Origin of the sequence: Micromonospora sp. NPDC048842, from assembly GCF_040649935.1 — a bacterium.
In the GTDB taxonomy this organism is placed as follows: Bacteria; Actinomycetota; Actinomycetes; order Mycobacteriales; family Micromonosporaceae; genus Micromonospora; species Micromonospora hortensis.
Window position 1 is genome coordinate 113,696 of record NZ_JBEZGK010000010.1, and the last position, 57,671, is coordinate 171,366.

Here is a 57,671-nt window from a genome sequence, read left to right on the forward strand (position 1 = left end):
ACCCGCGCGTACGCCGTGGTGACCGGGCTGACCGCCGTGGCCCTGACCCGGTTCGGCTACCCGTTGCGCCGCCCGACGGTCACCTCTCCCGCCGCCCGCCTCGCCGCGGACCCGGCCGTCCCCCCACCCGCCACCCGGCAGGAAGGCTGAACGATGCTCTCACTGGTGGTGGGCACCGGTCGTTGCGGTTCGACACTGGTCCAGGAGTTGCTCTCCCGGCATCCCGCTGTCGGCTTCGTCTCCGGCCTGGACGACAAACTGGCCCGGCTCAACCCCAAGGGCAGGTTCAACGGCGCGCTCTACCGGCGTTCGGCGCCGCGCCCGGCGGGCATGACCTCGCTGCGACACAGTCGACGACTGCTGGAGCGGGGCCGACTAAGGGTGGCGCCGTCGGAGGCCTACCACCTGCTCGACCGGCAGGTGCTTGCCGGCTTCTCCCGACCGTGTCGGGACCTGGTGGCCGAGGACCTGACCCCGTTTGTGGCCCGGCGGCTGCGGGCCTTCTTCGACGAGCGCATCGCACGGCAGGGCTGCCAGCAGTTGGTGCAGCACGTCACCGGGTGGCCACGAACCGGTCTGCTGCACGCCGCGTACCCGGAGCTGCGGGTGGTCAACGTGGTGCGCGACGGCCGAGCGGTGGCCAATTCGTGGCTCCAGATGGGCTGGTGGGACGGGTGGCGCGGGCCGGACAACTGGATCTACGGCCCGCTGCCGTCCGACCTGCGCGAGGAGTGGGCGGAGTCCGGTCGTTCCTTCCAGGTGCTCGCCGCGCTGGGCTGGAAGATGCTGATGGACGCCTTCGCGCAGGCCCGGCTGCGTCACCCGGCCGACCAGTGGCTGGACGTGCGCTACGAGGACCTGGTCGAGCAGCCGCGCGAGCAGGTCGGCCGGATGCTCGACTTCCTCGGGCTGAGCTGGTCGACAGCCTTCGAGAAGGGCTTCTCCCGGTACGACTTCACTGTCGGCCGGGCGGAGGCGTACCGGGACGAGCTCAGCCAGGCGCAGCTCGCCGCTATCGAACGGGTGCTGGAGAAGCCGCTGGCCGAGTGGGGCTACCCGGCCTACGGCACGCTGCAGGAGTAGAGCACAGCCGTCAGCATGCTGACCGTGCCGGTGACCGGGGTCGACGTCCAGCCGCCCGGGCCGTTCGCCACCAGGTTGAAGGTGCCGCTTCCGATGGACAGCAGCGCCCCGGAGAGGGTGATCGAGGTGGCGCTGGGGCCGAGAGTTCCGCCGCCGGTGAAGCCGCCCGACAGCGACCAGGTGAAGCCGCTGCGCGTCAGGCCGCCGACCGGCAGGGTCCAGGTGAAGGTCGGCGGGGTGAGCAGACCCGCGGTGCACTGCAGGTTGGTCGGTGGGTTGACAGTGCCGGCCTGCAGCGAGCCGCGGCCGTACTCGGTGTCGGTCCAGGCGGCCAGCGTCGACTGCGGCGGTGGGAGCACGACGGCGGTGCCGGCGAGCAGCAGGGCCGTGGCACCAGCGAGCCAGCGCCGCCGGACGTGACCGGTTCGCTGCGGGGCCGGCAGAGCGCGGATGCGTGCACGTCTCACGGCCGCCCCACAGGGATGCGGTGCCGGCGCGCGGCGCGCACGAGCAGCAGACCGGTGAAGAGCGCACCGCCTCCGGCCAGCACCGGTGTCCACAGGTTGGTTCCGGTGCGCGGCAGCGGGCCGACAGTGCCGCCCGCCGATGCGCTGTCACCGAACCCGGTCGCGGTGACGACCAGGTCCGCCGACCCTGAGGCCACCGAGTTGGCGAGCAGGCTCGCGGTGACGAGCACCCAACGCTGCTGGTCGGCGCGCATCGAGCTGATGGTGATCGGGTGTGCGGTCAGTCTGGCGGCAGGACCGTCGGCGAGGACCTGCTCACCCTGGCCGGTGGGGCAGGCGCCCTTCACCCACCGGATGGCGCAGACGGCGACCTTCACCTGGAGTCCGTCCGGTCGGACGGTGAGGGGGCCCAACGCCGAGAGCGAGATGGTCACCTCACCGGGCTGCCTCGCGTGTGCCGATACGCCCACCTGCCAGGGCACTGGCTGGTCCGGCGCCAGGTTCGTCATGCGATCGTTGTCGCCGATCGAGACCAGCGTGAGGTACCTGCTCCGGATGACCTCCTCGGTGGTGTCCGCACGGGCCTGGCCCGGCGTCGCCAGGACCGCGGCGGCGACGCCCGGCAGTACCGCCAGCACCACCAACATGCGCCCCAGCGTCGAGTCGCCGTGCGCTCCCGGAACGCTCGGCTGGGTGCCGATCTCCGGCACTGCCCCCGCGTCGTCCGGCACCGCCGAATCCGGTCGCCGGCGTCGCCGGGTCCCCTGCTCGCCCCCGCGAGGCCAGAACGCCCACGTGACGATCGCGGCGGCCCCGATCGTGATCAGACTCGTGGCATACACGTTCGACACGGCTCGCACCGCGTACCCGAGCCTGGGCACCGACCACTCCACGAGCCGTACGTGGCTCACCGCGTGCGGTGCGGCGTCGTTGGTCGCGTTCGCGTCCCCCCGCAGGGTGAGCAGGCGGGTGGGCCCGCCGCCGTTGGCGATGTCGACGACCCGGTGGGTGATCGGTGCCAGCGGCGCGCGGTCGACGGTGACGACGTCTCCCACGTGGACCTCGGACGCGGGGATCTCCCGCACCACGGCCAGTGACCCGGCGGGGATGGTCGGGCCCATCGACCCGGTCTTGAACAGGATGAGCGAGATGTCGAAGAAGAACGCCAGCGGGACGAGGACGACGCAGGCCGTCCCACCGACGGCGAGCACTGTCAGCACCAGGTCGCCGACCCGGGCGAGGGTGCCGTGCCGTCGACGTTCGCGTCCCACCATCTGCAGATCCTTTACGTAGACGTGGCAGTGAATACCCAGGTGACGATCCCGGTCGTGCCCTGGTACGCGTTGCTGGCGCCGGCCTGGACCCGGACCTCGAAGCAGAACCGCAGCTGCGGCGTCGCGCCGCTCGGCACGGTGATGGGGGACGAGACCGGCGAGCCGGGAACCGCGGTGATGGCGGAGTATCCGGGCCCGACGATCCAGGTGGGTGAACCGGAGAAGGCGGCGGCGGCACACGTGGTGCTGGTGGTGGCGGTCCGCACCGCCCGGTACTCGAGCGCGGGCAACAGGGCGCCGGAGTTGTTCGACGAACTCGTCAGCGCGACAGTGCCCCCGACATTCGTCGTCGAGGTCGTCCGGATGTCCATGAAGGCGTAGAACGACACCGAGGGGGACATCGCCGTCGCGTTGAACGCCAGCGCCGCGGCGTTCGCCACCGGGGTATGGCTGGCCCAGGTACTGGAGGCGGTCTGCGATTCGGTGCCGAAGACGCTCGCGCCGAACGACCCGGTGCCGTACTCGCTGTCGGTCCACGCGGCGAGCGTGGACGTCGTCCCCAGGCCGAGAACGAGGGCGCCAGCGAGTACGGCACGGGTCCGGCGAAGCCGTGGTGTTCCGGCCGGCGTCCGACGGTTGACCACGGCCACCACCTAGACGGACTCGGCCAGGAGCTGCCAGGTTTCCGTGACCGACGTGCCCTGCACCAGAGTGCCCCCCGCCGTGACGACGAAGCAGAGGTTCACCGCGGCGCCCGGAGTCGTGGGAGGGGTGCCCTGCGTCAGGTTGAACGGCACCGCGCCGGCCACCGAGTTGAGCGGAGTGCCCTGCGCCACGATCCAGGTCGGGGTGGTGGGTGTCGCGCTGCAGTCGGCGAAGGCCGGGACGGTCGCGATCCCGTAGGTGAGGCCGACGAAGGCGGGTGGAGCGGGGGTCGCTGACGCCACAGTGACTGTCGCGTCGTACGTCGTGGCGGCGGTCAGGCGGACGGCGAACGGTGCCGCGACCACGTCACCGGGGCTGATGTCGTCGAAGCCGGTGCTGAAGGTCAACGCTGCCGCCGTGCCGGCGGTGTTGTGCTCGGCGTAGGTGGTGCCGTTGGTGCTGCCCTCCATGCTGAAGGTGCCCGCCGTGAACGTGCCGGTGGCGTACTCCGAGTCGTTCCAGGCGGCGAGGGTGATCGTGGCACCGAGGCCGAGGACGATTCCTCCGGCCAGGATGGCTTTCAGCTTGCGGCGGCGGCCTCGACTGCTCGGTTTCTCCACTGCCGTCCCTGTCGGTTCATTCAATGTGTCCTCCTCGGTGCTACGCGGGTGGTTGTCGTGGGCCGGTGCCAGCGGCGCAAGGATCACAATAAGCACCAGACCCTGACAAAAAGCCCAAAGCACTCAAGTCGTCACAGGAGGGCCCATGCGGGCAGCGGGCCCGCCGGTCGGCACTATCGACGGACGTCACGGGGCCGGTTAATCTTTGGCCCCACACCATCGATGTGAGGAGATGCGATGGCGCGCCGTACCGGCCGACCCTCCTACCAGCTGGACAAGGCCGACGTGCGCCGCCAGCGAACAGTGCGCTCGGTAGCCGTCGCGGGGGTGATCGCACTGGTCACCGCGCTGCTCGGTGGGTTGATCGGCTACCAGTTGGGCCGTCCGGACGCCACCGAGGCGACCATCGCGAGCATCAAGCAGGACGAGGCGAAGCGGGACGCTCAGCAGATCGTGGAGCTGATCGAGACGGCCCGGCGGGTCCGCGACCAGGTCGCCCCGGTACTGACCGCCATCAAGACGGAGACGACCGGCGGACGTGCGCCGGATCCGGCGAAGGCACGCCAGTGGCAGGAGGCCATGCGCCAGGCGGCCGAGCCGTTCGCCGACCCGCCGTCGGGGACCACCGCCACCAACGTGGCGCGCGGAGGATTGCGCGGAGCTGTCCAGCAGGCGTCGCTGGCCGTCGACGCCTACGCTCTGGCGGCCGGCGTTCCGGCCGCGCAACGGGCGGCCCTGCTGGACGTCACCGCGCGGCAGGCGGCCGAGGCCGCGACGATCTGGTCGGTCGCGGCGACCCAGCTCGATCAGATCAGCGTCGATTCCGGCCAGGGCCATCAGCACGTGTTCCTGGACACAGACCCCCACGAAGGGGCCCTCACCCCGGACGGGGCGGCCGAGGGAACCGGTGGCTGAGGCACTTTGCGGGGCAAGTGTCGGGTTTGCCGGCGGAGGTGGCCGGGCGGGGTCGACCGAGCGGTCACGGTGTGATCTGGGGGCGACGCGCCGAATCGGGTACGGTCGCTTATCGCAAAGTCTATGAACCAGATTGGCTTTCTGTGCAAGGGAAGCCGAATCGGAGGGACACAGCCGTGAGGTTCCCCAGTGCCGTCCGTCAGGCCGGCCTCGTCGTGGCCGTCGCCGCCCTCGCGCTGACCGCCGGTTGCGCGAAGAAGGACGACAGCGAGGTCCAGGCGAGCGGCGTCAAGCTGGTCGCGGCGGGCAAGCTGACCGTCTGCACCCACCTGCCGTACCCGCCGTTCCAGTCCAAGGACGCCAGCGGCAAGGTGACCGGCTTCGACGTCGAGATCATGGACCTGGTCGCCAAGGAGCTCGGCGTCGAGCAGACGATCATCGACACCCCGTTCGAGGGGATCAAGTCCGGCCAGGACCTCAACACCGGCAAGTGCGACGCGGCAGCCGCCGGCATGACCATCACCGAGGAGCGGCGGAAGGTCGTCGACTTCTCCGACCCCTACTTCGACGCCACGCAGGCGATGCTGGTGAAGACCGGCAAGACGTACAAGTCGCTCGACGACCTCAAGGGCAAGAACCTCGGCGTCCAGGCGGCCACCACGGGTCGTGACTACGCCAAGAAGCTCGAGGCGGAGAAGGGCCTGAAGCTCGTCGAGTTCGAGGACCTCGCCGCCCTCCAGCAGGCGGTCGCCAACGGCCAGGTCGAGGCCGGCATCAACGACCTGCCGGTCTGGACCGAGTACCTGAAGAAGAACCCGGGCGGGTTCGAGGTGGCCGCCGAGTTCGACACCGGCGAGCAGTACGGCTTCCCCGTGAAGAAGGACGCCAACCCGGAGTTGCTCAAGAAGATCAACGAGGTGCTGGCCAAGGCCAAGCAGGACGGCACGTACAACACGATCTACGAGAAGTGGATCGGTAAGCAGCCGAGCGCCTGAGCCGCGTAGCGGCCGAGCGCCGCGTAGTACCGGAGGGCGCGCGTCCCGCGCGCCCTCCGACGTCGGTAACCTCCGGGAAGGCAACGAGCGAACGTGAAGCTGCGACGCCGCCAGCGGGAGCGGCTGTCCCTCGGGCTCCAGTACCTGGTCTTCATCGCCATCATCGCCACGGTGCTCGTCGCCGCGGACTGGGACAGGCTGGCCGACGCGTTCTTCCGCGTCGACATCATCAAGTCGATGTTCCCGACGATCATCACCGTCGCGCTGCGCAACACCATCCTCTACACGCTGGGCGCGTTCGCCTTCGGCCTCGTGTTCGGCACCATCCTGGCGCTGATGCGCCTGTCCCGGGTGGCGCCGTACCGCTGGGTGGCGACGGCGTACATCGAGCTGTTCCGGGGTCTGCCCGCGCTGCTGGTGCTCTTCCTGGTCGGGTACGGCATCCCCATCGCCTTTCCGGAGCGCGAGATTCCGGGCGGAGTGTTCGGTTCGATAGCGATCGGCCTCGGGTTGACCGCCGCGGCGTACATGGCGGAGACGATCCGGGCCGGCATCCAGGCCGTGCCGAAGGGGCAGATGGAGGCGGCGCGGACCCTCGGCATGTCGCACTTCACCGCCATGCGGACGATCGTCATCCCGCAGGCGTTCCGGATCGTGATCCCGCCGCTGACGAACGAGCTCATCCTGCTCACCAAGGACTCGTCGTTGGCCTACGTGCTCGGGGTGACGGCGCAGACGATCGAGATCACCAAGTTCGGTCGGGACATGCTCAACGACCGGGTGAACGCGACCCCGCTGCTGGTGGCCGGCCTCGCCTACCTGGTGATCACCCTGCCGCTGTCGCAGGTGGTACGACGCCTCGAACTCCGCTACGCCAAGGCCCGGTGACCCGATGACGACCACGCCTTCCCGCCCCGCCGTGGAGATCCGCGACCTGCACAAGTCCTTCGGGCCGCTCAAGGTGCTCAAGGGCATCGACTTCGAGGTCGGCCAGGGTGAGGTGGTCTGCGTCATCGGGCCGTCCGGCTCCGGCAAGTCGACCCTGCTGCGCTGCGTCGACCTGCTGGAGGAGCCGACCGCCGGCAAGATCTGGGTGAACGGGGTCGAGATGACCGACCCGGACGTCGAGATCGACGCGGTCCGCCGCGGCATCGGCATGGTGTTCCAGTCATTCAACCTGTTTCCGCACCTGACCGTTCTGAACAACCTCACCATCGCTCAGCGCCGGGTGCTCCGGCGAGGTCGGGCCGAGGCCGAGCGGATCGCGCGGGCCAACCTGGAGCGCGTCGGGCTGACCGACAAGGCCGACGCCTTCCCGGCGCAGCTCTCCGGTGGGCAGCAGCAGCGGGCGGCGATCGCCCGGTCGCTGTCGATGGAGCCGAAGCTGATGCTGTTCGACGAGCCGACCTCCGCGCTCGATCCGGAACTCGTCGGCGACGTGCTCACCGTCATGCGCAAGCTGGCCGAGGACGGCATGACGATGATGGTGGTCACCCACGAGATGGCGTTCGCCCGCGATGTCGCCGACCGGGTCGTCTTCGTGGACGGTGGTGTGGTGGTCGAGCAGGGGCCGCCGCAGGAGGTGCTGGGCGCGCCGAAGCACGAACGGACCCGCGCGTTCCTCTCCCGGGTCCTCGACCCGACCCGCGTCGCGCAGGTCGGTCAGCCGGACCAGGCGCCCGAGCCGCCGGACACCCCCGGCGTGCCGGTGGACGACCGCCACAACCTCTGACGACGGTTCTCGTACGTCCTTCCCGCCGGGTTGCCTCATCGATGGCAGCCCGGCGTCCATCTGTGCGCTGCTCGGTCGTGGGCAGCGGCGTCCGCCCGCTACCGGTCAGGTCGACGGGCTCGGTGTCAGCTTCATGTCAATCGACTGACGTCGTGATGTCAAGGTAATCTTTTTGCAATCAGACCTGTACTTTCGTCGATGGATTACATAAGTTGCTGTCATCCATCGAAAGTTCTGAGTCTTCCGAGCAAAGCCCGCGACGAGCCTCACCCTCAGTCGTGCCACCGCCCGTGCTCGGCGGTCAATGCACCCTGCCCTCGTCGCGTCTTCGCCCGGTCGGGAACGGAGACCCATGGACGATCACGCTGGTGGCCCTCAGCGCCACCTGTCCCGCAGATCGCTGATCGCCACCGGCGCGCTCGCCGCCGGGGCGTTGGGCGCGTCCGCCCCAACGATCGGCACCGCGTTCGGCGGCAGCCCCGCCCGGGCCGCCGCCGGTGTCACCAAGAAGATCACCATCTACGCCGAGCAGTTGCCCGGCAACCTGTTCGGGTACGGCCTGGCGCCCGGTCAGGCCACCGTTCCGGGCCCGATCCTGGAAATGTACGAGGGTGACACGCTGGAGATCACCCTGGTCAACACCACCAACCAGCGGCTGTCCATCCATCCGCACGGGGTGGACTACAGCACCGACTCCGACGGCAGCCCGTTCAACGCCTCGTTCAACAATCCGGGTGAGACGCGGACGTACGTCTGGCGCTCGCACGAGATGGTGGCCGCGGCGGGTCGGCGGTACATGCCGGGCAGTGCCGGCTACTGGCACTACCACGATCACGCGATGGGCACCGACCACGGCACCGGCGGTGTCGCGAAAGGACTGTACGGCGCGCTGATCGTCAGACGGCGTGGCGACATCCTGCCGTCGAAGCAGTTCACTGCCGTGTTCCACGACATGATGATCAACAACAAGATGGCTCCGGCGACCCCGATGTTCGAGGCGAACCTGGGCGAGCGCGTCGAGTGGATCGCCATCGGCCACGGCAACCTGTTCCACACCTTCCACCTGCACGCGCACCGCTGGGCGGACAACCGCACCGGGATGTTGGAGGGGCCGAGCGACCCGAGCCTGGTGGTCGACAACAAGGACCTCAACCCCGGCAGCTCGTTCGGTTTCCAGGTGCTGGCCGGGGAGGGCGTCGGACCCGGCGCGTGGATGTACCACTGCCACGTGCAGACGCACTCCGACGGCGGCATGGCCGGGATCTTCCTGGTGCGCAACGCCGACGGCAGCATGCCGCCGGGCGCCGAAGAGGCGATCCACCGGTTCCAGGGCCACACCCACACGCACGGAAGCTGACCGAACCGAAAGTGGGGACGGGCATGACCAGAAAACTACGACGAACCCTTGCCGCGGTAGCGGCCTTGGCGACACTGCTCCCGGCGACGACGACGGCGGCGGCCGCTGCCGCACCACGAACGGCGGCCGCCCCGCAGGCGGCGCAGCCGCAGCAGACCGCGGTCCTGGTGTTCCACGGCCCGGTGGCCGAACAACAGGACCCGGTCGCACGCGCGGTGGACACCATCAAACAGCTTGGTGCCGTTCATGACATCGATGTCACGGCCACCACGGACCCGGGCGCCTTCACAGCGGCCGGGCTGTCCGCGTACCGAAGCGTGGTCTTTCTCTCCGCGACGGGCGCCGCGCTGAACCGCGACCAGGAGTCGGCGCTGCAGAACTACGTCAAGGCCGGCGGCGGTTTCGTCGGCATCGCCGACGCCGCCCGCGCCCAGGTCGACTCCACCTGGTTCACCGGGCTGATCGGCACCCGCCCGGCCGGCGCCATCCCGGTCGCCGAGCCGGTGGCCAAGGTGACCGCCAGCGGCGAGAACCCGCCCAACGAGACCAAGGAGAAGCTGACCGACGGCGACGCCAACACGAAATGGCTGGTCCGCACCCCGACCGCCTGGGTGGCGTACGAGTTGAGCGCACCAAAGAAGATCACCGGGTACGCGCTCACGTCGGCCAACGACTCCTCCGGTCGGGACCCGAAGGACTGGACCCTGCAGGGCTCCACTGACGGCCAGAGCTGGACCGACCTGGACCGCCGCATCGGGCAGACCTTCCCGGACCGGTACCAGACCCGGCGGTTCGACATCGCCGCGCCGCAGGAGTTCACGCGCTACCGGCTCAACGTCACAGCCAACAGCGGTGAACCGCTGGTCCAACTCGCCGACCTGCGCCTGTTCACCGGCAGCACCACCGCCCCGGAGCCGCCCGCTGTGAACCGCGCTGTGGTGAACATCCTGGACCGCAAGCACCCGGCCACCGCGTCGCTGCCGATGACGCTCACCCGCTCCGACCGCTGGGAGAACTGGGACCCGAACCCCATCGGCACCGTGCACACTCTCGCCCAGGTCGAGGAGCGGCACTACAACCCGGGGGCGGCCGCCAACGGCGCCTTCCACCCGGTGTCCTGGTGCCGGGACTACGACGGCGGCCGGTCGTTCTACACCGGCATGGGCCACACCGAGGGCAGCTACGGCGAGGAGGCGTTCCGCACGCACCTCGCTGGCGCCCTCAACTGGACCACCGGTCGGGTACGCGGCGACTGCCAGGCCACCATCGCCGCGAACTACAAGGTGGAGCGACTCACCGCAGCCAACCAGACCGGGCAACTGGACCAGATCGGCGAGCCGCACGGGCTCACCATCGCGCCGGACGGCACCGTCTTCTACGTCGGCAAGGCGGCCTGCCCGAGCGGTCCGATCGCGGACTGGAACAACCCGAAGGTCGGCCTGGGCTGCGGCACCATCCACTCCTTTGACCCGCGAACCAAGCAGGTCAAGCTGCTTACCACCCTGGAGGTGATGGGCAACCGGGGCAGCGGCTCCGAGTTGGTCAAGAACGAGGAGGGCCTGCTCGGCATCGTGCCCGATCCCGCGTTCGCCGAGAATGGCTGGCTCTACGTCTACTGGATGCCACACGACTCGGTCGACCGGGTGAAGCGGGTCGGTCAGCGGACCGTCTCGCGGTTCACCTACGACCGGCAGGCGCAGACCGTCGACCAGGCGACCCGCAAGGACCTGTTGCAGTTCCCGGTGCAGATCCACAGCTGCTGCCACGCTGGCGGCGGCATGGCGTTCGACGCCAAGGGCAACCTCTACGTCGGCTCCGGCGACAACAACTCCTCGGAGGGGTCGCAGGGCTACGCCGGCAACAACTGGACCCAGGAGTACGAGGGCATCTCGTTCCAGGACGCCCGCCGCACGTCGGGTAACACGAACGACCTCGCCGGCAAGATCATCCGGATCCACCCGGAGCCGGACGGCACGTACACCATCCCGGAGGGCAACCTGTTCCCACCGGGCACCGAGAGGACCCGGCCGGAGATCTACGTGATGGGCGTACGCAACATCGCCCGCCTCCAGATCGACCCTGTGCACCAGTGGCTGACCGCCGGCTGGGTCGGCCCGGACGCCTCGTCGCCCAGCCCCACGCTGGGCCCGGCGAAGTACGAGACGGCCACCATCATCACCTCCGCCGGCAACCAGGGCTGGCCGTACTGCATGGGCAACCGGCAGCCGTACCGTGACCGCAGCAACACCGACGCGACAGTGCTGACCGGCTGGTACGACTGCGACAACCTGAAGAACACCTCGCCGCGCAACACCGGACTGGAGGACATCCCGGCGGCCCGGGACAACATGATCTGGTACTCGCCCGACGGTGGCGGCCCGGTGTTCCCGAAGCGGACCGACGGCAGCGGCCTGCCGACCTACGTGGCGGCCGACGCCACCTACACGCAGCCGTACCTGCGCGGCGGCGGGCAGGCCATCATGTCCGGCCCGACGTACCACCGGAACCTCGTCGACACCACCAGCGGCGTGGCGTGGCCCGAGCACTGGGACGGCAAGTGGTTCATCGGCGACCAGTCGAACGCCGCCAACCGGGTCGCTGTCACAGTCGACCCGGCCGGCGTGCCGCAGGCCGCCCCACCGGTGTACGCCGAGTCGCTGCGGGCCATCATCCCCGGTGGCAACGGCGACAACCGCCTGCAGAGCTGGATGGACGCGAAGTTCGGCCCGGACGGCGCGCTCTACCTGCTCGACTACGGCGGCGGCTTCTTCAGCCTGCACGCGAACCAGAAGCTGATCCGGGTCACCTACACCGGCGGAGCGCCCACACCGGCGCCGGCGGCGACCTCGGTCGCAGTGCAGAACAAGCCGCTGACCATTGCCTTCACCGGTTCCCGCTCCGGCGGCGTCAGCCACCGGTGGGAGTTCGGCGACGGCGCGACGTCGACCGAGGCGGACCCCCGGCACACGTACGCCACCGTCGGCACCTACACCGCGAAGCTCACCGTCACGTACGCCGACGGTCAGACGGCGACGGTGCAGACCACTGTGACTGTGGGCTGTGCGGTGCCCGACGACCGGTCGACGGTGTGGCTCGGCGACACCGACACCGGGGTGCCCAGTCGCACTGTCGGGCAGGGCTGCACGGCCAACGACCTGATCGACGACGAGAGCACCTGGGCCGACCACAACGGGTTCGTCAGGCACGTCACAGCGGTCGCCCGCGCGTTGCAGGACGACGACCTGCTCAGCACCCGCGAAGTGGGCACCCTCACCCGCCTGGCCGCCGCGTCGGAGATCGGCCGGGACGGGCACACCGGGTACGAGCCGCTCTTCGACGGCACCACCGAGTCGCTGCGCGGTTGGCAGCAGGCGCCGTCGGGACAGTTCGCCGTCCAGCCGGACGGGTCGCTGCGCTCCAGCGGCGGCCTGGGCATGCTCTGGCACACCAAGGAGCTGGGTGACTTCTCGCTGAAGTTGCAGTTCCGGGACATCGCGCCAGGCACCGGCCGGGCCAACACCGGAGTCTTCATCCGGTTCCCGGACCTGCGAACACCCCTCGACCAGCGGCCACCGGACAGCTGCGGCACTGTCGGGTCGGCCCGGACCTCGGCGGCCTGGATGGCGATCTACTGCGGACACGAGATCCAGATCTACGACGGTGACACCGGTGAGCCGCAGAAGACCGGCTCGGTCTACAACTTCGACCCGGTGCCGCTGGCCCAGGCCGGCGTGACGCCGAAGAACGAGTGGAACGACTACGAGATCCGCGCCGTCGGGCAGCACTACACGATGATCCGCAACGGCGTGGTGATCAACGAGTTCGACAACACGCCCGGCAAGCAGTCGTCGCGAGCCGGCGACCCGCCGACCGACCTACGGCAGTTCCTGCGCGGCTTCATCGGCCTACAGAACCACGGTGACAACGACCTGACCGAGTTCCGCAACATCCGCGCGCGGGACCTCTAGGAGTGACGATGACCCGACGACTGACGGCCGCGCTGGCGGCGCTCCTGCTCACGGTGATCCCGTTGGCAGTGGCGCCCGCCTCCGCCGCCCCGCGCGTCGCCGCCGACCAGGTGTTGACCTGGACCGCCGACGACAGCATCACCCAGTACAAGTCCGCGCCCACCACGGCGGTGGCCGGAGCGACAACGATCATCTGGGAGAACAGCGCGGCCACCGGCAACACCACCGGGATGCCGCACACGCTGACCTTCGACACCAGCACCGAGGGCTACAACCACGACGTCACACTCAACATCCTGGCCAGCCCGTTCGACGCCAACGACGGCCGCCACCAGGCGACAGTGACGCTGACGCCGGGCCGGTACCGGTACTTCTGCTCGATCCCCGGCCACAGCTCGATGGTCGGTGAGCTGGTGGTCACCGACGGCGGTGGCGGTGGCGACACCACAGCGCCGACAGTGACCGCCGCGGTCTCCGGCGACCAGGACCAGGACGGCAACTACCTCGGCGCGGCCACCGTGACAGTGACGGCCACCGACGCCGACTCGGGAGTGCAGACCGTCGAGTACCAGGTCGACGACACCAGCTTCCTGCCGTACACCGAGCCGGTGCCTGTGACAGCGATAGGCGACCACGCCGTGCAGTTCCGCGCTACCGACCAGGCCGGCAACACCAGCGCCGTCGGCTCGGTGGCGTTCCGGATCGTCGAGCCGGGGGAGGACGACACCACAGCGCCGGTGGTCGCGATCGCGCTGGCCGGCGACCGCGACGGCGACGGCAACTACATCGGTACGGCCACCGCCACGTTGACCGCCACCGACAGCGGATCCGGCGTCGCCACCATCGAGTACGCCCTGGACGGGGCGGCCTTCACCGCGTACACGAACCCGATCGTGGTGAACGCGGCCGGGATGCACATGCTGCACTACCGGGCCACCGACGTCGCCGGGAACACGTCGGCGGAGCAGATGTCCCACTTCACAGTCGTCGAGCCGCAGGCCGAGGACACGACTCCACCCACTGTCGCCGCCGCTGTGGCCGGTGACCGCAACGACGACGGTGGGTACGTCGGCGGCGCGACAGTCACCGTCACGGCCACCGACGCCGAGTCCGGCGTGGCGAAGATCGAGTACGCGCTCGACACCGGGGCCTGGACGGCGTACACCGCCCCGGTCGCCGTCCGCGCACCCGGCGCGCACACACTGCGGTATCGGGCCACCGACACGGCGGGGAACTCCTCCACCGAGCAGTCGACGTCGTTCACGGTGGTGGTCGACGGCACCGACCGCTGCCCGGACTCGGACACCCGGGCCACCGTGATCATCGACGGCGGGGACACCGGTGTGGGCAACGTGGACACCGGCGACGGCTGCACCATCAACGATCTGATCGACGAACACGCCGACTACCCCGGCCACGCCGAATTCGTCCGACACGTCGAAGCGGTCACCGCCGCGCTCGTGACCGGCGGCACGCTCGACCGGCGGCAGCAGGGCGCCATCGTCCGGGCCGCGGCCCGATCGGACGTCGGCGCATGAGTCCTCGAACCTCACCGACAGGGAGTACCACGATGCCCGGACGTACCGTCGCCAAGCTCGCCACCGTGAGCGCCGTCATCGCGGCCTCGGTGCTGGCCGTGGCGCCCACCGCACACGCCGACCTGGTCACCCACTGCATCGGCACCGGCGGCGCGGTGACAGTGCCCAACGACCTGCTCGTGCCCGCCGGCGAGTCCTGCGCGCTCACCGGCACCACGATCACCGGCAACGTCACCGTCGCGGCCGGCGGCAATCTGGTGGTGACCGGTGGCCGGGTCAGCGGCGAGGTGCGCGTGTCCGCGGACGGCTACCTCGATGCCACCAACACCACGGTCGACGGCCAGGTGGTGCTGGCCGCGGGCGGATACGGCATCTTCCTCTCCAACGCCCAGACCGGCAACGTGACAGTGCGACCGAAGGGCAGCGCGACCATCGACAGCTTCCTGTTCGCCGAGGAGTCGACGGTCGCCGGGACCGTCACCGTCGGCGCCGGTGAGGTCCGGCTCGACGGTGGCACCCAGGTGCAGCGCAACCTCAGCAGCACCGGCACCTACTACACCGATCTGCACGACTCGTTCGTGGACGGCACGCTGTCGGTGCTCAACAGCGCCACAGGCAGTGTCGTGTGCGGCAGCGCGGTGCGCGGCAAGGCCACGTTCGCCGGCAACCTGGGCGGCGTGCAGGTGGGCCCGAACGGCACGCTCGACAGCTGCGCCTCCGGTGGCTATTGGGGCGGGGACGTGAGCATCACCAGCACCACCGGCGGCGTCACCGTCGACGACAACATCATCAACGGCCAGTTGACGGTGACCGACAACAACCCGGTCGCCCAGGTGGCCGCCAACAACCGAATCCGTGGCGGGGTGACCGGCGACCAGGCGGCCACGACCACCAACCGGTCGGCCCGGGTGGCCGGCCCGGATCGGGAGGACGCCGGCGACCAGCGCGCCGAGGTCCGCCGTACCTCGGCGGTGCAGGAGGCCACCGAGGCGGGCGCCGCCCGGCTCTAGTTGATCGACGCTACGGCGGCCGGTCACCCCCGCGTTTCGGGGTGACCGGCCGCCGCCGTCGTGCCGCGTGGACTAGAAGTTACCTGCCGAGTTGCACTTCACGCCCTGGTCGAGGCAGTTGCGCACCCGTGCGGCGAGCGCCTCGTCCTTCCACGCGTTGAAGAAGTCCGCGTGCATCGAGAACGAGGTGCCGGACGCGAGCGTGATGCCGTCCGTGTTCGCGCTCAACGGGTACGAGATCACGAAGGACACCGACGGAACGGGCACCGGGTGGCTCTTGGGGCAGGCCCCGGTGTGGTCCCCGTTGGCCATGTGCGCCTTGTGGTCGGGGCTGTCCAGGTGCTTGCCGTCCCAGCAGTCCGGGAAGGTGATCTGTCGGACGATGTTCGCGGTCTTGGCGCAGACCGGGAACGTCTTGTCGGCGCTGCGGCCGATCTCGCCGCCGATGCCGGCGCACCAGAAATGGTTGCCCTGCTTGTCGGGGGTGTCGACCTGGTTCTTGGCGTTACCGGTGATCATTCGCAGGCCGAACGGGAAGGGCTGGGTCTTGCTCGGGTCCTTCAGGCGGGAACCGTAGTAGACGGTCACCTCCTTCGGGTCCACGACCTTGCCGTTCTGGTACATCGTCGGCACCCAGTAGGCGGACTGGTCGTCCGGCGAGTTGCAGGTGGTCGCCTTGGACGCCCGCAGCGATTCGGCTGTCGAGTTGGCATCGGTCGACTTGTTGCCCCAGAACGTGTGGTTGTGCGAGCCGCCCACCAGCTTCGGCAGCACGATCGGGTCGTCGCTGTTGTGGTGGCTGGTCGTACAGCCGACGTTGAATTCGGGCACCTTGACGGGGTTGCCGGTCACCGGCTTGGGCTTACGCGCGAAGAACGCCTTCGTCGCGGCGGCCTGCGCGGCGGCGTCGATGGTGATCCAGCCTCCGGATGCGGTGGGCGGGGCGGCGCTGGTCGCCGGCGTTCCCGGCTTGCCCGGCGCGGACGGGGTGGCCGAGGTGCCCGGGGCGCTCGGCGTGGCCGACGGGTCGCCCGGCGTAGTGGCCGCCGGCGCGTCCGGGCCGGGCAAGCCGATGCCGGTGTCGCTGGACGGGCCGGACGCGCCGGGCGTGCCCGGCGCCTCCTTGCATCCGCCGGCGAGCGCCACGCTCAGCAGCAGCAGCGCGGTGACTGAACGGCGGCGTCGAGGGGTGGATCGGAGATTTATCAACGGGGGCGCACCTTTCTTCCGAGCACGAAGAATACGAGTCGGCCCCCTGCTCGTTTCCCACTGAAACGATTAATTCTCCCTTAAATAGCGCTCAGCGATTGCCTGGTCAGCTCTGCGGAGCCGCCGCGATGTCGACTCAATCTCAATTCTTTGATTTTCCTCTAAAAACCGTAATCGACGGCTGCGGCGGCACTCTGCTTCTCTGCTGGGTCCCCGCGACCGCCGTCCTGCTCAACACTTGTCCCGTGCCTTGCGCAGGAAGGTCTCCCGGGACACGACAGTCGTCGAGTCCTGTCCGCGCGGCGCCAGCACCTGGTCCGGGCCGATCCGTGGGAGGTCCGCGAGGGTGAAGTCCACCGGGATGGAGTCACGGCGGCTTGACCCCACGACGGTGTAGGTGACCCCGGGCCGGAATTCGGTGAGCGGCTCGACGTCCGGATCGATGCCCGCCTCGGCCGCTGGGGTACCGACAACGCCGGCGACCTCCCAGCCCTCCGGCGGCTGACCCAACAGGGTGACCTCCACGATCTCGCTCGCGGGCGGGCCGTCGATGCTCCACCTGATCAGGGTTCGTTTGCCCGGTTCACCCTGATGGTTGTTCTCGAATACCGCGAGGCGCGCAACCCTGTCCTCGCAGGTGACCAGGACGCCGACCGGCTGGCCGTCCTGGACGGCGAGGGCGAGGATCGGCTCATCCGGTGGGGTGCAGGCCGTCAGGAGAAGAAGGGGAAGCGGGAGCAGAATCCATTGACGTCGTCTTCCGCGCATGTCGGCCAGCATTCCACGGCGGCATCACGCTTCGATGCCCCGAGGATCACGAAAGGGAAGCGCAACCGACGGACCGGACCGCGTACCGCGTCCGAACGCTCCCACCTTCGTTGCGTGATTTCCGGAAACAGCACAGGGCGCCGTCGGCGCGGAGAGAATTGCCGCCACGGAGCACGCGGAAGCCGGGGGACGTTCGATGGGTTTACGAAGGCGTATGGCGCTCGTTGCGGTGACCGTCGCGGCGACACCGCTGGTCCTCGGTGGGTGCACCACCGAGCGAAAGGCCGCCGTGCGTCCCGCCGAGCAGGTGGTGCCCTCGCCCGAACTGACCCTCACGCCCGCCGATCTCTCCCGGGACGTGCCGCTCAGCGCCGAGGTGGCTCCGCTCGTCACGGGCGGGAAGATCACCGCCGTGCGCATCGTCGACGACACCGGCGCGCTGGTCCGGGCGGAGCCACGCGAGGACGGCTCGGCCTGGGTGCCGAGCGCTCCGTTGCGCCCGCAGCAGACCTACACCGTGGCGGTGACGGCCACCGGCGACTCCGGGCGGACGACCACCCGCACCACCACCTTCACCACCGCGGCGGCGTCGACGAAGCCGCAGGTCAGCAGCACCCTGTACTTCGCCGACAAGCAGACGTACGGCACCGCGATGCCGGTGACCATCGGTTTCGATCCGCCCATCGCCAGGGCGGCCCGCGCCGACGTGCAGCGTCGGCTGTTCGTCACCACGAACCCACCGCAGCCGGGTGCCTGGTCCTGGGTGGACGACGGCAGCCAGGTCTACTACCGGGCTCCCGACTTATGGCGGCCCGGCACGACCATCAGTGTCCGGGCTGGCCTGGCGGGGCTGCCGATCGGCAAGAACCACGTCGGTGACGCCGACCGCACCGCGACGTCCCGGATCGGACGGCAGGTGGCGCTCGAAGTCGACAACGCCACCAAGCAGATGCGCGTGCTGCGCGACGGCAAGCTGATCCGCAGGATCCCGGTCAGCCTGGGCAAGCGCAGTACCCCCACGTCCAGCGGCAAGATGGTGATCATGGAGAAGCACCAGTACACCACGTTCGACACGCGCGGCGAGCCGAACGGCGGCTACGTGGTGAACGTCGAGGACGCGCAACGGCTCACCTGGGGCGGCGAGTTCATCCACGGGGCACCCTGGTCGGTGTCGGATCAGGGACACCGCAACGTCTCGCACGGCTGCACGAACATCTCGGCGGCCAACGCCGACTGGTTGATGGGCGTCACCCGGGTCGGTGACCTGGTCACCTTCACCGGCACCGAGGTCCGGCTCCAGTCGGGCAACGGCTGGACGGCCTGGAACACCAGTTGGGGCCAGTTCGTCAAGGGCAGCGCGCTACCCGTACCCGCTGATCTGCGACCGGCCCCGGCGAAGGCGCCGCCCGCCCGTGCGGTCGCCGGTGACGTGCCGACGCCGGGGCCGTCCGCCTCCGAAGGCTGAACCACCGGGCGCCCGGGCGGGCTCTCGCCGCTGGCCCGGCAGTCCTACCCTCCGGGTCATGACGTACGAGCCGATAATGGTTCCCGGCCCGAGGCCCAACCGGACGCTTCGTACGGTCCTGATCGTCGTCGGCGCCCTCCTGGCGTTGTGCTGCGTGGTTGGCACCTGCGTCGGCGTATGGCTCTACCGCTCGGTCAAGGACACCGTCGAACCGGTCCGGGCGGCGGCGACGGCCTACCTCGACGACGTGCAGGCGGGCAACTACGCGGGCGCGTACGGGCGGCTGTGCGACCGGGTGCGCGACACCATGCCGCAGGAGGACTTCGCCCGGATCCAGGGCGCGCAATTGAAGATCAGCAGTTACGAGATCACCGGCGTGAACGTCAACAACTACAACGGGCGGGTCACCGGGACCGTCCAGGTCGAGGCGGTCCAGGCGGCCACCGGTGCGAGGTTCACGCAGGGGGTGGCGCTGGTCAAGGAAGACGGCGACTGGCGGGTCTGCCAGTGAGTCACAGCGCCGTCGCCGCAGGGAAGTCGGTATGCGAGCTACGGTAAAACCTGACGTGCACGTGAGGGAGAAGGCTGTGTGGCTGGCGTCACCAGCCTGGGGGAGGGGTCCATGCGGATCGGGGAACTCGCCACGAAGACCGGGGTGTCGGTACGAGCCCTGCGCTACTACGAGGAGCAGGGCCTCCTTTCGGCCGCACGGAGCAGTGGCGGCCAGCGCCACTACCTCGACGACGCGGTCGACCGGGTGTATCTGATCCAGATGCTGTACGCCGCCGGCCTGTCCAGCCGAACCATCCTGGATCTGCTGCCCTGTGTCGACGCGAAGGTCAACACACCGCAGTCGCGGGCCATGCTGCGCGCCGAACGCGACCGCATCGATCGGCAGATCACCCAACTCCGGCAGGCGCGCAAGCGGCTCGACGAGGTCATCGCGCTCAGCGAGAGCCCGGCCAGCGGTTGTACTCGAACGCACACCGACGCCGTGGTGGCGTAGCGACGCGGCGAGCCCCCGTCGCCGGCATCTGACCTCGCGGCGATCGGTGGCAGCTCAGCAGGGCGTCGCTCGGCGTGTCGAGCTGCTCAGCTGCCACCGATCAAGGAATGGGCCAGCTCCGGGATGCCGTAGTGCTGGTCGAGGACCTGCATGGCGGCGCCCGCGGCGATCACGTCCGCGCCGAGGGTGGACAGGGCCACAGTGGTGCTGAGCCAGTCCGCGCGCCGGGTGTCCGCCCCGACGGCCTCGGTGACCGCCGCGAGATAGGTCTGCGGGTGTCGGAGGAGGTCCGCGCCCGCCAGCACCACGTGGGCGAGGTCGAGGGTCTGGAGCAGGTTGACGACGCCGACGGCCAGCACGCGGGCGGCGTGGGCGATGTCGCCGGCCTCGGCGGCCCGGTGGTGCACGATCTCCAGGCACCCGTGCCGGCCGCAGACGCAGCGCGGCCCGGTCAGGTCGACGACCGTGTGGCCGAACTCGCCCGCGTTGGTGTGCGCCCCCCGGTGGGCCGCGCCGCCCAGCCAGAAGCCTCCGCCGATGCCGGACTCGACCATGATGAGGGCCGCGTCGCCGAACGTCGCGCCGTGCCGCCAGGCCTCCGCGGTGATCCCCGCGGTGACGTCCTTGTCCAGGTGGACGGGGAGGCCGAGGTGTTTCTCGGCGATCTCGCGCAGCGGTACGTCGTGCCAGTGCCGCAGGCCGTGGGCGTCCCGGACCAGGCCGTTGGCGTGGTCGAGTGGGCCGATCATGCCGATGCCCAGACCGGTGAGCCGGCCCCGCAGGTCGCCGGTGCCGGCCATCGTGTCGACGCCGGCGCTCAGGGCGTCGAGGAGCTGCTCCGGGGTGAAGTCGCGGGGCAGTGGCCTGACCGCCGAGTGGTGCACGGTGCCGGCCAGGTCGACCAGGACGAGCCGCAGCGTGCGTCGGGCCACGTGGGCGCCGATCGCGTACCGGCTGTCCGGGACGAGTTCGTAGACGACAGCGGGCTTGCCGATGCCCGGACGCCGGACGCCGGCGGGGCGGATCAGGCCGTCAGCGGTCAGCCGGGCGATGACCTTGGAGACCGCCTGTGGCGTCAGGCCGGTGGCCTGAACCACCGTCGAGCGCTCGAACGTGCGAGCAGTGCGCCCCACCGCCATGACCAGTGCCTGGTTGTAGCCGCGGAGGAAGGTGACATCGGCAGTGACGCGAGTCATCTCACCACCCTATTACGCAACGCTGTTGCTAAATTTTTTCGGTGATCGAGTTGAGTAGAGGTCGACGGTTGGCGGCGCTGGCCGCCCTGGCACTGGGCGGCGTCGCTGTCGGCCTTACCGAGTTCGTGGCGATGGGGCTGCTGCCCGACATCGCCCGTGGTCTGCTTCCGCACGAGTACGCGCAGTCGTCGTCGGACGCCGTCGCCCGAGCGGGCTGGATGATCACCGCCTACGCGCTCGGCGTGGTCGTCGGCGCGCCGCTGATCGCCGCGTTGAGCGCGCGCCTGCCCCGCAAGAAGCTCGTCCTCGGGCTGCTCGTGCTGTTCGCCGTCGGCACTGTCGCGTCCGCGCTCGCTCCCACCTTCGAGCTGGTGCTGGTGGCCCGGTTCGCGGCGGCGCTGCCGCACGGCGCGTACTTCGGTGCGGCCGGTCTGCTCGCGGCGACCCTGATGGGCCCCGGCAACGAGGCCCGTGGTTTCGCCACGGTGCTCGGCGGTCTGACAGTGAGCAACCTGGTTGGCGTTCCCCTCATCACGCGGCTCGGGCAGGCTGTCGACTGGCGGGTCGCGTACCTGGTCATCGCCGGCTTCTTCGTGCTCACCCTGCTGGCGGTGCTGGCGGTCGTTCCGGAGGTCGCCGCGGCGGTCGACGGCTCGCCGGCCGCCGAGTTGCGGGCGCTGCGGACCTCGCAGGTCTGGCTGGTCGCCGCGACCGGCGCGGTGGGTTTCGCCGGGTTCTTCGCGGTGAACACCTACATCGCTCCGGTCACCACCGACGTCACCGGCCTCTCCGCCGCGACGGTGCCGTGGACGTTGGTCGCTGTGGGCCTCGGCATGACCGTCGGCAACGCCCTGGGCGGCTGGCTGGCGGACCGCGACCTCCAGCGGAGCATGGTCATCGGCTTCGTGGCGATGATCGTGAGTATCGCCGTGTTCAGCCTCGTGGCGTCGACCCGCGTCGGCCTGTTCGTCGGCGCGTTCCTGGTCGGTGCGACCAGCCTGTATCTCGGTCCGGTCCTGCAGGCACGACTGATCACCGTCGCCCCGGGGGCACAACTGATGGGTGCGGCGGTCAACCAGTCGGCCATGAACATCGCGAACAGCCTGGGCGCCGCGCTCGGCAGCGTCGCCATCGCCGCCGGATTCGGCTACCTCGCGCCGGCCCGGGTGGGCGTCGTTCTGGCGGTGGTCGGGTTGATCCTGGGGCTGGTCAGCTTCGCCGTCGGGCGACGAGTGCGCGAGCGGGTCCCGGCCACCGTCTGACGAGTGCGGGGTCCCGGCCACCGTCTCGACCTGAGGTGGCCGGGCCGTCCGCGAGACGCGGTCAGAAGTCGTCCACGCTGACCGTCACCCGGTCGGTGCTCGATCTCCAGTTGGGCACGTTGATCACCTCGTGGCCGCCGCCGCGCTGGCCCACGGTGATCCGTACCAGGCCGAGGTGTGCCGGTGTCGCCGGGATGAAGACGTCCATGCCGGTGATGAAGGTCTGGCTGAAGAACTCCGGCAACGGGGCCGTCAGGTCGGTGACGCCGTCGCTGCCGTCGTCGAAGGCGAAGATGCCGATCGTCCGCTTGGCGCGGGGCGCGTTCGCCGCGTTCAGGACATCCCTGCCGTTGATCCACAGGTGGTCGCCGGCGTCGCCCTGGTCGCCCCACCACTCCTTCTGCCGTTGGATGGTGAGCGCCGTGTGCCGGTCGCTGGTCTCGACCAGGCCGCTGAGGCCCTCGCCCGGCTCGCTGGTCGCCAGGCGCACGAACGAATCCGAGCGGAGGAACGGCTGGAAGTAGAAGTGGTGCGTCGCGGCGCCCGGGCGCACGATGGCGAACTCGTAGCGGGCCGTGGCGAGCACCGGGAGGGGCCCGAACGAGCCGTCGCCGCCGAGCGACAGCCGGTGTGCGGGCCGGTGTGACAGTCGGCCGCCGGTCAGCGGGCTGACCAGGTAGACCTCGACTGTCGCACCGGTGACACCGACGTTGCTCGGAAAGAGCACGGCGCGGCCGGAGACCCGGGCGGTGCCGAAGAGTTGCGCAACGATCCGCGTCGTGTGGGGCGCGCGGCCCCGGAGGAAGCCGAAGATCTCGGTGAACGACTCCGCCGAGGACACGGTCTGGGTGTGCGACTGGTTCGGCAGGTGCACGTTTGTCGCGCCGACGACGGTGCGGGCCGGGTCACCCTCGCCCCAGATGGCGAGGGTGGGCACACCACCCGGCGGGGAGGTCGCGGTGCGCCCGTCCAGGTTGACGTAGTGCGCGACCCGGCCGGCACGCTCCGGCGAGCTGTTGAGATAGCCCTGTGAGACGAAGGTGCCCAGCGAGTGCGCGACGAGGTCGACCCGGTCCGCGCCGGTGGCCGCCAGCAGGCGGGAGATCCGTGCGTCGAGTCCCGCGTAAACCTGGGGCAGGATCGTCGCGATGCTCGGGGAGTCGTACTCGTGGGCTTCGATGATGTCGATCGGGTACCCGTTGCTGGCCAGCCGTTTGGCCTGGGTCTCGAACTGCGCGGCCGATCCCGCGCTGCCGTGTACGAAGATCACTGGACGGTACGTCGGTGGGGCGGCGGCTTCGGCGGCGCGTGGAACGGCGACGGCGGACAGGCTGGCCGCGAGGGCGACCCCGGCCAGCACGGAGAGCAGGCTCCGGCGAGATGTGTGCATCGATCCTCCACCAGGACGGACGAAGTATTTGCACTACTAGCGCAAGTATCGTGTCAGGGTGGGGCGTGATGGTCCACACCCTCCGGTCAGTTGACCTTTGTGGCGAGCAGGTCGCCGACAGCGGCGCGGACCGGGTCGGGGTTCGACCAGCTCCAGTTGGGGTGCGCGCGGTTGGTGAGCAGCGCCAGGACGAGCTTGCGGTCGGGCGCGACCAGGAGCGAGGGGCCGGCGAATCCGGTGTGGCCGAAGGTCCGGGCGGAGGTGAGCTTCCCCATGAACCAGCTCTGGTTGAGCACGACGCCGAGGCCGTGCGCCGAGGTCCGGTTGGGGCGCTCGGGGTCGATGGCGGGTTTGCCGGCGTTGTGGTTGGTGAGCATCCGGCGCACCGTCGCCGCGGCGAGGATCCGCTCGCCCCGGTGGGCCCCCTCGTTGAGGAGTAGCTGACCGATGGCCGCCAGATCGGTCGCGGAGGCGAAGATGCCGGCGTGACCGGCGATGCCACCGAGGTGGTTGGCGACGTCGTCGTGGACGACGCCACGGAGCAGTCCCCGGGACGAGCGGGCGTCGGTGGCGACCAGTCGGCTGGCCTTCGCGGCGGCCGACAGCCAGCTGTTCGGGTTGAAGCCGGTGTCGCGTAGGCCGAGCGGGTCGGTCAGGTTGGTCTTGAGCGCCTGGTCGAGCCGCTGGCCGGTGACCTTCTCGACGATCTTGCCGGCGACCATGAGCCCGACGCTGGAATAGCGGAACGTCTTGCCCGGCACGGCGCCGGAGACCAGCGGCGTGCCGAGCACGGCGTTCCAGCGGGCCGCATTGTCGGGCAGGCCGGTGACAGTGGCGCCGACCGGGAGGCCGCTGGTGTGGGTGAGCAGCATCTCGACCGTGACCCGCTCCTTGCCAGTGCCGGTGAAGGCGGGCAGGTAGTCGCGCACCGGAGCGCCGAGGTCGACACGGCCCTTGTCGACCTGCTGCAACAGCAGGATGGCCGTGTACACCTTCGTGACCGAGGCGAGGTCGAAGATGGAGTCCCGGCGCATCGCGACGCGCTGGTTCGCCGCGAGCAGCTTCGGGCCTGCCGAATAACGCAGCGCCTCACCGACAGCGCTGTGCACCGTCACCTTCCCGCCGACCAGGACGAGAGCGACAGCACCGGGAAAACCCTTGTGTTGCAGGGTCTGTGAGGTCGCGGGCAGGTGTCGCCGGAGCAGGGCGGTCACGTCCTGCGCGTAGGGAGCCTGACGGACTGGTGGGTTGCCGCCGACCGGTGCGTCCGGTGCCCGCAGCGGCGGCCCTGCGTCTCCCGCCGGGCCAAATCCGGCCCGGCTGCCGGGGGCGCCCTTCCCGGTCGCCGCGTCGCCAGGGCCGGCCGAACCGGAGTTCGGCGCGCCGGTGGCACCGCAAGCGGTGAGGGCGGAGGTCGCGGCGGCCAGGCCGGCCCCGAGCAGAGTTCGGCGTGCAACGGGCATGCCGGAGATCGTGGCAGCCGGCCAGAGGACGCGCCACCTGACCCGTCCGAATGTCGGACCCGTCCGGCCCATCGGTCAACAGGTGGTCATCTGGCGGACACAGTGGGTTGCCGTTCAGGTGGTTGTGCGACGATCGGCGGGCAAAACGTCGAACGACCGTCCACCGGTCTGTCCGCGCACGGTCGCGGACAGTGACCGGGGAGGGCACACACCCCGTTACCCCCTTGGAGAGCACGATGTCCCTCTCCCCGTCCCGGGTCTTCGCAGAGCTGAATGCGGCTCGACCCCCTGACCAGCCGGCCCCGACCATGGGCACGGCCGTCGTGGTCGGCGGCAGTGTCGCCGGCCTACTGGCCGCCCGGGTGCTGTCCGACCACGCCGACACCGTCCTCATCATCGACCGGGACGACCCGCAGGTGACCGGCGCGCGGCCCGGCGTACCCCAGGGGACGCAGCTGCACGCGCTGCTGCCCGGCGGCCTCTTCCAGTTGGAGCGGCTGTTTCCCGGATTCCGCGACGAGGCACTGGCACGCGGAGCGGTCGAGGCGCCGCCCGCGGCCCGGCGCAACTACCTCGACGGGCGTCCGAAGGTCGTCGTTCCCGACGACGCCGACAGTCTGGCGGGCAGTCGGCCGCTGCTGGAGGGCCTGATCCGCCAGCAGGTGCTCCGACTGCCCAACGTCAAGACGATCACCGCCCGCGCCACCGGCCTCGTGTTCGAGGGCACCGCTGTCACCGGGGTCCACTGCGAGGTCGGTGGGGTGCCCGGTGTCGAACGCGCTGACCTCGTGGTGGACGCCATGGGACGGTCCAGCCGACTCTCGGACTGGCTGGAGCAGGCCGACTGGGACCGGCCCGTCACCCGGCGGATGACAGTGCACCTCAACTACGCGACAGCCCTGTTCCGCCGCCCGGAGGTCACCCCGGCCTCGACTGTCGTCCTGGCCCTGAACACGCCGAGGACGGCGATGGACGTGGCCGGGGCCGCGTTCTTCGCCATCGAGGACGGCCGGTGGATGGCCATGATGGCCGGTTACGGCAACGACCGTCCGGGGCGTACCGCTGACGACTTCGTCCGACGCCTGCGCGAGCAGTTCCCACCGGAGTTCGCCGAGGTCGCCGACCAGGAGATGATCGGCGACGTCCAGACCTACCACCATGCCGACAGTCGACGACGGGACTTCCACGCGCTCAAGCGGTTCCCGGCCGGCCTGATCAGCGTCGGTGACGCCGTCGCGTCGTTCAACCCGGTGTACGGGCAGGGCATGACGGCGGCGGCCCTGCACGCGGCCTGCCTGTCGACGTACCTTCGGTCCAATCCGGACCTGCGGGTGCCCGCGCGCCACTACCTCGCGCTCCAGAAGGTCGTGGTGGACGCCGCCTGGTCGCTCTCCACCTCGGCGGACCTGGCGTTGCCCCACGTCGACGGCCCCTACCCGCGCGGCTACCGCTTCTCCCGCTGGGCCAGCAGCCAGGTCATCGCCGCGACCATCACGGACGTGGCGACCGCGCGGCGGTTCAACGACGTCGTCTCCATGCGCGAACACCCGCACTCGCTGGCCCGCCCCGGCGTGCTCCTGGGCGCCCTGCGCGCCAACCGGCGCGCCCGCTGAGCGATTGACCCGGCGGCCTCCTCGCAGGCGAGGCCGCCGGGAACGCGCTAGCGGGGGAGCTTGCGCAGGATGTCGACCACGAAACGGTGGTCGTCCAGCTGCGGCAGCCCGGAGACACCGACCCAGCCCACCACACCGGTGCCGCGTACGCGCAGGGGTACTGCGCCCCCGGCTGCCGCGTACCGCGAGGCTGGCAGGCCGAACCGCTCGGCCAACGTCACCTGCTTGTCCTGGCACAGCCGGGCCATGTAGAGCGAGGAGTGCTCGAACCGCATCACCACTCGCCCCTTGCGGCGCAGCCACGCGTCGTTGTCCGCCGTCGACCCGGGCAGGCCACAGTGGAACAGCTGCCGTCCGGCCCGCCATACGCCCACCGAGACCGGCAGCCGCTGCTCGGTCGCGGCGGTGACGGCGAGAATCCCCAGCTCGTACGCGTCGGTCTCGGACAGGCCCGCGAGTTCCAGCTCGTCCTCCTCGCGCAGCAGCTCGTCCAGCGTCGGCCACGATTCACGGTCAGCTGACATGTTCTTCTCCTTCTTGGTGCGGGCGATCATCCTCGTCGTGCGGGCGATCACCAGGCGCAGGGCGCGTAGTCCTTCAGGAAACAGCCGTACAGATCCTCGCCCTGTTCGCCGCGGACGATCGGGTCGTACACCCGGGCCGCGCCGTCGACCAGGTCCAGTGGGGCGTGGAAGCCCTCGTCGGCCAGCCGCATCTTCGTCGGGTGGGGGCGTTCGTCGGTGATCCAGCCGGTGTCGACGCTGGTCATCAGGATGCCGTCGGTCAACATCTCCTCGGCGCTGGTGCGGGTCAGCATGTTCAGCGCCGCCTTGGCCATGTTGGTGTGCGGGTGCCCCGGCCCCTTGTAACCGCGGCCGAACTGGCCCTCCATCGCCGACACGTTCACCACGTACTTGCGGCGCGCCGACGCGGCGGCCATCACCGGACGCAACCGGCTGACCAGCACGAATGGTGCGGTGACGTTGCACAGCTGCACTTCGAGCAACTCGACCGGGTCCACCTCCTGAACCCGCTGGACCCAGCTGTTCACCGAGTCGAGGTCGGGCACGAGCCCGCCAGCGTCGATGGCGGTGGACGCCGCGATCCGTTCCGGCGAGGCCGAGCCACTGGTCAGCGCCAACGCGGTGAGCGCGTGCGGGGTGAGCGCCGTCGACTGTGGCCCGGCGGTCAGGCTGCCCACCGGGCCGCCCTGCCCGTCGGGCTTGGCGAACGTGATCAGCTCCGGCAGCGGGCCGTCCGGCAGGGCCGCGGCCTCGGCGGCGATGAGCTGCGCGTACGCCCCGGGGGACCGGCGGACGGTCTGCGCCGCGTTGTTGATCAGGATGTCGAGGGGGCCCTGGCTGCTGACGTCGTCAGCGAGGGCGATCACCTGGGCGGGGTCGCGCAGGTCGATCCCGACGATCCGCAGCCGGTGCAGCCAGTCCGCGCTGTCGGGCATCGCGGCGAAGCGGCGGACCGCGTCGTGCGGGAACCGGGTCGTCACCGTCGTGTGCGCGCCGTCGCGCAGCAGCCGCAGCGCGATGTACATGCCGATCTTGGCCCGGCCGCCGGTGAGCAGCGCACGTCGGCCGGTCAGGTCGGTGCGGGCGTCGCGGCGCTCCCGGTTCAGCGCGGCGCAGGACGGGCAGAGTTGGTGGTAGAAGGCGTCCACCTCGCGGTAGCGCTGCTTGCAGACGTAGCAGCCGCGCGGATTGTGCAGGAAGCCGGCCGTCTCGCCCGGGACGGAGGACGCGAGCGGAATGCCCTGCGTCTCGTCGTCGATCCGCCCCGGAGCGCCGGTGGCGGTGGCTTCCGTCACCGCCCGGTCGGCGGCGAGGATGGCGTCCCGCCGCTCCTCCCGCCGCCGCTGCTTGATCACCTTGTAGAGCCGGGCGGTGGCCCGCTGCACCTGCACCACGTCGGGATGGTCGGAGGGCAGCGCCTCCAACGCCTCGAAGACGCTGAGGCAGGCCTCCAGCCGGCTTCGGTCAATACCCTCTTGACCGTTTTCGGTAATGTTGTCCACCGTCATGCGTCGTTGTCTCGTCCCGTATCCCGTGCCGGCTCCAGCCGACCCGCCCCAAGTCCGACCCGAAACGGTACGCGCCTCACGGCCTCCGACGCACCTCGCGGCCGTCCGGCGTGGTGCGCCTCGCGGCGCTGTCAGTCGGCGTCGACGTGACCGAGACGCCAGTAGCCCATGAAGGCCACCGCCCGCCGGTCCAGGCCCCGCTCGGCGACGAGGTGCCGGCGCAGGTTACGGATGACACCGGCCTCCCCGGCCAGCCACGCGTAGAGCGGCGCCGAGGCCACCTGTTCGGGCACCTCCCACAGGATCTCGGTGTCCACGTCGACGTCCGCAACGGGTTGGGCGGCCGTCGACGCGCCGGGGGTCAGCAGTTCCCCGGCCGCCGCGACGACGGCGGGCACCAGCCGGCTGCCGTACCCGTCGGCGCCCCGGGCCAGCCAGCGGACCTCGACGCCAGGCGGCGCTACCAGCGGCAACACGTCGGCGGCGTCGGGCACCTCCAGCACGACAGTGCCCCGGGCGTCGAGCGGGAGCCGCTCGCAGATGCTGCTGATCGCCGGCACCGCTGTCTCGTCCCCGGCCAGCAGCACGGTGCCGCCGGTCGCCTGTCGAAACTCGACCCCGCCGTGGTTGCCGTCGAAGCCGGCATCCGGCCCGACCAGGGCGATCTCGTCGCCGACGCTGGCCCGCCGAGCCCAGCGCGTCGCCGGGCCACTGTCGCCGTGCAGCACCATGTCGACGTCCACCTCGGCCAGGTGCGGCCGGACCGCCCGCACCGTGTAGGTGCGGATCGGGTTGCGCAGGTGCTCGGGCAGGGCCCGCCACGTCGCGTACCAGTCCGCGCCGTGCGGCAGGGTCGCCCGGTCCTGACCGGGCAGCGGCAGTGCCAGCTTGATCCGCTGGTCGTAGCCGTTGTCGGCGAAGCGGTCCAGGTTCACCCCGGTGAAGGTCACCCGGGTGAAGGACGGGCTCAGGCGGCGCACCGCCCTGACGGTGACGGCGAACACGCGCCACGGGGCGATGGGCAGGGTCTCGGTCATGGTGCCTCTCTCGACTCGGGCGGCTCTACCGGGTGGTGCTCGCCACGGCGCGGGAGCGCCACAGCAGCCAGACGAAGTACGGGGTGCCGATCATGGCGGTGACCAGGCCGGCGGGGATCTGGGCCGGCGCGATGACCGTCCGACCGAAGGTGTCGGCGATGCTGACCAGCGCCGCGCCGAGCAGGGCGGCCACCGGGAGCACCCGGGAGTGCCGGCCGCCGACGAGCGCCCGCGCGGCGTGCGGGGCGACCAGACCGACGAAACCGATGACCCCGACGGCCGAGACGGCGGTGGAGGTGAGCAGCGCCGTCGCGCCGAGCGCGACCAACCGGGTGCGTTCCAGCCGGACGCCGAGCACGCGGGGGGTGTCGTCGTCCAGCGCCATCAGGTCGAGCTCCCGGCGGGCGGCGACCACGGCCGGTGTGAGCACCAGCAGGGCGATCAGGACCGGCAGCACCTGGGTGGGCATCCGACCGTAGGTGGAGCCGGACAGCCAGGTCAACGCCTTCCCGGTGTTCCACGGGTCGAAGGCCACGACCAGGTAGGTGATGACCGCCATGCCGCCCTGCCAGGCCCCGAAACCGATCAGCACCAGTCGGTCGGAGCTCAGTCCGCCGCGCCAGGCCAGGCCGTAGACAAGGGCGAACGCCAGCATCGCGCCGAGACCGGCAACGCCGGAGACGGCCCACACCCCGGCCAGCGGCACGAAGGTGAGCAGGGAGACCGCGCCGAGCCCGGCGCCGGCGGTGATGCCGAGGATGCCGGGTTCGGCCAGCGGATTGCGGCAGACCGCCTGCACCGTGGTGCCGGCGACAGCGAGCGCCGCGCCGGCCAGGACCGCCGCGGCGACGCGCGGCCACCGCTGGTCCAGCACAAAGGTGTACGCGGGCCCGGTGGTGCCGTTGACCCAGTTGACCACGTCACCGAGCAGCACCCAGGTGTCACCGGCGAGCATGCCGACCGCCACTGCGCAGACGGTCAGGGCGGCGGTGACGGCGACGACGCCGCGGTGGAAGGCCGCGGAGCGGACGGCCGCGTGCCCGCCGGGCGGACGACGGGTGGGGCCGGCGTCGCGGTGCCGGCGGGCCAGCCAGATGAGGATCGCCGCGCCGAACAGTGTGGTGACCACGCCGGTGGGGATGTCGACACCGGCCTGCCCGCCCATCACGGCCCGCAGCAGCACGTCGGAGCCGAGCACGATGATGACCCCGGCGATGCCGGACAACGGCAGCAGGACGCGGTGCCGGTGCACCCCCGGCACCACGGGGGCGAGCAGCCTGACGATCACCGGTGCGCACAGGCCGACGAAGCCGACCGGGCCGGTGAGGGTGACTGCCGCGGCGGAGAGCAGCACGGCCAGCACCATGACGGTGAGCCGGGTGCGCCGCACGTCGAGGCCGAGCACTGTGGCGGTGTCGTCGCCGAGGGCGAGGATGTCGAGGCGGTGCCCGAGCAGCACGAGCACGATGGCGGCGCCGACGATCACCGGAGCGAGTTGGGTCAGCGCGGTCAGGTCGCTCTGCACCAGCGAGCCGTTCCCCTAGGCGAACAGCCCGATGGTGGCCTGCTCGAACAGGAGCAGCAGCAGTGTGGTCACCGACCCGAGCGCCAACGCGGTCGCCGAGCCGGCGAGGATCAGCCGGGTGGTGCCGGCCTGCCCACCGGAGGACATCGCCATCACCAGGCCGGCGGCGGCCAGCCCGCCGCAGAAGGCGAGGCCGCCGGCGGGCAGCGCGGGCAGCGAGACGCCGAATGCGGCGACGGCCACGATCGCCAGGTGGGCGCCCGCGTTGACAGCGAGTGTGTCGGGGGAGGCGAGCGGGTTGCGGGCGATCGACTGCAACGCCGCCCCGGCGAATCCGAGCGCCACGCCGATGGCGAGCCCGGCGAGCAGCCGGGGCAGCCGGGACGCGATCAGGACGCGGGCCGCCTCGTCGTCGGCGCCGGTCGCGAGCCGCAGGAGGTCGAGGGCGCCGACGTTCGAGGTGCCCTGGGTGAGGTGCACCGCGCCGACCACGAGCAGCAGCAGGATCGCGGCGACGAAGACGACGGCGATGCGGGGCATGGTCGGGCGTCCGCCCGGAGCCGGCCGGGTGGCCGGCTCCGGGCGTGGGGGCGCGTTCAGCACGCTCACACCGTGTACGTCTTGACGAGTTCGTCGATGTACTGCTTGCCGGAGAGCGGGCCGCCGAAGGTCCAGATACCGTTGGGCATCTTGTGCAGGTTGCCCTTCTGCACGAAGGGCAGCGACTTCCAGATGGCGTTGCCGGCGAGACCGTCGGCGAACACGTCGTCGCCGTCGGAGGCGTTGTAGAAGAGGTGCATGTTCGGGTCCTTGAGGACCGTCATGCCCTCGACGTCGGTCTGGCCCAGGCCCCACACGTCATCGGTCTTGCCGGTCCAGGCGTTGGTGAGGCCGAGTTGGATGCCGATCTGGGAGACCAGCGCGCCAGTGCCGAACATCCGGATGCTGACGGTGCTGCCCTCCTTCCAGCCGTCGGCGATGGCGAACGGTCGGCCGGCGGCACCGGCGTCGGCGATCTTCTTCTTGCCGTCGGCGATGGCCGCGTCGAAGTCGGTGAGCAGCTTCTGCGCCTCGGTGGTCTTGCCGACCGCCTTCGCGATCATGTTGAGGTCGGTGCGCATCCGGCCGAGGTTGTCGGTGGCGTCACTGCCCTTGGCGACCACCACGGGCACGAACTTCTCCAGCTGAGTGACGATGTTGGCGCCCCGGTCGTCCTCCATCACGACGAGGTCGGGCTGGAGGGCGACGATCGCGTCGACGCTGGGCTCCCCGCGGACCCCGACGTCCTTGACGCCGGGATCGAGCTTCGCGGAGGTGACCCAGGTGCCGTAGCCCTTGGGGTCGGCGACGCCGACGGGCATGACGCCCAGGCTGACCAGCAGCTCGACCTCGCCCCACTCAAGCCCGACGACCTTGGTCGCCGGCGCCTTGAGGGTGATCTCCTTGCCCCGGCTGTCGGTGACGGTGACCGGGCCGCCGGACGCCGAGGCGGAGGTGTCGGGGGCCGCGGCGTTCTCGGTGGTGCCGCAGGCGCCGAGCGTCAGCGCGGCCACGACGGCGATGAGGGCTGTGAAACGGGTACGGGTCATGACGGTCTTTCTCTGCTGTGGATGGGGGTGTTCAGACCAGGGCGCGGATCTGGTGCCGCCCGACCGGGCGGGTGGTGACCAATCCGCTGACCGGGTCGGTGGTCACCTCGATGCGGATCCCGTAGGTCTCGGTGAGGGCGTTCTCGGTGAACACCGTTGCCGGGGTGCCGGTGGCGCGGACCCGGCCCTGCTGCAACAGGACCACCTCGTCCGCCACTGCGGCCGCCTGGTTGAGGTCGTGCAGCACGACGCCGACGGCGACGCCGTGATCGTCCGCGAGGTCACGGACCAGGTCGAGGATCTCCACCTGGTAGCGCAGGTCGAGAAATGTGGTGGGCTCGTCGAGGAGTAGAACCGGGGTGTCCTGGGCGAGGCAGGTGGCCAACCAGACCCGCTGCAACTCGCCTCCGGAGAGTTCGTCGACCGGACGGTCGGCCATCGCGGCGACGCCGGTGACGTCCATGGCGCGTGCGATGGCGGCGGGACCGTCCGGGTCCTCGGTGCGCCAGCGCCCCCGGTAGGGGTGGCGGCCGTAGCCGACGACGTCGCGGACGGTGACGCCGCTGGGCACCGGCCGGCTCTGGGCGAGCAGGGTGACCCGCCGGGCGAACTCCCGGGCCGCGAGGCTGGCGGCCGTGACGCCGTCGGCGAGGTGCACGATTCCGGCCTCGATCGGGTGCAGCCGGGCCAGGGCCCGCAGCAGTGTGGACTTGCCGCTGCCGTTGGGTCCCACCAGTGCGGTGACGGCGCCCGCGCGCAGGTCGATCACGGCACCGTGCACCACCGGCACACCGTGATAGCCCAGACGAAGGTCGACGCCGGACAGGCTGCGCTCCCCGTTGACCGACGCCAACTCGTTCTGCATGAGGTTAGGCTAACCTAACCGAATGACGGCCTGTCAAGCCGGTCGTGGGGCAGTGACCGGCCCGGCGGACCGGTGGTCGTCGGGCCCGTGCGTGCGTGGGGGATGCTGGGTCCGTGCACATCGCGACCCTCGGCCCACTCGCCGTCGACGGCCAGCCCGTTCGGGGTGAACGGCTCGCGGCGGTGCTCCGCGCGCTCGTCGACGCGCGGGGGCGGGCGGTCTCCGTGAGCCTGCTCGTGGACGCCGTCTGGGACGGTGCTCCACCGGACGACGCGACCGGCGCCGTCCAGGCGCTCGTGTCCCGGGTGCGTCGTCTCGGGCTGCCCGTGGTCGCGGTGCCGGGCGGATACCGGCTGCCCGCCGAGGAGATCACCGTCGACGCGGTTGAGGCGCGCGCGCTCGTCGATCAGGCCGGCGCCGTGCTCCGGTGCGGTGACGTCAGTGCCGCCCGCGGCCTGGCCGACCAGGCGCGGGCCCTGTTCCCCGAGGTGCCGGAGTTGGTCAGCGCCGAGGACAGCCGCCTGTTCGCGGAGGTCGCCGCGCTGCGCGCGCAGGCGGCACTCGCCGGCGCGGGCCCGTTCGACGAGGTGGACCTGGGCCGACTCGTCGCGCGGACACCGCCGGACGAGCCGTCCGCCGCCCTGCTCGTCCGGGTGCTTGCGGCACAGGGACGGGAGGCGGAGGCGCTGGAGGTGGTCGAGCGACTGCGCGCCGAGCTGGCCGACCGCTACGGCACCGACCCGTCGCCCGTGATCACGAGCGTCCACCTGGCGCTGCTGCGCGGTGAACTCACCGCACCGCCCGTCGCGGCGCCGCCCCGGCAACAGGCCCGGATCACGCTGCCCGCCGCGTGGCGCCGCCCCATGGCCGCTCTCGTCGGGCGGGAGCGGGACGTCAAGGCAGTCACCGACGCGCTAGCCGAGACACCCGTCGTGACGATCGTGGCGACCGGCGGGGCGGGCAAGACCCGGCTCGCCGCCGAGGTGGCCAGGCGGACGGCAGCGGGTGGACGGGCGGTCCGCGTGATCGAACTCGCTGGTCTGCGCTCGCCCGACGAGGTGCTGCCCACTGTGCTCGCCGCGCTCGGCGGTGCGGACACCACGTCGACCGGCGGCAACCTGGGCCTGGAGCGGCGGATCCTCAGCCCCGAGGATCGGCTGCGCGCCGTGGCGCCGGACCTCGACGGTCTGGTGGTGCTGGACAACTGCGAGCACGTGCTCGACGCGGTGGCCGTCGTCGTCGCGGACCTGGTCGCGGCGGCCTCGTCGGAGGTCGCGGTGCTCGCGACGAGCCGCGCCCCACTGGGCCTGGTCGGCGAGTTGGTGCACCGGCTGACCGCGTTGCCGGACGCCGACGCGCTCGCGCTGGTCGAGTCCCGAGCACGGGCCGGTGGCGCCGTACCGACCTGGGACACCGAGCGAGCGCTCGCCTTGTGCCACCGGCTCGACAACCTGCCGTTGGCCCTCGAACTGGCCGCCGCGCGACTGCGGCACATGCCGATCGACGACGTGCTCGCCGGGCTGACCGACCGGTTCGCGCTGCTCGACGACGCCCTGCGCGGCCTGCCCGAGCGGCACGCGAGCCTGTGGGCGCTTGTCGACTGGAGCAGGGAACTGCTCGACGAGGCCGACCGCGACCTGCTCCAGCGGGTCGCTGTCATTCCCGCACCGTTCACCGCGGACCTCGCCGCCGCCGTCGCGCAGGCCCCGGACGTCCGTCGCGGCCTGGCGACCCTCGTCGAACAGTCCCTGTTGACGCTGGTCGAGGGGGACGGTCCGCCGCGTTACCGCATGCTCGAAACGGTCCGTGAGTACGGCGAGGCCCGGCTGGACGCGGCCGGTGCCCGGGATCAGGCCATGGCCGGCCTGGTCAGGTGGGCGCGGGAGCAGGCCGTCGCGCTGGCCGCCCGCTTCATCGGCCCCGGCCAGGTCGAGGCGCTGCACCGTTGCGCCGCCGAGCAGGACAACCTGGTCGCGGGCCTGCGATGGGCAATGGCAGCGGACGACGAGCCCGCCTCCGTCGACGTCGCCACCGCGCTGTTCCACCTCTGGTCGGTGCGGGGCCTGCACCTGGAGGTCCTCGCCTGGGCGCGCGGGCTGCTGCACATCGACGACCCGCAGTGGCGGCTGCGGTCGGCGACCCTGCGCGGGGCAGCCAGTGGCCGGCCACTTCCCAACGCCGACCGGCTGGCCTGGACCTGCGTGGTGATCAGCGTGAACGCCGGCGTCAGCGCCGACCTGCGGCCCGCCGTGCTCGCCCGGCGGGCGCTGCGGACGCTCCTGACCGAACGTCCCGCCGAGGTGTCGTCCCGGTTGACCGCTCTCGCGTCGGCACTGCCCGGCTTCGACGCCGCCGACGTGGAGCAGAGCCTGAAGAGCGCCACCGAGATGGTCGCGCACCCAGACCCGTACGTGCAGGGGCTGGGGCTGTTCGCACGCGCTGCGGTACGGGAGAACGGCGGCCTGCCGGACGCGTCGATCAGCGACGCCGAGCAGGCGTACCACCGCTTCGAGGCCGCCGGCGACCACTGGGGCATGGCGATGGCGGCGGGTGCGGTCGGGCAGTTCCTGGTCCCGGGCGGGGACGCCCGGTCGGCCGAGTGGTTGACCCGCAGCGTCCGGCACATGGAGTTGGTCGGCGCCACGCAGGACGCGCGGTCGATTCGGGTACGGCTGGACGTGCAGCTCGCCCTGACCGGCGATGCGGAGGCGGAGCGGCGACTGGGCGAGACGGCCGCGCTGGGCCAGGCCGAGCAGGTCGACGCCGCGCAGGCGCTGCTCGGCCTGGCGCACCTCGCCTGGCAACGTGAGCGGTACGACGAGGCGCTCGCCCACGCCGACGAGGTGACGCGGGTCCTCGCCGGCTGGGTCGGGCCGCAGCCACAGCCGCGCGTGATGCTCCGGGCCACGGCGGCGATCATCTATTTGCGGGTCGCGCAGGTTGGTCGGGTGTCGGGCACCGACGCCACCGTTCAGGCGGCCGCGATGCTGGCGCTCGCCCGCGACGACGCGCTGACCTCCCGGGACCTGCCGGTGATCGGGGCGTGGGCGTCGGGCGGCGCGGAGTTCGCGGCGTACCGGGGTGACGTCGACGCCGCCCGCGAACTGGCAGTACTCGCGAAGCGGATCGGTACCCAGATCGAGATGTTCTTCCCCTTCGAGAACGGCGAACGGCTCAACGCCATCCTCGGAAACGAGGAGCAGCGTGAGCCGTTGCTTGCCGCGTGGCGTGAGCGGCCACCCGCCGCGGCCGTCAGCCGGATCCGTGAGCTGATGGACGACCTGCTCGCGTAGGTCAGATCTTCTTGCGGTACGCCCGCAGCGCCAGCGGCATGAACACCGCGACGAAGCCGGCGCACCAGGCGAGCGTCCACCACACGTGGTTGCCCAGTGGGGTGCCGAGGAACAGCCCGCGTACCGACGCCACCAGGTGGGTCATCGGGTTGACGTCCACGAACGCCTGCATCCAGCCCGGCAGGGTGTCGGCGCCGACGAACACGTTGGACGCGAAGCTCAGCGGCATGATCAACGCGAACATCACGCCCTGTACGGCACCCGCGGTCCGCACCTTCATCGACACCAGCACCGGCAGCCAGCTCAGGCAGAGCGCGAACAGCACAGCGAGCAGACACCCGGCGATCGCCCGGAACGGGTCGGTGTCGATCCGGAAACCCATCACGTAGCCGATCGCGAGGGTCGACACGGTGACGATGACGTACCGGACGACGTCGCCGAGGACCGCGCCGACCAGTGGTGCGGAGCGGGGGATCGGCAACGACCGGAACCTGTCGAAGATGCCCTTGGCGATGTCGGTGTTGAGGTTGACGCCGATCGCGATGGCGCCGGTCGCGATCGTCTGCGCCAGGATGCCGGGCAGCAGGAACTGAAGGTAGTCGTGGGTCGATCCGGCGACGGCGCCGCCGAAGACGTACACGAAGATGATGAGGAACAGCACCGGTTGCAGTGTGACGTCGATGAGCGCCTCGGGCGTACGCCAGGTCTTGATGAGGCTGCGCTTGGCGAGCGCCAACGAGTGCCGGACCAGCCGGAACGGCCGAGGGTTCGGCGCGGTCGTCGAGAGTGCGCGGCTTCTCGTGGGCGCGGTGTCGGTCAGAGTGCTCATGCCGCGACCTCCGTGGGGCGGGTGGTGTCGTCTTCTGATGCCGTACGCCCGGTGAGGGTGAAGAACACCTCGTCGAGGCTCGGCAGGTGCAGGGAGAGTTCAGTGACCGCGATGCCGGCCGTGGCGAACCGCGCCACGCTCTCGGTCAGGGCCGCGTCGTCGGTGACCGGCACCGCGAGCACGCCCTTGCGGATCTCGTCGGCCTGCGCGCCGGAGCCGACCTGGGTCAGGATCTCCGCGGTGCGGGGCAGCTGAGCCGGATCGGACGGCCGGACCTCCAGGGTCTGCCCGCCGACCACCCGCTTGAGCCCTTCGGGGGTGTCGTGCGCGATGACCCGACCGTGGTCGATCACCGTGATCGCGTCGGCGAGCGCGTCGGCCTCCTCCAGGTACTGGGTGGTGAGCAGCACCGTCGAACCGTTGTTGACAAGCGTTCGGACCACGTCCCACATGTCCTCGCGCTTGGCCGGGTCGAGGCCGGTCGTCGGCTCGTCCAGGAAGATCACGTCGGGGGAGCCGACCAGGCTGGCGGCCAGGTCCAGCCGTCGCCGCATGCCCCCGGAGTAGGTCTTGGCCTGACGGTTCGCGGCATCGGTCAGGTCGAACCAGTCGAGCAGCTCGGCGGCCCGTCGCCGGGCGCCGGCGCGCCCCAGCTCCAGCAGGGTGCCGAACAGCTCCAGGTTCTGCCGTCCGGTCAGGTCCTCGTCGACCGAGGCGTACTGGCCGGTGAGTCCGATACTCTGCCGAACGCGCTCGGCGTCCCGTACCACGTCGAAACCGCTGATTCGGGCGGTCCCGCCGTCCGGGGTGAGCAGGGTGGAGAGGATGCGCACCGCGGTGGTCTTGCCGGCGCCGTTGGGCCCGAGCACCCCGAGCACCGTCCCACGGGGAACGGCGAGATCCACGCCCTGTAGCGCCCTCGTCTTCCCGAATGTCTTCACGAGGCCCTCGGCCTCGATCACCAGGTCAGCTGTCATGCGCCCAGTCTGCGCGGGCCCGCTGACACCGCCCCGACACGCCACCGACACCGGCTGACACGGGGGCCGAGAGGGAAGGGCGGCCAGGGTGTGCACATCCACACCGACGGTCGGCGTCACGATATGCTGGCCACGGCAGAGCGCCTGCCCGCGCCCGATGTGGTGGCCCACGCCTGACCGCATGATTGGGGCCAAGAGTCTCCGACTCCGCGCCGATCTGTCGACTCTCGGCGTGCCGGCCACGCCGCCCGTTCGGTGGAGTGCGTGGGGCTGCACCGGAGGCGTCATGTCTGATCCCACCCCCCGACGGACCCCGACCCCGGGACGCGCCCGCAAGCGCGCCATCCGGGAGCATGCAGCCCGGGCCGGCGTCGCCTACTCCGAGGCGGCCCGGCAGCTTGAGGCGGTCGGCCTCCGGCCCGGCGAAACCCTTTCCCGGTACGGGCGGACGATCTATCCGATCGGGTTCGACCCGCATCGCCAACTGCTCGTCGAACGTCGTGAGCGGCGGTCGTTCGAGGAGCGGGTGTCGGACACCAGGCGGGCCGCGATCCTGCCCCATGGCCGCGCGCGGCACCTCGTCGAGCGGTTTCCGCCCAGCCGTGGGCGTACCGGCAGCGGGGTCGGCTCGCTCTATCACGGCGAGGGCCGCGAGGAACTGCTCGCGATGCTGTACATCGTGATCGTGGCCGAGTCGCCGGGGTTGCTGCCCGAGGTGGGGGACCTCGCCTGGATCGCGGAACTCGGCGAGGACACCGCGCTCGACACGGCCTGCGCCGACGTCGACCGCGAGGCCCGCCGCCTGCTCGACCAGGAGCCACTGGCCCTCTGGTCGCGCATCGAGCAGGCGCTGACCACTGTCGAACGCAGCGTGGACGGGCAGGTCCGACAGGAGGCGATCCGGCAGACCGCGCTCTTGAGGACGATGATGACGCCGCGTCTGGGATACGCGGGCGAGCCGTACGTGTCGGGGCTGCCCGTCGCTGGTGGCCGGCAGATCCTTGACGCGCTGCTGATCGTCGCCGACGACGGACATGCGCCGGGCACCCGGGTACGCCTGCTCAGGCAGCCGCACCAGGCGAAGTCGGCCACGATCGTCGGCGCCCGGTGGGGTCGGTCAGGTCCGCCGGTGGGCTATCTCGTGTGGCTCGACGGGGCGACGGCACCGCTGCCGGCACGCCCCGAGGACCTGATTGTCCTGGCCGACCAGGAGACCACTCCGCGCTGAGCCGGGGCCGCACCACCTCGTCGATCGTGGAGTTGTGGTGGGCAACAAAGCCCTGAATAACCCTAATCCAGGCACCACAACTCCATGATCCACGAGGCCAGCCCGCCCGCCATGCCGCGATCTTGCACTTTCTGTCCCGACATAGGGGGCATTCCACACGTATGGGCAACCGAAAGTGCAAGATCGGCGGGGTGCGGGTGCGGGCGCGGGACATGGGCCGGCCGGGCTCTCTTGCGGGGAGCCCGGCCGGTGCGGTCGACGCCGTCGTAGAGCTGTCCGGAGCGCAGCGGGGGGAGGTGCTGCGGCGGGAGAGGTACGGACGGCGTGACCGCGCTCCGCGCGGTGGTCCACCTGCTCAGCTCGGTAGGCGGCCCCGCGTGGAGACGAAGTGGTACGACATGACGGCGAATCCGGGGTCACGGAGCAGCCGCCGGAAGGCGTTCAGTTGGTTGGGCGACAGCCCGGCCGCCAGCAGGTCCGGTTCCAACTGGCGGGAGTTGGTCTCGTAGAGCGACGTTCCGGTCGACCCGCCGGCCCAGCTCTGCGAGTGGGTGATGGTGTCCAGGTCGGTCAGACCGGCGAGGGCCATCTCGGTGTGTACGTCCTGCGCCCAGCCCAGGTCAGCGCCGTGGTCCTCCAGGACACCCATCATGGCGTCCATGACCTGCGCGAAGAGCTTCGCGGCGTCGTCGCTGGGCGCGGTCAGCACCCGCTGAGGTGCGGTGCAGTCGAACTCCTCGACCACCAGCCACCCGCCCGGGGCCAGCGCGCCGGTGAGCGTGCGCAGGACCCGTCGTCGATCGGGGAGGTGCAGCAGCACCAGCCGGGCGTGGATCAGGTCGAACGCGTCCCCGGGTGGCGGTTCGGTACGCACGTCGTGCTGGCGTACGTGCAGATTGCCCTCGGCCACGAGGTGGGTGGGGTCGATGTCGGTGGCCAGCACGTGCCCGTCGTCGCCGACCGCGCGGGCCATCCGGCGGGCCATCGAGCCGCCACCGGCCCCGACCTCCCAGCAGGTCGCACCCGGCTCCAGCACCGGGCGGGCCAGCCGACGCGTCGTGATCGGATCCAGGAAGGACTCCAGCGCGTGCATCTGGGGAACGGCGTCCGGTGCGCCGTTGTCGAACGTGTACGTGTCATCGCTCGTAGCGGTTGTCATCGGTGTCTACCTCTCCGTGAAGGGTCGGGTGACTCGAGAAGGGTCGGGTGACTACGGGGTGTCGGCCCAGAGCCGAGGGGTCGATCGGTTGGCCGGGGGCGGCGCAACGGCGGCAACGCTCAACATCGCCACCAGTGGGGCCGGATCGCGGCGGGCCTCCGCGGTCGGCCGGTCGTAGACCACTCGGCCGTACTCCAGCACCGCCACCCGGTCCGCGAGCTCGATGGCGTGTTGGAGTTGCTGCTCCACGAGCAGCACGGTCAGGCCGTCGGCGGCGAGACCGTTGACGAGTTCACGAACCCGTGCGGCCAGATCGGGCGAGAGCCCCTCACATGGTTCGTCGAGCAGCAGCACCCGAGGTTGGCCGAGCAGCGCACGGGCTATCGCCAGCATCTGCTGCTCGCCGCCGGAGAGTTCGCAGCCGCGGTGTCGCAGCCGCACCGCCAGCCTCGGCAGCAGTTCCAGGGTCCGGGCGACCGTCCAGCCCTCGCCGCCGGAGGTGGGGGCCCGCCACGGCGCGGCCGCCAGGTGCAGATGCTCGGCCACTGTCAACCGGGAGAAGACCCGTCGGCCCTGCGGGACGAGACCGACGCCGGACTGGGCGATGCGATGCGGTTGTCGGCCGGCGACGTGCACGCCGCCGATCTCGATGCGACCGCTGGTCGCCCGCACCAGCCCGGCGATGGTGTGCACGAGCGTGCTCTTGCCCGCCCCGTTGCGACCCACCACGGCCTGGATGCTGCCCGGGCGTACCCGCAGGCTGACCTCGTGCAGGACGATGCCCCCGCCGTAGCCGGCGCAAAGACGATCCACAGTGAGCATCAGGCCACCCCGTCGGCGTAGGCCTGCCGCACCAGCGGCGAGGTACGGATCTCGTCCGGTGTGCCGGCGGCCAGCGTCTGACCGTCGCGCAGCACCGTGACCGTGTCGGAGAGGGCGTACACCAGGTCCAGTCGGTGTTCGACAAGCAACACGGCGACCGCCCTGGGCAGCGCCTGGAGCACCTCGACCAGCCGGCCGACCTCGATGGCGGACAGCCCGGCCGCCGGTTCGTCGAGGAGCAGCAGGCGAGGGCGGCCGGCCAGGGCCATCGCGATCTCCAACTGGCGGCGTTGCCCGTGTGCGAGGTGCCCGGCGGGCACCGCCGCGACGGCGGTGAGCCCCATCTGGTCCAGCAGCGGGCCGGCCAGGCGCTGTGCGGCGCGGCGGCGTCCGCCCGGCCACCACCGGCGGCCGGGGATGACCCGTGGCAGGGCGGCCACCACGACGTTCTCCGTCGCGGTGAGCGTCGGAAAGACCGCGGGTCGTTGGTGGATGCGGTTGATGCCCCGCCGGGCCCGGGCTGGCGGGCCGAGCCGACCGACGTCCCGTCCGTCGAACCGCACCGTGCCGCGTTGCGGCTTGGTGGACCCGCCGAGCACGTTGAGCAGTGTCGTCTTGCCGGCCCCGTTCGGGCCGATCAGCGCGTGCCGCTGGCCGTCGTGGATGCGCAGGTCCACGCCGTCGAGTGCGGCGAGCGAGCCGTACCGCACGCTGATCCCCTGGGCTTCCAGCAGGCCGGTCATCGGTGCAGCTCCGCAACGCTGGCCTGGTCATGGGCGGCTGGCTGCTCCGGCTGTCGCGCCGGGACGCCCGGGAGGCGGAGCCGACCCCGGGCCCGGTTGACGCCGGTGGGCAACAGGTAGACAGTCGCCACGAACAGCGCGCCCAGCACCAGTGGCGCGTGGCCGGGCAGCACCCCGAACAGCCAGTCCCGGACGGCGATGACCAACGCCGCACCCACCAGGGCGCCACCCACCGAGGCGGTGCCTCCGATGACGACGCCGAGCAGCAGCAGCGCGGACGTGTCGAAACCGAAGTCGGCGGGGGAGATGTACTGCTGGGCGACGACCAGCAGCGAGCCGGCGGCACCGGCGATCGCCCCGGCGGCGATGTGCGCGCCGGACAGGTGCAACGCCACCCGGTGTCCGCTGGCCCGCAGCCGCGTCTCGTCGTCGCGGCCGGCACGCAGCACCAGCCCGGCCCGGGTACGCAGCAGCACCAGCACCGCGCCGACCAGCGTGGCCACGACGACCAGGGCGTACAGGTAACGGGCCTGATCGCTGGCCAGGGCCGGGAGCCCCCAGAACGGGCGGACCGCCGGGATGCCGGCCAGCCCGTCCGTGCCACCGGTCACCGACCGCCACCGCCCGAGGACGATGACGACGAGTTCACCGATGGCCAGGGTGATCATCAGGACGATCACCCCTCGGGCGTGCACGACGAGCGGCACGGTGAGCGCGGCCAGCAGCGCCCCGGCTGCCGCAGCGACGACGAGCTGCACGACGCCGATGTCGGAGACTCGGCTGCCGACCACGGCGCAGGCGTAGGCGCCGGCCGCGTACGGTGCGGTCTGGCCGAGGGTGGGCATGCCGGCGACGCCGGTGAGCAGCGCCACGCTCACTCCGACCAGTGCCAGCGCCAGCGTCCGGGCCAGGATCGCCGTTGTGTAGTCGTCGACCACCCAGGGCGCCACGACCAGGCCGACCAGGACCAGCGCCGCGATGCCGCCCCGAAATCGCCGGATCACCTCGCCCCTCATGCCGCCCTCCACCTGCCGGCCAGGCCACGCGCCCGCACGGCCAGCACTGCCGCCATGGCGGCGAACAGCAGGAACGGCGCGGCGGAGGGCAGCAGCGCCACCCCCAGCGTCTGGATCTCGCCGATCGCGAGCGCGGCCAGCAGGGTGCCCGCCATCGACCCGAGACCACCGAGGACGACCACCACCAGGGAGAGCAGCAGCACCGTGTCGGCGGTGCCCGTGCCGGGGCCGATGATGGGCGCGCCCAGGACACCGGCCGCACCGGCCAGCGCACCGGCGGCGGCGAGCACACCGGCCCGGATCCATGCCGGACTCACTCCCAGACAGGCGACCATCTCCGGGTCGTCGACGGCCGCCCGGACCAGCATCCCGGCCCTGGTGTGTCGCACCACCAGGTAGAGGGCGCCGGCGAGCACCGCCGCGACGACGATGAAGACCAACCGGTACGCGGCGTAGCGGTGACCGGCGACCATCACCGACCCCTCCAGGGCTGCGGGCACTCGGACCTGAGGGTTGTCGGGCCCGAAGCCGGCGACGAGCAGGCTGCCGCCGGCCAGCGCCACCCCGAACGTCAGCAGCGCCTGGCTCAGGTGATTGCCGGTGGCGACCGGTGTGAGCAGGCCGGCCAGGAGCACCCCCGTCGCGGCGGCGGCCAGCACACCGACGGCGAGGGCCAACGCCAGGCTCGCCCAGCCGCCGTCGAGCAGCGCCGCGGCGGTGTACCCGCCGATCGCGTAGAGCAGGCCGTGCGCCAGGTTGAGGATGTTGGCGACGCCGAAACAGAAGACCAGGCCCGACGCGGCGACGAAGACGAGCAGCCCGTAGGCGACTCCGTCCAACGCCGGGATCAGGTACGGGTCGATCCGGTTCGTGCCGGCCGCCACCGCTATCACCGGCCGACGGTCGCGAGGTCGCCCACGACGGTGTTGGACAGTGCCCGGCCGTCCTGGCGGACCTGCCGCAGGTACCACTTCTGCACGGGGGAGTGCGTGGTGGTGGAGAACTGCCAGGTGCCGCGCGGGCTGGCGATCTGGCCGAGTTGGCCGATGGCGGTGTTGATGGCCTCGGGGGTCGGGTTGCTTCCGGCGGCGCCGATCGCCCGGTCCAGCACCGCCGCCGCGTCGTACGAGGCGAGCGCGTAGGTGGTCGGCGAACCGTCGTGCTTCGCCTTCCACGCGGCGACGAAGGCGCGGTTCTCCGCGTTGTCGAGGTCGGGCGAGTAGTTGAGCACCGAGTAGATGTCCCGGGCGGCCTCGCCCTGCGCGTTGAGCACACCGCCCTCGGTGAGGAACCCGGCCGCGTACAACGGGATGTCCTTGATCTCGGACTGGGCGTACTGCTTCACGAAGTCGACGGCGGCGCTGCCGGCGTAGAAGGTGTAGACGGCGGCCGCGCCGGAGGCCTTGATGCGGGCGAAGTACGGGAGGAAGTTGGTGGTTGCCGGGAACGGCGTGAAGGTCGTCTTGCCGTCGTCGTTCGCGAGCTTCCCGCCGATCTTGCCGAACGCGTCGGTGAAGCCGCGCAGCTCGTCCCAACCGCCCTGGTAGTCCGGGCCGATCGCGTACACGGAGCCCTTCACGTTGTCACGGACGTGCTGGGCGATCGCCGCCCCGGGCTCGTCGGAGAGGTACGAGGTGTGCCAGACCCGGGAGACGTCCTTGAGCTCCGGCCGGCCGTTGGAGCCGACCAGTGGCACCTTGGTCTCGTTGAGCACGGGGGTGACTCCGGCGACCGAGCCGCCACCGACGATGCCGGTGAGCGCGGACACCCGGTCCTGCTTGAGCAGCTTGGTCGCCGCCGGGACAGCGGTCTGGGCGCCGTTGCCCTCGTCCGCGACGATGAGGTCGACCTGCCGGCCGCCCAACTTTCCGTCGTGGGTGTCCAGGTAGAGCTGGAAGCCGTCGCGGATCTCCGTACCGACAGCCTGGTACGTCCCGGACAGTGACGCGAGCAGGCCGATCTTTATCGAGCCGCCGGCGCTCGTGCCCGGTGCGTCGTCGCCGCAGGCCGTGCTGGTGGTCAGCACGGCGGCGAGCAGCGCGGCGGTGAGGGCACGGCTGCGCCAAGGCGTGGTGAGAGGCATGTCTAACTCCAGAGGAAGGGGAAGGGGTCTCCGGCGTGGGGGCGCCGGGGTGGTCAGCGGCTGCGGGCGAGCGCCGCTCGGGCAGCGGGGGTCAGCGCGTCCCCGATGCGGTTGGCCAGCTCGGTCATCTCGTAGGAGACCTTGCCCACGTCGCACTCGGGCGCGGCGAGCACCAGCAGCGAGGCGCCGTCGTTGAAGGCCATGGAGAACATGAACCCGCCCTCGAGCTGGGTGACGTTGGAGATCACCGCGCCGGCGTCGAAGAAGGCCGCGGCCCCCCGCAGCAGGCTGACCAGCCCGCTACCCGTGGCGGCCAACTGGTCGGCCCGGTCCGGTGGCAGGTCGCGGGTGGCGGCCACCATCAGGCCGTCGCTGGAAATGGCGATCGCGTGGCTGACCTCGGTCGCGCGGGCCGCGAAGTTGTCCAGCAGCCAGCCGAGATCCTGTTGGTCGGTCACGTGCTCTCCTGTCGCGTCATTTGTTACCGAGGTTGATCGGGGTGCGCCGTCGGTTCGCCACGCCCCGCGCGTACGCGGCCATCGCCGTTGCCACCTGCGCCGGGTCGCGGTACTCGGACCGTTGCTGCTGCTGGGGCACCGTCACGCCGCCGGGCACGAGGTGCCGTTGCGGCTGTCGTTTGGGCAGGCCGGAGTTGGTGGTCGTGGCGACCTCGGGGGTGTGCGCCTGGGCGGCCGTACGCCAGGCGTCGTCGGCGGGGCTGGACCACTGCTGGCCGTTCTGGCCGTCCTGGCCGTCGACGACGTCGTTCTGGAACCAGTGGTTGACCTGTTCGAAGATGAGCAGCTCCTCGGTGGGCGCGTCACCCCGGTCCGGGGGTGGGGGAGCCGGTCGGAAGACCGGCGCGGCCGGCAGTGTCCGTTCGGTCGGAGGGCGTCCGGCCGTGGGTTCGGGGCGCGGCTGGTACGGCGGCGGAGGGCTGGGCGTCCGCGCCGCCCGCCGCGACAACCGGCCGGGTGCGAGCAGGTACTCCTCCGGTGGCAGCGACCGGATGATCGCCGCGGGCAGTGTCGCCTCGGCGAGGATGCCGCGTCGGGGGCCGCGTCGCAGTTGGACGGTGGCGCCCAGCCGGGCCGCGAGCTGGCCCACGACGACCAGCCCCATCGCTCGTACGGCGGCCACGTCGATGGCCGGTGGGCGGGCCAGCAGCTCGTTGAGCTGCTGCATCCTTTGCGTGGACAGCCCCACACCCTCGTCGCTGATCTGGACGATGACACGGTCTCCCAGGCTCCGGCCGCTCACCCAGGTCTCGCTGCCCGGCGGCGAGTACGTCGTTGCGTTGTCCATGAGTTCGGCGAGCAGGTGCACGACCTCGTCGACGGTCTTGGCAGCCACCGCGACGTCCCCGTCGATCATGCCGAGCCGGACCCGCGCGTAGTGCTCGATCTGGGACAGCGCCGCCTGGAGCACCTGTTGCAGCGGAACGTCGCGCTGGCGTACGCGACCCACGCCGACGCCGCCGAGCACCAGCAGGCTGGCGTTGATCCGGCCCATCCGGGTCGCCAGGTTGTCCAGTGTGTACAGCTGGTCGAGCCGGTCGGGGTCGGTCTCGTCCCGCTCGACCAGGTCGACCTGGGCCAGGACGGCGTCGACCAGTCGCTGTTCGCGGCGGCTGAGGTGGATGAAGATGTCGGCGGTGTTGGCGCGCATGACGGCCTGCTCGGCGGCGGTCCGCACGGCGGCCTGGTGCACAGCGGTGAACGCCTGACCCAGTTCGCCGATCTCGTCGTCGCTGGACGGTTCGAGGGCGGCACTGGACTGCTGGTTGGCCAGCTTCTGTGGGTCGACGGCGGCGCTGCCGGGCTGTTGGAGCTGGGCCACCACGGCGGGGAGCTGTTCGAAGGCGACGGCGTTGGCAGCGTCCCGCAACCGGCGCAGCCGTCGGGTGATCTGCCGTGCGACGGCCCAGGTCACCAACGCGGTCAGGATCAGGGCCAGGAGGACGCTGGCCGCCTCGGCCACGGCCCGGCGGCGCTGGTCGGCGTGCGCGGTCCGAACGTCGTCGCGGACCGCCCCGTCGACCCGGGCGCGCAGGTCGGCCAGCCGGGCGGCGCGCGTCTGGGTGGTGGACACCCAGGCGTCGGTCTCGAGTTTCAGCTGCGACCCCGGCTGGGCCCGGGACACCTCGTCCTGCATCCGTTGCAGGGCCAGCGCCTCCTTGCCGGTGCCGGCCTGCTCCCACCAGTTGCTCCACTCGGGTGGGGCCAGGGCCAGGAACGACAGGCTCGATTCGGTGTAGCTGGTGCGGGCGGCAGTGATGTCCTGCTGCATGGCAGGGGTCAGTTCCCCGCCCGCTACGGCACGCAGCACGGCGACCTGTTGCTGACCGATGGCCTCGGCCGTCTTCGACAGCGCCGCCGAGGCCCGGATCCCGTCGGCGAGTGGGGCGTCCACCACGCCGTGTGAGACGTTTTCCCGGAAGCTGATGAGGTCGGCGATCGCGATGCGGTAGCTGAAGGTCATCGCCGACACCGACGCGTGCGTGGCGGTGCGCACCTGGGTACGCAGCGGGGCGAGGCCGTCCAGAGCGGCATCGATGCGCCGCAGGAGAGCCGAGCTGGTGCCGTTGTCGGTGGACAGTCGGTCACGCTGCCCGCGGTAGCGGGCGACGGCGCCATCGGTGGCGGCCATCTCCACGCCGAAGGCGTCCTGCTGCTCGGGCCGGGCATAGGTGAGCAGGTCGGCGGCGGCGATGCGTTCGCGTTGCAGGCGGTAGGCCAGGTCGCCGGCCTCGGCACCGACCCGCGCCAGGATCTGCAGGTCGCTGGCGCGAGCCGTCTGGCGTGCGCTCTCGGTCAGTGCGAGACCGGCGAAGCCGATCACGGCGACGAGCGGGGCCGCGACGATGAGGCGCATCCGGCCGGCTATCTTCCAACCGCGTCGGCGGGTCGGGTAGGGTCTGGCCGCGTGGGACCGGGTGCTCGACGCCAAGATTGACTCCCACGACTCGTCGATGACGGTCTATACGCACGTTGCCGAATGCAAGTCCCATTCGGCCGGAAGCCGCGCTCGTAGACCAGACCTGGCCGTGGTACAAACTGCCCGTACCAGCATCTGTACCCAACGTCAGCGGCCGGTGACGCCGCGAGGTCGGGGCGGATTCGTCGGGTCAGCGCTGGTTGTCGAGGGGTTCGGCCGACGGGTGCCGTCGCTCCGGTTCATCCGGTTCGGGTTGGCCGTTGAGCACCTGGCCGATCAGCTCCCGCAACTCGTCGATGGCGTCCACCACGGCGCCCGGGTCGCGCGCGTCACGCCGCCCACGCTGACGCGGCACCTGCCGATCCAGTCGAGGCGGCTCCGGCGCGCGAGGGCCTCGGCGACCGTCGGCCGCCAACTGCTCGGCCGCGACCTGCGGCCACAGTGCGGCCAGCCGGCCGCCGGTGTCGAGCACGTCATCGCAGCGCAGTGCGAACTCGTGGCTGCCGAACCGGCGACCTGACTCGACCGCCGCGACCGTCTCGCGGCTGAACCGCACCAGGTCCGCAAGGGCTCGTTGGGTCAGGCCCTGTTGGACGCGGCAGTCGCGCAACTCCCGTCGGAACCGCTGACTGGCCGCAGAGTGAGCCGAGCTCGACGGGGACGTGTGCTCCATGCGCTCACCTTCGTGGAACGGATATTCAGCAGCGGACGCCAGATCGAGATTGACCGATGAGCCGAACATTCACAGAGGGCAATTCTTAACCCAGGAAGCGATGGGTGTGAAGACGTTCACCGGTATGGATCGTCGGGAAAGGTGGGAAAGGTGCACCCTCGACCCGGTGCCGGCACCGACGTGCCCGGGTGCAACGGTCGACGCCGGCCCACCCCACCCTCGGCTCGTCCGCAGGTCAGCGCCGCTGGCGCCAGTGCCCGCTCAGGCGGCGTGCACTTCGGCTGTCGCGCCATCCCGTGCCGCCGGCACGTCCGCGGCTGCCGGACCGTCGATTATCGCGAGCAGTGTGCGGTGCGCGCGGAACGCGACATTGGGTTTGTACGTGCGATGTTGCTCCGGTGACAATCTCAACCCGGGAATGGCTTCGGTGAGCCGGCTGAGGGCGATTGCGGCTTCAAGTCGCGCCAATCCCGCACCGATGCAGAAATGTGGACCGTGGCCGAACGACAGGTGATTGCCCACATCGGCCCGGTGTGGGTCGAACCGGTCCGGGTCGTGGAACGCCGCCGGGTCCCGGTTCGCCGCTCCGATCAACAGCAGGCAACGCGCCCCGGCGGGGATCGTCACCGCACCCACCGTGACATCCCGGGTGGTCACCCGCAGCCAGCCGTCGATGGCGGGCGAGAACCGGAGCGTCTCGCCCACGAAGGCGGGGACGAGCCCCGGGTCCGCGGTGATCGCCGACCAGCGCTGGGGAGCGGACAGGGCCTGGTCGAGGGCGTGCGCGAGCAACCCGGCCGTGGTCTCGTGACCCGCGACCAGGAGATTGAAGGCGAGGCTCGCCACCTCGGGCACCGTCAGCACGCTGTCGTCGTCGTCCCGGTAGTCCAGGGCACGGCTGATGAAGTCCTCGCCCCGGTGTCCACTGTCCATCCGCTGGCGGACCAGGTCCTCGCAGTAGTGCCAGAACTCCAGCAGGCCCTGGGCCAGGCGTACCTGCTCGGCCGGGTCCGGCTGCCCCCAGATGAGGGCTATCTGCCCGTCCGCCCAACTCCGGATCCGCCCGATGTCGGCGTCGGGCACCCCGAGAATGTCCAGGACCACCAGCAGGGGAAGTTCGGTCGCGAACTCCGGGATCAGGTCGACCTGATCGCCCTGTCGGGCGGCGAGACGGGACACCAACTGGTCGACCCGGCGTCGGATGATCGCCCCGTACTCGGCCTCGACCCGCTCGGCGGTGTTCGCGAAGGTCGCCCGTAGGGCCCGCCGGGTACGTGGGTGCGCCGGTGGGTCCGCGGCCGCCGTCGTGGGTGGCGCGTCGATCTGCATGATGACGTTCAGCGCCGGTGGACACACCTCGTAGACCGGGGCGAGGGTGAGGGCGTTGGCGAATGTCGTGGCGTCAGCGAGGGCCCGCCGGACGTCCGCGTGCCTGCTGATCAACCACAGGCCCAGATCCTCGGCGTAGTGCACCCCGTCGGGATCATCGAGAATGCGCCGCCACATGCTTGCCGGATCGGTGAGATAAACACCGCTGAACGGATTCAACCGCATGGAAAGCCTCCTGATGCACGCGGCGCGAAACCGGCAGCGCCCCCATTTGGCGATCCACTCCAGCCGGGCCGATAATGGCGTGCATCTGCCTCTGGCTCTTTACGGTGCGCTGGCCGGCCGTACAAGTCAAGATTGGTTCTTGTCTATTTATTGGCCGGCATGATTGCGTGTTGCAACAGCGGAGCGAATCTGGCCATGTGCAAGTTGCGGCGAGGTCCTTGCCCTGAAGCCGGCCCTGCCGAACCGTGCAATCGACTCGCCGCTTTCGCTCATGACCGGGGAAACGACCTCCGGGACGACGAGTGACGCCGGAGTCCGGTCACCGACCGCGACGGAAGGCGTCGGCGCTGACGAGAGGACCGAGCCCCGGGCGGGCGGAGCCGACCCCGCGACACCGTCCACGCGTCGCGGGGGTTCCGGCCCACGCCGGAACCCCCGCGCCTACTTCTTCTCGGAACGGCCCGGTCAGGGCGCAGCGGTCAGGGCGTCCACGGGGCGGCGATGGTCCAGGTGCTGTCGGCGGTCCACGACGTCGGCGTGTTGTACGCATCGCCGCCAGCGCCGTTGCTGAGCCAGACCTCCGCGTTGTAGTGCCGCAGGTACCTACCTCGGAAGTTGTACGACTCCAGCGACACGCCGGTGCCGGTCAGCCCGGTACGGGCGCACCAGGTGGCGTCGGCGCGCAGCAGCGCGGAGCCGTCGTCCGGCGAGTTGCGGACCCGGGAGTTCTGGTGACGCAGGTACTGCCCAGGAAAGTTGACCGACTCGAACGAGTAGCAACCGGCACCGGCCAGACCGGGCCGGATGGTGTACGTGGCGTCGGCCTTGAGCAGGCTGGAACTCGCGGCGTCGACCACCTCCGTGTAGGCCAGGCTGTCCTGGTGGCGTAGGTAACGGTTGGTGAAGCCGGGCGTGGTCACCTGCAACGACCGGCGGGTGTTGGTCGGCAGGGCGACGGGTGTCGAACTGCCGATGGTCTTCGAGGCGTTGATCAGGGCGGTGTTGGCGGCGCGTACCCGCGCCTGGTCCATTTTGATCACATGTCGGTCGTAGGTGACGAAGCCGTTCAGCTCACCCTCCAGGTCGGTGATCTCGGTGTAGATCGAGGCGCTGAGCCCCTTGCCGAGCATCAGGTTCTGGGTGCCCTGCACCAGCCCCACGTACCGGTCGGTGAGGGCGCTCGAACTGGACTGCCACTCGTACGCGAAGAAGCTGCCGCTCGGGCTGTACTCGTGGCCCGGCGTGTGCAGCCCCAGGCCGCCGAACTCACCGAGCACCGCGATCCGGCTGCTCGACGGTACGGGGGAATCCGGGCCGAGGTAGACGTGCCAGTCGTCGATGTCGCCGTTGCCGGGGTTGCCGAGGGACTGGCAGCAGTTGTGGCCGCTGTGCGGGTTGACCAGACGTGTCGGGTCCTGGTTCTTGAGGTTCTGCGCGACCCGCCTGGTGTCGGCGAGGGACCGCTCGCCCCAGCCCTCGTTGTAGGGCGTGTACGCGATCACGGCCGGTGAGCTGCGGTGCTCGTCGACGATCTCGCGTGCCTCGGCCTCGAACTGCGCCTGCTGGGCGTCGGTGGGGTCGACGTTCTGGGCGGTCAGCGACGGGATGTCCTGCCAGACCAGCAGGCCGAGCCGGTCGGCGTGGTAGAACCAGCGTTGCGGCTCGACCTTGATGTGCTTGCGCACCATGTTGAAGCCCAGGTCCTTGTGCTTCTGCAGGTCGAAGGCGAGGGCGGCGTCGGTCGGCGCGGTGTGGAGCCCGTCCGGCCAGTAGCCCTGGTCGAGGGTGCCGACCTGGAACACGAACTGGCCGTTGAGCTTGGGGCGCAACACCCCGTTGACCAGGCCGGTGGTGATCTCCCGCATGCCGAAGTAGTGCGTTGTCCGGTCCACTGTGGCGCCGCCGGCGCCGCGCAGGCTCACGCGGAGGTTGTAGAGGAACGGGTCGTCGGGTGACCAGCGGCGGGCGTTGGGCACCGGCACGCTGAAGTCGGTGAAGCCGCCGGTGGCCGAGCCGACCGCCGTCGCGCCGTTCAACGCCTCGGCGAGCACACTGTGCCCGCTCACGTCGCCCCGGGTGAAGACCCGGACCCGCAGTGTGTTGTTGCTCAGGTTCGGGTAGACGTCGACGCTGCTGATCGAGGCGGCGGGCACCGGCTCCATCCAGACCGTCTGCCAGATGCCGGAGCTGGGGGTGTAGAAGATCCCGCCAGGTGTCTTGGTCTGCTTGCCGATGGCGGGCAGGCTGCCGTTCTGCCGGGTGTCGGTGGGATCCCAGACCTTGACCACGATCTCGTTCGTCCCGGTGGTGAGCTGGGGCGTCACGTCGAAGGTGAAGGCGTCGTAGCCGCCGGTGTGCGCGCCGACCCGCACACCGTTGACCCAGACGGTGCTCTGCCAGTCGACTGCGCCGAAGTGCAGCAGGGTGCGCCGGCCCGACCAGTTCGCCGGGACGGTGACGGTGCGTCGGTAGAACAGGTAGTTGCGGTTGTCGTTGGCGGCCCGCTGGATGCCGGACAGGGCGCTCTCCACCGGGAAGGGCACGTTGACCCGCTCGGGCAGGTTGGTGCCGAACTGCGGGGCGTCGTCGGTCGTCGACTGGCGCAGCTGCCACTCGCCGTTGAGGTTGAGCCAGTCCGGCCGCGTCATCTGGGGCCGCGGGTACTCGGGCAGTGGTGTGCCGACCAGCGCCTGGCTGGTCCAGGGGGTGGTGAGCGGCGGTGTCTTGGCCGGTGCGGCGTACGCCGACGAGGCGGGCGCGGCGAGAACGCCGGCGACCAGGGCGATGGCGAGCAGCAGTGGGAGGGCGGGGCGGATGGGGACGTGACGTGTCATGCCGTCTCCGGGGGACGAGTCGCCGCGGGCGGTGCAGCCAGGCCCGAAGCGCGTGGGTGGTGGGCATCGGGTGGTCATTGACGGGGGACGGGCGTCAGCGACGGATGTCGGTGGGATCTCCACGCGCCAACGGTGGCCGGCATATTGACATCCATCATCACCTGTATAACGTTATAGAGCCGCGCCGACCCTCCCGTCAATGCTTGTTCATCAATGTCCGGTCGGCCCGCCCGTCGAATTCGCGAAAGGTCGGGGATGGGCGTCAACCTGAAGGACATCGCCCAGCGCGCCGGTGTCTCCCTGGCCACGGTCTCGAATGTGGTGAACGGGTACCGGCCGGTGGGGGAGCGGACCCGGCAGCGGGTGCAGCAGGCGATCGACGAACTCGGCTACAGCCCCAACCTCGGCGCCCGGCACCTCCGTCGGGGCCGTACCGGCCTGATCGCCCTGGCCGTCCCGGAACTGACCAACCCGTACTTCGCCGAACTCGCCGAGATCGCCATCTCCGAGGCCGCCGCGCTCGGATACACGCTCGTCATGGAGAACACCGCAGCGGACCGGGAGGCGGAGCTGGCACTCCTCGACGGCTCGCGGCAGCGCATCATCGACGGCCTGATCCTCAGCCCGGTGCGCATCGGCCGGGAGGAGGTGCTGGCTCGGACGGCCGACAGCCCACTCGTGCTGATCGGCGAGGGCGTCTACGACGTGCCACACGACCACATCGCCATCGACAACGTCGCCGCCAGCCACGCGGCGATCCGGCATCTCGTGGCCATCGGCCGCCGCCGGATAGCCTTCATCGGCGCCACCCCGGGCGGTGACCGGCAGTCGGCCCACCTGCGGGTCCGGGGATACCGGGAGGCCCTGGTGGCCGCCGGCCTGCCGTACCGACCACGGTTGGTCGCCGGCACCGACGCGTTCGGTCGGCTCGACGGCATGCGCGCCATGCGTGACCTGCTCGCCCTCGGTGACCCGCCGGACGCGGTGTTCGGCTACAACGACCTGGTCGCCATCGGCGCGCTGCGGGCGCTGGCCGAGGCCGGTCACCGGGTGCCCGAGGACGTCGCTGTGGTCGGGATCGACGACATCGAGGAGGGGCGGTTCACCGCGCCGACCCTCACCACGATCGCCCCGGACAAGAGGGAGATCGGCCGTCTCGCGGTGCGCCGCCTCGTCGCCCGCATCGAGGGCGCGGAGGTCGCGGGCCCGCTGACCGTGCAGACACCGTTCCGACTTCTCCGCCGCGAGAGCACCGGCACACCGGACGCCTGACCACCGGTCGCCGACAAGCCCCGCGCCGCGTGATCCATACCGCCGGTGATACGACCCAGAGAGGATGACCCGCTAGATCCATAAACCTCAATATGATGACCGCTATCTCGACTGCGGTGCGCTCACGAGGCGTGCCATCCCGATGCGGAGGAATGCATGGTTCGCTGGCGTACCCTCACTGGCCTGTTGGCCACCGCGTTGGCCGCGGTGACCGCGGCCAGCCTCACCCTCACCGCGCCGGCCGCCGCGGCCGACAGCCCCGTGACGCCGAACGTCGTCGGCGGCACCCGCGCCGCTCAGGGCGAGTTCCCGTTCATGGTCCGTCTCTCGATGGGCTGCGGCGGGGCGCTGTACAGCGCCCGGCTGGTGCTCACCGCGGCGCACTGCGTGGGCGCGACCGGCACCAACACCAGCATCACCGCCACGCTCGGAACTGTCGACCTCCAGTCGTCCAGCCGGATCACCGTCCGGTCCAACTACGTCTACCGCGCCCCCGGCTACAACGGCGCCGGCCGCGACTGGGCGCTGATCCGGCTGGCCAGTCCCGTCACCGGGCTGAGCACGCTGCCGATCGCGAGCACCACCGCGTACGACAGCGGCACCTTCACCGTGGCCGGTTGGGGCGCCGCACGCGAGGGCGGCGGCCAGCAGCGGTACCTGCTCAAGGCGACAGTGCCGTTCGTCAGCGACTCCACCTGCAACGCCAACTACGGCGGGGATCTCATCCCCGCCCAGGAGATCTGCGCCGGCTACGCCAGCGGCGGCACCGACACCTGCCAGGGTGACTCGGGCGGCCCGATGTTCCGCCGCGATGCCTCCAACGCCTGGATCCAGGTCGGCATCGTCAGCTGGGGAAACGGCTGCGCCCGGCCCAACTACCCGGGTGTCTACACCCAGGTGAGCTACTTCGCCTCGTCGATCGCCTCGGCCGCGGCGAGCCTCGGCGGCTGACCGTACGACGGGACGGCCAGTCAGCGTGTTGGTCGCCCTGCCACCGCTCGGGCGGCCCGGACGACACGGTCCGGGTCGCCCGTTCGTGCCGTCCCGTCGAGTGAGCGGCGAGTGGGCCACCCGACAGAAACGGCGGGCCGTCAGTGCGCCTCCGGCCGCAGCGGCGATGATGGGCCGGTGAAGATCCTGTCCATCCAGTCGTCGGTCGCCTACGGTCACGTCGGCAACTCGGCGGCGGCCTTTCCGCTGCAACGCCTCGGGCACGAGGTCTGGCCGGTAGTGACCGTGCACTTCTCCAACCACACCGGGTACGGCGCATGGCGGGGACCGATGCTCCCGGCGGCGGACGTGGCGGAGGTGATCGCGGGCATCGAGGATCGCGGGGTCCTTGGCAGCGCCGACGCGGTGCTCTCCGGCTACCAGGGTGACCCGGCCATGGGCGCGGTGATCCTGGACGCCGTAGCGACGGTGAAGGCGACAAACCCGGCCGCTGTGTACTGCTGCGACCCGGTGATGGGCGACGCCGGGCGGGGCATGTTCGTCCGGCCGGGGATTCCGGAATACCTACGGGACACCGTCGTTCCCCGTGCGGACATCATCACGCCGAACCACTTCGAGTTGGACTTCCTCGCCGGTCGCACAACGAATTCGCTGGCGGAGGTGCTCGACGCTGTCGACGTGGTGCGCGCGACAGGGCCACGGCACGTCCTGGTGACCAGCGTGCTCCACGGTGACCTGCCGGCGGACTCGCTGGAGGTGGTGGCGGTCTCCGACGAGGGCGCCTGGGCGGTGACCACGCCGCTGCTGCCGATCAACCCGAACGGTGGGGGCGACGTCACGGCGGCGCTGTACCTCGCCCACCTGTGGACGACTGGCTCACCCGCGACCGCGCTGGAGCGCACCATCGCCTCCGTCTACGCCGTGCTCGAGGCCACTCTCGCGGCGGGCACCCGGGAGATCCAGCTGATCGCGGCGCAGGACGTGATCGCCGACCCGCCGGCCCGATTCACCGCCCGCCAGCTGCGCTGACGGCGGGTCGCGGACCGGCTGCGCTGACGACGGTCGCGTACCGCGGGCCGGTGGCGGTCAGCGCCCCTCGGGCACGGCCATCTCGCCGAGCAGCGACCAGTCCTCCTGCGGCACCGTGGCGTTCACGATCCGCGGCGTCTGGGCCAGGTACGGCGGCAGGGTCTCCTGGGCCGTGCGGAAATGCGTTGACTGGACGTGGGCCCCGCCGGCCTGGTCGTCGCGGAACGCCTCGACCAGCACGTACTCG

At 70.9% G+C, this 57,671-nt stretch carries 49 protein-coding genes and 1 pseudogene (2 of these 50 running past the window's edge); 20 read left to right on the forward strand and 30 right to left on the reverse strand.

Annotated features, from left to right (window positions below; all coding sequences use genetic code 11):
- On the forward strand, positions 1-150 hold the 3' end of the coding sequence (locus tag AB0C19_RS16630) for a sulfotransferase (RefSeq protein WP_357185593.1). It extends 867 nt beyond the left edge of the window; the window shows 150 of its 1,017 coding nt (coding positions 868-1,017); its start codon lies off the left edge, out of view; the stop codon is at positions 148-150.
- A gap of 3 nt (positions 151-153) precedes the next feature.
- A complete protein-coding gene (locus AB0C19_RS16635) occupies positions 154-1,083 on the forward strand; it encodes a sulfotransferase (RefSeq protein WP_357185596.1) in 930 nt (309 codons plus the stop codon).
- Here the strand turns inward: AB0C19_RS16635 and AB0C19_RS16640 are convergent.
- From AB0C19_RS16640 to AB0C19_RS16655, 4 genes are read right to left on the reverse strand one after another with little or no spacing between them, the layout of a single operon-like run.
- Positions 1,062-1,550 carry a hypothetical protein gene (locus AB0C19_RS16640; protein WP_357185599.1) on the reverse strand — a complete coding sequence of 163 codons (489 nt, stop codon included), beginning with the start codon at positions 1,548-1,550 and terminating at the stop codon, positions 1,062-1,064. The genes AB0C19_RS16635 and AB0C19_RS16640 overlap by 22 nt on opposite strands.
- Positions 1,547-2,824, reverse strand: a complete 1,278-nt coding sequence (locus tag AB0C19_RS16645; RefSeq protein ID WP_357185601.1) for a signal peptidase I — start codon at positions 2,822-2,824, stop codon at positions 1,547-1,549. The genes AB0C19_RS16640 and AB0C19_RS16645 overlap by 4 nt, the downstream gene beginning before the upstream one ends.
- Positions 2,825-2,835: 11 nt before the next feature.
- A complete protein-coding gene (locus tag AB0C19_RS16650; protein WP_357185604.1) occupies positions 2,836-3,468 on the reverse strand; it encodes a SipW-dependent-type signal peptide-containing protein in 633 nt (210 codons plus the stop codon).
- A gap of 9 nt (positions 3,469-3,477) precedes the next feature.
- Complete coding sequence (locus AB0C19_RS16655; RefSeq protein WP_357185607.1) at positions 3,478-4,113, reverse strand: SipW-dependent-type signal peptide-containing protein; 636 nt, start codon at positions 4,111-4,113, stop codon at positions 3,478-3,480.
- Between the two features lie 213 nt (positions 4,114-4,326).
- Between AB0C19_RS16655 and AB0C19_RS16660 the strand changes: the two genes are divergently transcribed.
- The 8 genes from AB0C19_RS16660 (at position 4,327) to AB0C19_RS16695 (ending at position 15,604) form a co-directional block, all read left to right on the forward strand.
- Entirely contained in the window at positions 4,327-5,004 is a 678-nt protein-coding gene (locus AB0C19_RS16660) for a hypothetical protein (RefSeq protein WP_357185610.1), read from the forward strand.
- A gap of 176 nt (positions 5,005-5,180) precedes the next feature.
- Positions 5,181-5,999, forward strand: a complete 819-nt coding sequence (locus tag AB0C19_RS16665) for a basic amino acid ABC transporter substrate-binding protein (RefSeq protein ID WP_357185613.1) — start codon at positions 5,181-5,183, stop codon at positions 5,997-5,999.
- Positions 6,000-6,092: 93 nt separating this feature from the next.
- Complete coding sequence (locus AB0C19_RS16670) at positions 6,093-6,887, forward strand: amino acid ABC transporter permease (RefSeq protein ID WP_091406922.1); 795 nt, start codon at positions 6,093-6,095, stop codon at positions 6,885-6,887.
- Positions 6,888-6,891: 4 nt separating this feature from the next.
- A complete protein-coding gene (locus tag AB0C19_RS16675) occupies positions 6,892-7,731 on the forward strand; it encodes an amino acid ABC transporter ATP-binding protein (protein ID WP_357185618.1) in 840 nt (279 codons plus the stop codon).
- A gap of 352 nt (positions 7,732-8,083) precedes the next feature.
- Positions 8,084-9,088: a multicopper oxidase domain-containing protein gene (locus AB0C19_RS16680; RefSeq protein WP_357185621.1), complete on the forward strand. Its 1,005-nt coding sequence runs from the start codon at positions 8,084-8,086 to the stop codon at positions 9,086-9,088.
- A 23-nt stretch (positions 9,089-9,111) separates the two neighbouring features.
- The gene (locus tag AB0C19_RS16685; protein WP_357185624.1) at positions 9,112-13,056 is read left to right on the forward strand and encodes a ThuA domain-containing protein; all 3,945 of its coding nucleotides are present in this window, start codon (positions 9,112-9,114) and stop codon (positions 13,054-13,056) included.
- 8 nt (positions 13,057-13,064) lie between these two features.
- Entirely contained in the window at positions 13,065-14,594 is a 1,530-nt protein-coding gene (locus AB0C19_RS16690; protein ID WP_357185627.1) for a plastocyanin/azurin family copper-binding protein, read from the forward strand.
- Positions 14,595-14,626: 32 nt separating this feature from the next.
- Positions 14,627-15,604 (forward strand): hypothetical protein, encoded by a 978-nt coding sequence (locus AB0C19_RS16695; RefSeq protein WP_357185630.1) that lies wholly within the window; start codon positions 14,627-14,629, stop codon positions 15,602-15,604.
- Positions 15,605-15,676: 72 nt separating this feature from the next.
- On the opposite strand, the gene AB0C19_RS16700 is transcribed toward AB0C19_RS16695, so the two are convergent.
- Positions 15,677-16,813, reverse strand: coding sequence for a DUF1996 domain-containing protein (locus AB0C19_RS16700; RefSeq protein WP_357185632.1), 1,137 nt, complete (start codon positions 16,811-16,813; stop codon positions 15,677-15,679).
- Positions 16,814-17,044: 231 nt separating this feature from the next.
- Positions 17,045-17,581 (reverse strand): hypothetical protein, encoded by a 537-nt coding sequence (locus tag AB0C19_RS16705; RefSeq protein WP_357185636.1) that lies wholly within the window; start codon positions 17,579-17,581, stop codon positions 17,045-17,047.
- A 214-nt stretch (positions 17,582-17,795) separates the two neighbouring features.
- Here AB0C19_RS16705 and AB0C19_RS16710 point away from each other — a divergent pair, with 214 nt between their 5' ends.
- The 3 genes from AB0C19_RS16710 (at position 17,796) to AB0C19_RS16720 (ending at position 20,052) form a co-directional block, all read left to right on the forward strand.
- Positions 17,796-19,046 (forward strand): Ig-like domain-containing protein, encoded by a 1,251-nt coding sequence (locus AB0C19_RS16710; RefSeq protein ID WP_357185639.1) that lies wholly within the window; start codon positions 17,796-17,798, stop codon positions 19,044-19,046.
- A 58-nt stretch (positions 19,047-19,104) separates the two neighbouring features.
- Positions 19,105-19,557 (forward strand): hypothetical protein, encoded by a 453-nt coding sequence (locus AB0C19_RS16715; RefSeq protein ID WP_357185642.1) that lies wholly within the window; start codon positions 19,105-19,107, stop codon positions 19,555-19,557.
- A gap of 111 nt (positions 19,558-19,668) precedes the next feature.
- Positions 19,669-20,052, forward strand: coding sequence for a MerR family transcriptional regulator (locus AB0C19_RS16720; protein ID WP_357185644.1), 384 nt, complete (start codon positions 19,669-19,671; stop codon positions 20,050-20,052).
- A gap of 86 nt (positions 20,053-20,138) precedes the next feature.
- Here AB0C19_RS16720 and AB0C19_RS16725 read toward each other — a convergent pair whose 3' ends face one another.
- Positions 20,139-21,248, reverse strand: a complete 1,110-nt coding sequence (locus AB0C19_RS16725) for an ROK family protein (protein ID WP_357185647.1) — start codon at positions 21,246-21,248, stop codon at positions 20,139-20,141.
- Positions 21,249-21,289: 41 nt separating this feature from the next.
- Between AB0C19_RS16725 and AB0C19_RS16730 the strand changes: the two genes are divergently transcribed.
- Positions 21,290-22,510, forward strand: a complete 1,221-nt coding sequence (locus AB0C19_RS16730) for an MFS transporter (RefSeq protein WP_357185650.1) — start codon at positions 21,290-21,292, stop codon at positions 22,508-22,510.
- Positions 22,511-22,571: 61 nt separating this feature from the next.
- On the opposite strand, the gene AB0C19_RS16735 is transcribed toward AB0C19_RS16730, so the two are convergent.
- Positions 22,572-23,900 (reverse strand): alpha/beta fold hydrolase, encoded by a 1,329-nt coding sequence (locus tag AB0C19_RS16735; protein WP_357185653.1) that lies wholly within the window; start codon positions 23,898-23,900, stop codon positions 22,572-22,574.
- Positions 23,901-23,986: 86 nt separating this feature from the next.
- The gene (locus AB0C19_RS16740) at positions 23,987-25,363 is read right to left on the reverse strand and encodes a serine hydrolase domain-containing protein (RefSeq protein WP_357185656.1); all 1,377 of its coding nucleotides are present in this window, start codon (positions 25,361-25,363) and stop codon (positions 23,987-23,989) included.
- 236 nt (positions 25,364-25,599) lie between these two features.
- Between AB0C19_RS16740 and AB0C19_RS16745 the strand changes: the two genes are divergently transcribed.
- On the forward strand, positions 25,600-26,976 hold the full coding sequence (locus AB0C19_RS16745) for an FAD-dependent oxidoreductase (RefSeq protein WP_357185659.1): 1,377 nt from the start codon (positions 25,600-25,602) through the stop codon (positions 26,974-26,976).
- A 47-nt stretch (positions 26,977-27,023) separates the two neighbouring features.
- Here the strand turns inward: AB0C19_RS16745 and AB0C19_RS16750 are convergent, their stop codons facing one another.
- The 7 genes and pseudogenes from AB0C19_RS16750 to AB0C19_RS16780 form a co-directional block, all read right to left on the reverse strand.
- A complete protein-coding gene (locus AB0C19_RS16750; RefSeq protein WP_357185662.1) occupies positions 27,024-27,500 on the reverse strand; it encodes a heme-degrading domain-containing protein in 477 nt (158 codons plus the stop codon).
- Between the two features lie 47 nt (positions 27,501-27,547).
- Complete coding sequence (locus tag AB0C19_RS16755; RefSeq protein WP_357185665.1) at positions 27,548-29,008, reverse strand: SDR family NAD(P)-dependent oxidoreductase; 1,461 nt, start codon at positions 29,006-29,008, stop codon at positions 27,548-27,550.
- Between the two features lie 131 nt (positions 29,009-29,139).
- The gene (locus tag AB0C19_RS16760; protein WP_357185667.1) at positions 29,140-30,045 is read right to left on the reverse strand and encodes a siderophore-interacting protein; all 906 of its coding nucleotides are present in this window, start codon (positions 30,043-30,045) and stop codon (positions 29,140-29,142) included.
- Between the two features lie 25 nt (positions 30,046-30,070).
- Complete coding sequence (locus tag AB0C19_RS16765; protein WP_357185955.1) at positions 30,071-31,012, reverse strand: iron chelate uptake ABC transporter family permease subunit; 942 nt, start codon at positions 31,010-31,012, stop codon at positions 30,071-30,073.
- A 123-nt stretch (positions 31,013-31,135) separates the two neighbouring features.
- Positions 31,136-32,110, reverse strand: a pseudogene (locus tag AB0C19_RS16770) (iron chelate uptake ABC transporter family permease subunit); the annotation flags it as partial.
- Between the two features lie 65 nt (positions 32,111-32,175).
- A complete protein-coding gene (locus tag AB0C19_RS16775; protein WP_357185670.1) occupies positions 32,176-33,159 on the reverse strand; it encodes an iron-siderophore ABC transporter substrate-binding protein in 984 nt (327 codons plus the stop codon).
- Between the two features lie 31 nt (positions 33,160-33,190).
- On the reverse strand, positions 33,191-34,024 hold the full coding sequence (locus tag AB0C19_RS16780; RefSeq protein WP_357185673.1) for an ABC transporter ATP-binding protein: 834 nt from the start codon (positions 34,022-34,024) through the stop codon (positions 33,191-33,193).
- 113 nt (positions 34,025-34,137) lie between these two features.
- On the opposite strand from AB0C19_RS16780, the gene AB0C19_RS16785 reads away from it, so the two are divergent.
- Positions 34,138-37,317 carry a BTAD domain-containing putative transcriptional regulator gene (locus AB0C19_RS16785; protein WP_357185676.1) on the forward strand — a complete coding sequence of 1,060 codons (3,180 nt, stop codon included), beginning with the start codon at positions 34,138-34,140 and terminating at the stop codon, positions 37,315-37,317.
- 1 nt (position 37,318) lies between these two features.
- Here the strand turns inward: AB0C19_RS16785 and AB0C19_RS16790 are convergent, their stop codons facing one another.
- The gene (locus AB0C19_RS16790; protein WP_124822795.1) at positions 37,319-38,146 is read right to left on the reverse strand and encodes an ABC transporter permease; all 828 of its coding nucleotides are present in this window, start codon (positions 38,144-38,146) and stop codon (positions 37,319-37,321) included.
- Positions 38,143-39,123 (reverse strand): ATP-binding cassette domain-containing protein, encoded by a 981-nt coding sequence (locus AB0C19_RS16795; protein WP_210781139.1) that lies wholly within the window; start codon positions 39,121-39,123, stop codon positions 38,143-38,145. Before AB0C19_RS16795 ends, AB0C19_RS16790 begins: the two co-directional genes overlap by 4 nt.
- Before the next feature lie 286 nt (positions 39,124-39,409).
- Here AB0C19_RS16795 and AB0C19_RS16800 point away from each other — a divergent pair, with 286 nt between their 5' ends.
- Positions 39,410-40,351 (forward strand): hypothetical protein, encoded by a 942-nt coding sequence (locus AB0C19_RS16800; protein WP_357185680.1) that lies wholly within the window; start codon positions 39,410-39,412, stop codon positions 40,349-40,351.
- Positions 40,352-40,706: 355 nt separating this feature from the next.
- On the opposite strand, the gene AB0C19_RS16805 is transcribed toward AB0C19_RS16800, so the two are convergent.
- From AB0C19_RS16805 to AB0C19_RS16855, 11 genes are all read right to left on the reverse strand, one after another.
- Positions 40,707-41,510: a methyltransferase domain-containing protein gene (locus tag AB0C19_RS16805; RefSeq protein ID WP_357185683.1), complete on the reverse strand. Its 804-nt coding sequence runs from the start codon at positions 41,508-41,510 to the stop codon at positions 40,707-40,709.
- Positions 41,511-41,561: 51 nt separating this feature from the next.
- Positions 41,562-42,332, reverse strand: coding sequence for an ABC transporter ATP-binding protein (locus tag AB0C19_RS16810; protein WP_357185686.1), 771 nt, complete (start codon positions 42,330-42,332; stop codon positions 41,562-41,564).
- Entirely contained in the window at positions 42,332-43,075 is a 744-nt protein-coding gene (locus AB0C19_RS16815) for an ABC transporter ATP-binding protein (RefSeq protein WP_357185690.1), read from the reverse strand. Before AB0C19_RS16815 ends, AB0C19_RS16810 begins: the two co-directional genes overlap by 1 nt.
- A complete protein-coding gene (locus tag AB0C19_RS16820) occupies positions 43,072-44,091 on the reverse strand; it encodes a branched-chain amino acid ABC transporter permease (protein WP_357185694.1) in 1,020 nt (339 codons plus the stop codon). Before AB0C19_RS16820 ends, AB0C19_RS16815 begins: the two co-directional genes overlap by 4 nt.
- Positions 44,088-44,984: a branched-chain amino acid ABC transporter permease gene (locus AB0C19_RS16825; RefSeq protein WP_357185697.1), complete on the reverse strand. Its 897-nt coding sequence runs from the start codon at positions 44,982-44,984 to the stop codon at positions 44,088-44,090. Before AB0C19_RS16825 ends, AB0C19_RS16820 begins: the two co-directional genes overlap by 4 nt.
- Complete coding sequence (locus tag AB0C19_RS16830; protein WP_357185700.1) at positions 44,981-46,174, reverse strand: ABC transporter substrate-binding protein; 1,194 nt, start codon at positions 46,172-46,174, stop codon at positions 44,981-44,983. Before AB0C19_RS16830 ends, AB0C19_RS16825 begins: the two co-directional genes overlap by 4 nt.
- Before the next feature lie 53 nt (positions 46,175-46,227).
- The gene (locus AB0C19_RS16835; protein WP_030490280.1) at positions 46,228-46,632 is read right to left on the reverse strand and encodes a roadblock/LC7 domain-containing protein; all 405 of its coding nucleotides are present in this window, start codon (positions 46,630-46,632) and stop codon (positions 46,228-46,230) included.
- A 16-nt stretch (positions 46,633-46,648) separates the two neighbouring features.
- Positions 46,649-49,048 carry a nitrate- and nitrite sensing domain-containing protein gene (locus AB0C19_RS16840; RefSeq protein WP_357185704.1) on the reverse strand — a complete coding sequence of 800 codons (2,400 nt, stop codon included), beginning with the start codon at positions 49,046-49,048 and terminating at the stop codon, positions 46,649-46,651.
- Between the two features lie 253 nt (positions 49,049-49,301).
- Positions 49,302-49,784, reverse strand: coding sequence for a helix-turn-helix transcriptional regulator (locus AB0C19_RS16845; protein ID WP_357185707.1), 483 nt, complete (start codon positions 49,782-49,784; stop codon positions 49,302-49,304).
- A gap of 261 nt (positions 49,785-50,045) precedes the next feature.
- Positions 50,046-51,338: a cytochrome P450 gene (locus AB0C19_RS16850; RefSeq protein ID WP_357185710.1), complete on the reverse strand. Its 1,293-nt coding sequence runs from the start codon at positions 51,336-51,338 to the stop codon at positions 50,046-50,048.
- 479 nt (positions 51,339-51,817) lie between these two features.
- Positions 51,818-54,172 carry an AbfB domain-containing protein gene (locus tag AB0C19_RS16855; protein ID WP_357185713.1) on the reverse strand — a complete coding sequence of 785 codons (2,355 nt, stop codon included), beginning with the start codon at positions 54,170-54,172 and terminating at the stop codon, positions 51,818-51,820.
- Positions 54,173-54,427: 255 nt separating this feature from the next.
- On the opposite strand from AB0C19_RS16855, the gene AB0C19_RS16860 reads away from it, so the two are divergent.
- The 3 genes from AB0C19_RS16860 (at position 54,428) to pdxY (ending at position 57,424) form a co-directional block, all read left to right on the forward strand.
- Positions 54,428-55,444, forward strand: coding sequence for a LacI family DNA-binding transcriptional regulator (locus AB0C19_RS16860; RefSeq protein WP_357185716.1), 1,017 nt, complete (start codon positions 54,428-54,430; stop codon positions 55,442-55,444).
- Positions 55,445-55,600: 156 nt separating this feature from the next.
- Entirely contained in the window at positions 55,601-56,395 is a 795-nt protein-coding gene (locus AB0C19_RS16865; RefSeq protein WP_238678438.1) for a serine protease, read from the forward strand.
- A gap of 177 nt (positions 56,396-56,572) precedes the next feature.
- Positions 56,573-57,424, forward strand: a complete 852-nt coding sequence (gene pdxY / locus AB0C19_RS16870) for a pyridoxal kinase PdxY (protein WP_357185719.1) — start codon at positions 56,573-56,575, stop codon at positions 57,422-57,424.
- Positions 57,425-57,481: 57 nt separating this feature from the next.
- Here the strand turns inward: pdxY and AB0C19_RS16875 are convergent, their stop codons facing one another.
- Positions 57,482-57,671: the 3' portion of a putative quinol monooxygenase gene (locus AB0C19_RS16875; RefSeq protein WP_357185722.1), read on the reverse strand. The gene runs 143 nt beyond the window's last position; 190 of the gene's 333 nt are visible here — the last part of the coding sequence; the start codon falls outside the window, past its right edge; it ends in the stop codon at positions 57,482-57,484.

Bases quoted from the DNA above. Each gene is read 5' to 3' on its own strand.
- AB0C19_RS16850 (WP_357185710.1), bottom strand. From the start codon at position 51,338: ATGCGGTTGAATCCGTTCAGCGGTGTTTATCTCACCGATCCGGCAAGC.
- AB0C19_RS16865 (WP_238678438.1), top strand. From the start codon at position 55,601: ATGGTTCGCTGGCGTACCCTCACTGGCCTGTTGGCCACCGCGTTGGCC.
- AB0C19_RS16840 (WP_357185704.1), bottom strand. From the start codon at position 49,048: ATGCGCCTCATCGTCGCGGCCCCGCTCGTCGCCGTGATCGGCTTCGCC.
- AB0C19_RS16645 (WP_357185601.1), bottom strand. From the start codon at position 2,824: ATGGTGGGACGCGAACGTCGACGGCACGGCACCCTCGCCCGGGTCGGC.
- AB0C19_RS16635 (WP_357185596.1), top strand. From the start codon at position 154: ATGCTCTCACTGGTGGTGGGCACCGGTCGTTGCGGTTCGACACTGGTC.
- AB0C19_RS16780 (WP_357185673.1), bottom strand. From the start codon at position 34,024: ATGCAGAACGAGTTGGCGTCGGTCAACGGGGAGCGCAGCCTGTCCGGC.
- AB0C19_RS16695 (WP_357185630.1), top strand. From the start codon at position 14,627: ATGCCCGGACGTACCGTCGCCAAGCTCGCCACCGTGAGCGCCGTCATC.
- AB0C19_RS16860 (WP_357185716.1), top strand. From the start codon at position 54,428: ATGGGCGTCAACCTGAAGGACATCGCCCAGCGCGCCGGTGTCTCCCTG.
- AB0C19_RS16845 (WP_357185707.1), bottom strand. From the start codon at position 49,784: ATGGAGCACACGTCCCCGTCGAGCTCGGCTCACTCTGCGGCCAGTCAG.
- AB0C19_RS16710 (WP_357185639.1), top strand. From the start codon at position 17,796: ATGGCGCTCGTTGCGGTGACCGTCGCGGCGACACCGCTGGTCCTCGGT.
- AB0C19_RS16800 (WP_357185680.1), top strand. From the start codon at position 39,410: ATGTCTGATCCCACCCCCCGACGGACCCCGACCCCGGGACGCGCCCGC.
- AB0C19_RS16790 (WP_124822795.1), bottom strand. From the start codon at position 38,146: ATGAGCACTCTGACCGACACCGCGCCCACGAGAAGCCGCGCACTCTCG.
- AB0C19_RS16680 (WP_357185621.1), top strand. From the start codon at position 8,084: ATGGACGATCACGCTGGTGGCCCTCAGCGCCACCTGTCCCGCAGATCG.
- AB0C19_RS16750 (WP_357185662.1), bottom strand. From the start codon at position 27,500: ATGTCAGCTGACCGTGAATCGTGGCCGACGCTGGACGAGCTGCTGCGC.
- AB0C19_RS16685 (WP_357185624.1), top strand. From the start codon at position 9,112: ATGACCAGAAAACTACGACGAACCCTTGCCGCGGTAGCGGCCTTGGCG.
- AB0C19_RS16675 (WP_357185618.1), top strand. From the start codon at position 6,892: ATGACGACCACGCCTTCCCGCCCCGCCGTGGAGATCCGCGACCTGCAC.
- AB0C19_RS16720 (WP_357185644.1), top strand. From the start codon at position 19,669: ATGCGGATCGGGGAACTCGCCACGAAGACCGGGGTGTCGGTACGAGCC.
- AB0C19_RS16715 (WP_357185642.1), top strand. From the start codon at position 19,105: ATGACGTACGAGCCGATAATGGTTCCCGGCCCGAGGCCCAACCGGACG.
- AB0C19_RS16830 (WP_357185700.1), bottom strand. From the start codon at position 46,174: ATGCCTCTCACCACGCCTTGGCGCAGCCGTGCCCTCACCGCCGCGCTG.
- AB0C19_RS16810 (WP_357185686.1), bottom strand. From the start codon at position 42,332: ATGCTCACTGTGGATCGTCTTTGCGCCGGCTACGGCGGGGGCATCGTC.
- AB0C19_RS16740 (WP_357185656.1), bottom strand. From the start codon at position 25,363: ATGCCCGTTGCACGCCGAACTCTGCTCGGGGCCGGCCTGGCCGCCGCG.
- AB0C19_RS16725 (WP_357185647.1), bottom strand. From the start codon at position 21,248: ATGACTCGCGTCACTGCCGATGTCACCTTCCTCCGCGGCTACAACCAG.
- AB0C19_RS16705 (WP_357185636.1), bottom strand. From the start codon at position 17,581: ATGCGCGGAAGACGACGTCAATGGATTCTGCTCCCGCTTCCCCTTCTT.
- AB0C19_RS16775 (WP_357185670.1), bottom strand. From the start codon at position 33,159: ATGACCCGTACCCGTTTCACAGCCCTCATCGCCGTCGTGGCCGCGCTG.
- AB0C19_RS16660 (WP_357185610.1), top strand. From the start codon at position 4,327: ATGGCGCGCCGTACCGGCCGACCCTCCTACCAGCTGGACAAGGCCGAC.
- AB0C19_RS16805 (WP_357185683.1), bottom strand. From the start codon at position 41,510: ATGACAACCGCTACGAGCGATGACACGTACACGTTCGACAACGGCGCA.
- AB0C19_RS16815 (WP_357185690.1), bottom strand. From the start codon at position 43,075: ATGACCGGCCTGCTGGAAGCCCAGGGGATCAGCGTGCGGTACGGCTCG.
- AB0C19_RS16690 (WP_357185627.1), top strand. From the start codon at position 13,065: ATGACCCGACGACTGACGGCCGCGCTGGCGGCGCTCCTGCTCACGGTG.
- AB0C19_RS16760 (WP_357185667.1), bottom strand. From the start codon at position 30,045: ATGACCGAGACCCTGCCCATCGCCCCGTGGCGCGTGTTCGCCGTCACC.
- AB0C19_RS16755 (WP_357185665.1), bottom strand. From the start codon at position 29,008: ATGACGGTGGACAACATTACCGAAAACGGTCAAGAGGGTATTGACCGA.
- AB0C19_RS16820 (WP_357185694.1), bottom strand. From the start codon at position 44,091: ATGAGGGGCGAGGTGATCCGGCGATTTCGGGGCGGCATCGCGGCGCTG.
- AB0C19_RS16735 (WP_357185653.1), bottom strand. From the start codon at position 23,900: ATGCACACATCTCGCCGGAGCCTGCTCTCCGTGCTGGCCGGGGTCGCC.
- AB0C19_RS16795 (WP_210781139.1), bottom strand. From the start codon at position 39,123: ATGACAGCTGACCTGGTGATCGAGGCCGAGGGCCTCGTGAAGACATTC.
- AB0C19_RS16855 (WP_357185713.1), bottom strand. From the start codon at position 54,172: ATGACACGTCACGTCCCCATCCGCCCCGCCCTCCCACTGCTGCTCGCC.
- AB0C19_RS16745 (WP_357185659.1), top strand. From the start codon at position 25,600: ATGTCCCTCTCCCCGTCCCGGGTCTTCGCAGAGCTGAATGCGGCTCGA.